The organism is Micromonospora sp. AP08 (assembly GCF_008085935.1).
Lineage (GTDB): Bacteria > Actinomycetota > Actinomycetes > Mycobacteriales > Micromonosporaceae > Micromonospora > Micromonospora chersina.
This window is the reverse complement of the sequence record NZ_VSEZ01000019.1, coordinates 56,066-101,067: the sequence shown is the minus strand read 5'-3', so window position 1 is coordinate 101,067 and position 45,002 is coordinate 56,066. Positions and strand designations below refer to the sequence as shown.

Sequence of the window (45,002 nt, the reverse complement as noted above, 5' to 3'; positions counted from 1 at the left end):
CGACAACCTCGCCGACTGGATCGCCACCCGCGGCTACTCCGCTTCCTGACGATCCGAGCAACACGCGAAAGGGCCCGACCCCTCACGGGGTCGGGCCCTTTTTCGCGCGTCAGCCGCCCGAGTCGTCCAGCTCGGCGCCGTCCGGCGGGGTGTCGTCGTCGCGGCTGGCCAGCCAGCCGTCGGGCAGGAAGACCTTGCCCGGGGAGTTGGTGCGGCCGCGCGGCTGGCCCAGGGTCTCCACCGGGAACGGCACGGTCGGGTCGAGCTTGCCGAGCAGGTCGTCGAGCTGGGCCAGGCTGTCGATCATGGCGAGGGAGCGGCGCAGCTCGCTGCCGATCGGGAAGCCCTTGAGGTACCAGGCGACGTGCTTGCGGAAGTCGGTGCAGCCGTCGCGCTCGCCCCGGGCCGGGTTGCGGGCGCCGGCCACGAACTGGTCGACCAGCAGCTCGGCGTGCCGCCGCATGGTCGCCGCCACCTCGCCGAGGTTCGGCAGCCGCCGCTCGGTGCGGCCGTTGAAGGCGGCCTCCAGGTCGGCGAAGAGCCACGGCCGGCCCAGGCAGCCGCGCCCGATCACCACGCCGTCGACGCCGGTGTGGGCGACCATCCGGAGCGCGTCGTCGGCCTCCCAGATGTCGCCGTTGCCGAGCACCGGCACGTCGAGCGCCTGCTTGAGAGTGGCGATGGCGTCCCAGTCGGCGGTGCCCGAGTAGCGCTGCGCGGCCGTACGCCCGTGCAGGGCGACCGCGGCCACGCCGGCGTCCTGGGCGGCGAGGCCGGCCTCGACGTACGTCAGGTGGTCGTCGTCGATGCCCTTGCGCATCTTCACGGTGACCGGCACCCCGGCGGGGGACGCGGCGTCCACGGCGGCCTTGACCAGCCGGGCGAAGAGCCGGCGCCGCCACGGCAGGGCCGAACCGCCGCCGCGGCGGGTGACCTTGGGGACCGGGCAGCCGAAGTTGAGGTCGATGTGGTCGGCGAGGTTCCGCTCGACCACGATCCGCACGGCGGCGGCGGTGATCTCCGGGTCGGTGCCGTAGAGCTGGAGGCTGCGCGGGTGCTCGTCGGCGCCGAAGGCGATCATGCGGAGCGTCTTCGGGTTCCGCTCGACCAGCGCCCGGGTGGTGATCATCTCGCAGACGTAGATGCCGCCACCCTGCTCCCGGCAGAGCCGGCGGAAGCCCACGTTGGTGATCCCGGCCATCGGCGCGAGCACGACGGGCGGCCACACCTCGTGGGGGCCGAGGGTCAGCGGGCGCAGCGCGGGCAGGGTCGGGGCGGTCACCGCACAAGTGTACGGGGCCCCGACCGACCGGCCGGGGCCCCGTGACCAGCGTCAGCAGCCGGGCAGGCGCTCGATGAGGTAGCGCTCGACCTGGTCCAGAGAGATGCGTTCCTGGGTCATGGTGTCCCGGTTCCGCACGGTCACCGCGTTGTCGTCGAGGGTGTCGAAGTCGACGGTCACGCAGAACGGGGTGCCGATCTCGTCCTGCCGCCGGTAGCGGCGGCCGATGGCCTGCGAGTCGTCGAACTCCACCACCCAGCGCTTGCGCAGGTCGGCGGCGAGCTGCTTGGCCTTCGGCGAGAGCGCCTCGTTGCGGGACAGCGGCAGCACCGCCACCTTGACCGGGGCCAGCCGCGGGTCGAAACGCATGACGGTGCGCTTGTCCACGCCGCCCTTGGTGTTCGGGGCCTCGTCCTCGTCGTACGCCTCGAGCAGGAAGGCGAGCACCGCGCGGGTGAGGCCGGCGGCCGGCTCGATCACGTACGGCATCCAGCGCTCGCCCTTGGTCTGGTCGAAGTACGACAGGTCCACGCCGGAGTGCTTGCTGTGCGTGGACAGGTCGAAGTCGGTGCGGTTGGCGATGCCCTCCAGCTCGGCGAACTCGGTGCCGCCGAACTGGAACCGGTACTCGATGTCGACGGTGCGCTTCGAGTAGTGGGAGAGCTTCTCCTTGGGGTGCTCGTAGAAGCGCAGGTTCTCCTCGGAGAGGCCCAGGTCGAGGTACCAGTTCCAGCGCTCGGAGAGCCAGTACTCGTGCCACTTCTCGTCGGTGCCCGGCTCGACGAAGAACTCCATCTCCATCTGCTCGAACTCGCGGGTGCGGAAGATGAAGTTGCCCGGGGTGATCTCGTTGCGGAACGACTTGCCGGTCTGCGCGATGCCGAACGGCGGCTTCTTGCGGGCGACCGTCTCCACGTTCTTGTAGTTGACGAAGATGCCCTGGGCGGTCTCCGGGCGCAGGTAGTGCAGGCCCTCTTCGCTCTCCACCGGGCCGAGGTAGGTCTTCATGAGGCCGTTGAACATCTTCGGCTCGGTGAAGGTGCCCTTGTTGCCGCAGTTCGGGCAGTTGATCTCGCTGAGCGAGGTCGGCGGCCGGCCGTGCTTGGCCTCGAACGCCTCTTCCAGGTGGTCGGCGCGGAACCGCTTGTGGCAGGACTGGCACTCGGTCAGCGGGTCGACGAACTCGGCGATGTGGCCGCTGGCCTCCCAGACCTGGCGGGCCAGGATGACCGCGGAGTCCAGGCCGACGACGTCGTCGCGCTGCTGGACCATGGTCTTCCACCACTGCCGGCGGACGTTCTCCTTGAGCTCGACGCCGAGCGGACCGTAGTCCCAGGCCGACCGGGTGCCCCCGTAGATCTCGCTGGAGGGGAAGACGAAGCCCCGGCGCTTGGCGAGGCTGACGACGGCGTCGATACGGTCGGCTGGCATGTTTCCTCCTACGCCGGCTGGCGGTCGGCGGGGGTGCTGTGAGTGAAACCGGACGGCTCGGGACAACGGTACGACCACCGCGGGCCCGAGCCCAGCAGAATACCGGGGCCCGGTCAGCTCACCCCGCACACCTCCATGCCGCCCGTCTGCTGGTCCGGCGCGAGCGTGACGGTCTGCGCCTCCCGCTTGCCGCCGGCCAGGGTCACGTCCACCGGCACGGTCAGCGTGGTGGTGTCGACCTCGCCCACCCGGTAGCCGGACACCTGCGGCTCGGTGGCCACCCGCTGCTCGAACTCGCGCCGGGACTCGCGCCGCCGCGCGTCGTCGCAGAGCTGGTCGTACGCCTTGGACCAGTCCTTCGCGACGAGCGCCTGGTAGTAGTCGTCGGTGACCGCGCGGCCCTGCTCCTCGACGGCCTGCACGTTGCTCACCGCCAGCCCCACCACGGCCGCGCCGCCCCCGCCGCAGCAGAGCAGCACGGCGAGCGCGCCCACGCCGAGGCCGAGCCAGAGCCGGGCCCGGCCGCCCTCGGTGGGCGGGGCGGCGAAGGGCGGGGCGACCCCGGGGCCGGGCGGCGGCGCGGGAACGGCCGGCTCGCCCGGCGACGCTGGCGGGGGTGGTGGGGCGGCCGGCCCGGGAGCGGTCATACGCGCCAGGGTAGTGCCCCCGGCATCAGCGGTAAGGACCTGCGGCCCGATCACTGGCCACCACGACGATCTCGCCGTCCGGCGCGGCACTGGCCAGTGTCTCGTACGCCGAGGGCTCGTCCACCGACCGGGCGAGCAGCGGCACCGCGGTGACCTTGACGTCGAAGCCGCCCAGCGCCCGGCGGTACGCCCCGACCGACTCCCACTCGGTGATCAGGCACCAGTGGTCGGGGTCGTCCAGCGCGCGGAGCAGTTCGCCGCGCAGGTAGCCCGGGCGGGCCGCGAGCGCGGCGAGGGCGGCGTGCGCCTCCCGGGTGAACTCGTCCGCCCCGTCGGCGTCCACCACGAACCGGTTGGTGACCAGCACCGGCTTCCTCCTCGTAGAGTCTGTGGCATGCAGCGTACGCAGAGTCCCGTGCTGTCCCGGTTGGCCCGGCTCAACCCGACGACGGTCTTCCTGGCCGCGCTGGTCCTGGTGCTGGTGGGGCTCTTCGCGCCCGGCGCGGCGGGTGGCGTGGTGCTGCTGGCGCTGGCCGGGGGGCTGGTGTGGTTGATGACCGTCACCTGGCCGGTGCAGTCCCCGGCGACCCGGGTGCTCCGGCTGCTCATGCTGACCCTGCTCATCGCGATCGCGCTGGCGAAGCTGCTCTGACAGTTGACCTGCGCAGACATGCAATCATGCGTTTTTGACAATCAATTTCGTTATCGCGGACAGTAGTCTCATGACCGTCCGCTCAGCCCGCCGCGTCCTCGCCGCCGCCACCGCCGCCCTGCTCGGCCTGGGCGGCCTGGCCGCCTGCTCGGACGGCGGGGGCGGCGGGAGCGACCCGGACCGGGTCGACGTGGTCGCGGCCTTCTACCCGCTCCAGTTCCTCGCCGAGAAGATCGGCGGCGACGCCGTCACGGTCACCAACCTGGCCAAGCCGGGCGCCGAGCCGCACGACCTCGAACTCAACCCCCGGCAGGTCGGCCAGGTGGTCGACGCAGAGCTGATCGTCTACCTCGCCGGCTTCCAGCCGGCCGTGGACGAGGCGGTCGAGCAGAACGGCGGCGACCGCGCCTTCGACGTCGCCGGCGTGCAGCCGCTGCTCGACGCCGCGGCCGGCGGCCACGAGCACGAGGGCGGGGAGCACGGCCACGGGGAGGAGACCGGCGGCAAGGATCCCCACCTCTGGCTGGACCCGACCCGGCTGGCCACCGTCGGCGACCGGCTCGCCGAGCGGCTGGGGAAGATCGACCCGGACCGGGCCGCCGACTTCACCGCCCGTGCGGCGGCGCTGCGCGCCGAGCTGACCGGGCTCGACGCCGACTACACCCGGGCCCTGGCCACCTGCCAGCGCCGGGAGATCGTGGCCAGCCACACCGCGTTCGGCTACCTGGCCGCCCGCTACCGGCTCGAACAGGTCGGCATCACCGGCCTGAGCCCGGACGCCGAGCCCTCCCCGCGGCGCCTCGTCGAGGTGGCGAAGGAGGCCCGGGAACACGGTGCCACCACCATCTTCTTCGAGACGCTGGTCAGCCCGAAGGTCGCCGAGACCGTGGCCCGGGAGGTCGGGGCGAAGACCGCCGTGCTCGACCCCATCGAGGGCCCGCCGGCCGACGGCGACTACCTCTCGGCGATGCGCACCAACCTCCAGACCCTGCGGACCGCCTTGGACTGCTCATGACCGAACCCGTGATCCAGGTCGCGCACGCCGCCGTCGGCTACGACGGCCGGGCGGTGCTGCGGGACGTCTCCCTGACCGTCACCGCCGGCGAGGTGGTCGCCGTGCTCGGCGCCAACGGCTCCGGCAAGTCCACGCTCATCCGCGCCGTGCTCGGCCTGGTGCCGCTGGGCGCCGGGTCGGTCGCCCTCTTCGGCACGCCGCAGCGCCGCTTCCGGCAGTGGCACCGCATCGGGTACGTCCCGCAGCGGCTCGGCGCGGGCAGCGGCGTGCCCGCCACGGTGGGCGAGGTGGTGGCCTCCGGGCGGCTGGCCCGCCGGGGCGTGCTGCGCCCGCCGGGCCGGGCCGACCGGGAGGCGGTGGCCGCGGCGCTGCGCGCGGTCGGGCTCGCCGACCGGGCCGGCGACCCGGTCGCCACCCTCTCCGGCGGCCAGCAGCAGCGCACCCTGATCGCCCGGGCCCTCGCGGGCCGGCCGGAGCTGCTGGTGCTCGACGAGCCGACCGCAGGGGTGGACGCGGCCAGCCAGGAGGCGTTCGCCGCCGCGCTGCGGGACTTCCGCGGCGGTGGCGGCACGGTGCTGCTGGTCGCCCACGAGCTGGGGCCGCTGCGCCCGCTGATCAGCCGGGCCGTCGTCGTCCACCAGGGCGGCATCTGCCACGACGGCGCGGTGCCGGAGCCGGCCGGGCACCACGCCGAGCCGGGCCACGACCACGTGCACCCGCACTGCGACGAGGAGCCCGCCGGGCTGTGGAGCATGTGATGGACCTCTTCTTCCAGTACGACTTCATGCTGCGCGCCCTGGTCGGCGCGCTGGTCATCGGGCTGGCCGCCCCGGCCCTCGGCATCTACCTGGTGCAGCGCCGGCTGGCGCTCATCGGTGACGGCATCGGCCACGTGGCGCTCACCGGCGTCGGCGCCGGGCTGCTGCTCAACCGCTCCCCCGTGCTGGTCGCGGTCGTCGCGGCCACGCTGGGCGCGATCGTCATCGAACTGGTCCGCTCGCGCGGGCGTACCTCCGGGGACCTGGCCCTGGCGCTGCTGTTCTACGGCGGCATCGCCGGCGGCGTGACGCTGGTCGGGCTCTCCGACGCCAGCAGCGGATCGCTGAACGCGTACCTCTTCGGGTCTCTGACCACGACGTCGCCGGCCGACCTGATCACCATCGGTGTGCTCGGCGTGGCGATCCTGGTGACCATGCTGGCGCTGCGCCCGGCGCTCTTCGCGGTCTGCCACGACGAGGAGTACGCCCGGGTCTCCGGCCTGCCGGTGCGGGCGTTGAACCTGCTCCTCGCCGTGGGCACCGCCGTGACCGTGACCATCGCCATGCGGGCGGTCGGTGTGCTGCTGATCAGCGCGCTCATGGTGGTGCCGGTGGCCACCGCGCAGCAGGTGACCCGGGGGTTCCGGAGCACCATGGCGGCGGCCATGGCGCTGGGGCTGTTCGCGGCCGGCGCCGGGGTCTGGGTGGCGGCCAGCGCCGACACCGCGCCCGGCGCCTCGGTGGTGCTGCTGGCGATCGGCTCGTTCCTGGTGGTGGCGCTGCTGGCCGCCGGCCGGCGGGCGCTGCGCCGGCGGACCCGCCCGGCCGCCGCGCCCGTGGCCGAGCCGGCGGAGCACGAGGTGGTCCTGGGGTGAGGCCGTCCCTGCTGGCATTGGTTACCGTTACGGGATGACGGTCACGAACGGGTACGACGCCTTCGAGGGCGCGGGCGACCTGCTGCGCGCGCTGTCGGCGCCGATCCGGCTGGCGATCGTCAGCGAGCTGGCCCAGGGCGAGCGCTGCGTGCACGAACTGGTGGAGAAGCTCGGCGCCCCGCAGCCGCTGGTCTCCCAGCACCTGCGGGTGCTGCGCGGCGCCGGCGTGGTGCGCGGCTCGCGGCGCGGCCGGGAGATCGCGTACGCCCTGGTGGACGAGCACGTCGCGCACATCGTGGCGGACGCGGTCAGCCACGCCGGGGAGGGGCCGTCATGACCGAGGGGGCACTGCGCAACACCCGGCAGCGCACCGCGGTGAGCGCCCTGCTGGCCGAGGTCGAGGGCTTCCACAGCGCCCAGGACCTGCACGCCATGCTGCGCCAGCGCGGCGAGCGGGTCGGGCTGACCACCGTCTACCGGACCCTCCAGGGGCTCGCCGACGCCGGCGAGATCGACGTCATGCGCCCGCCCGGCGGCGAGCACCTCTACCGGCGGTGCAGCGAGGGGCATCACCACCACCTGGTCTGCCGGGCCTGCGGCCGGACCGTGGAGGTGGCCGGCCCGGCGGTGGAGAGTTGGGCCGAGCGGGTCGCCGCCGAGCACGGGTACGCCGAGGTCAGCCACACCCTGGAGATCTTCGGCACCTGCCCGGCCTGCGCGGGCTGAGAAAACTGCCCCGTGCCCCGGCGGGCGGGCCGTGGCACGCTGTCCCGCGTGAAGATCTACGCCGACCGTTTTCCGACCGCCCTCCGTCAGCTCCTCACCGATCTGCTCGTGGTCGTCTGGGTGTACGCGGCGATCCGCTTCGCGCTCTGGCTGCACGACCTCGTCGAGAAGCTCGCCGTGCCCGGCCAGAAGCTGGAGGGGGCCGGCGGCGGGCTCGCCGACAACCTGGCCGACGCGGGCGGGAAGGTCGGCCGGGTGCCGCTGGTCGGCGACGAGCTGACCGGCCCCTTCACGAAGGCCGCCGAGGCCGCCCGCGCGGTCGCCGAGGCCGGCCGCGACCAGCAGGAACTGGTCGGCCAGCTGGCCCTGGCGCTCGCCGTCGCCGTGCTGGTCTTCCCGCTCGGGCTGGTGCTGTTCGGCTGGCTGCCGCTGCGGGTGCGCTGGATGCGCCGGGCCGGCGCGGCCAAGGCCCTCGCCGCCGCCCCGGCCGGGCGGGACCTGCTGGCGCTGCGCGCGCTCGCCGGGCAGCCCCTCGCGAAGTTGAACCGGATCGCGCCGGACGTGGCCGAGGCGTGGCGCCGCGGCGACGACGAGACGGTCGACGCGCTCGCCGCACTGGAGCTGCGCGGACTCGGGCTGCGTACCGGCCGTTAAGGTGTTCCGGTGCTGTACTTCCTGATCGTCGTCGCGGTCCTGCTGCTCATCTACGCGGGCGTCCTGGTGAGCTTCGTCCGCAGGGGCCGCCGGATCCCGCCGGCCGCGTACCTGGTGCTCGCCGGGCTGAACGGGCTCATCCTGGCCGGGGTGATCGCCTGGGCGGTCGCCCGCTGACCGGCGGGGCCCCGCCCGTTCGGCGGGGCCCCGGCACCGTCACTGCGCGGGCGGGATGCGGCGGCGGACGTCCTGCGCCGTGGACGGGCCCGGCTGCCAGTTGGCCACCCAGGGCCGGTCGGCGGGCGGGGTGACCACGCCCTCCTCGACCGAGGCGTAGCGGCCGGCGACGATCCGCTTCGCGGCCGCCACGTCCACCGCGTCGGTGTTGGACCACAGCCCGGTGAAAAGCTCGTCGACGCGCAGCCGGGCCTGGCGGCAGAACAGGTCGGCCAGCTCCATGTTCTCCGGGTGCTCGGCGCGCTCGGCGACCGCCCGCACGCACACCGCCGACATGGCGAACAGCTCCGCGCCGATGTCCACCACCCGGCCGAGGAACGCCTGCTTGCGCTCCATCTTCCCCTGCCAGCGGGACATCGCGTAGAAGGTGGACCGGGCCAGCTTGCGGGAGGTCCGCTCGACGTGCCGCAGGTGGCCCGCGAGGGGGCCGAACTCGTGGTACGCCCCGGGCGCCTGCCCCTTGCCCACGGCGAGGGTGGGCAGCCACTTCGCGTAGAAGACGCCGGCCCGCGCGCCGGCCTTCGCCTTGCGGCCCAGCCCGGCGTCCGGGTCGATGATGTCGCCGGCCACCGAGAGGTGCGCGTCGACCGCCTCGCGCGCGATCAGCAGGTGCATGATCTCGGTGGAGCCCTCGAAGATCCGGTTGATCCGCAGGTCGCGCAGGAGCTGCTCGACCGCGGCCGGGCGCTCGCCCCGGGCGGCGAGGGAGTCGGCCGTCTCGTAGCCGCGACCGCCCCGGATCTGGATCAGCTCGTCGGCGATCTTCCAGGCCATCTCGCTGGCGTAGAGCTTCACCAGCGCGGCCTCGATCCGGATGTCGTTGCGGTCGTCGTCGGCGAGCAGGCAGCAGAGGTCGAGCATGGACTCCATGCCGTACGTGGTGGCGGCGATGAAGGCGAGCTTCTTGGCGACCGCCTCGTGCTCGCCGACCGGCCGGCCCCACTGGACCCGGTCCGCGGCCCACTCGCGGGCCACGTTCAACGCCCACTTGCCGGCGCCCACGCACATGGCCGGCAGCGAGAGCCGGCCCGTGTTCAACGTGGTCAGCGCGATCTTCAGGCCCTTGCCCTCGCCGCCGATCACGTTCTCCTTCGGCACGAAGACGTCGTGGAAGCGGGTGAGACTGTTCTCCAGGCCGCGCAGCCCGATGAACTCGTTGCGCCGCTCGACGGTGATGCCCTCGCTGTCGCCCTCCACCACGAAGGCGGTGATGCCGCCGCGCCGCCCCTCGGCCGCCGGCACCCGGGCCATCACCACGAGCAGGGTGGCGACCGTGCCGTTGGTGGCCCAGAGCTTCACGCCGTTGAGCCGGTAGCCGGTGCCGTCCTCGGTCGGCTCGGCCGTGGTGGCCAGCCGGGCCGGGTCGGAGCCGACGTCCGGCTCGGTGAGCAGGAAGGCGGAGACCTCGCCGGCGGCCAGCCGGGGCAGGAACTGCTGCTTCTGCTCGGGGGTGCCGAACATCTTCAACGGCTGCGGCACGCCGATCGACTGGTGCGCGGAGAGCAGCGCGCCGATCGACGGGTTCACCGAGCCGGCCCGCATGAGCGCCCGGCAGTAGTGCAGGTTGCTCAGCCCGAGGCCGCCGTACTTCCGGTCGATCTTCATGCCGAACGCGCCGAGCCGGGCCAGCCCGTGGAACACCTCGTCGGGGATGCGCGCGTCCCGCTCGATGGCCGCACCGTCCACCTCGGAGTCCAGGTACGCCCCGAACGCGCCGAGGAACTCCTCGGCCCGCGCCACGTCGTCGGGGTCGGAGCGGGGCCAGGGGTTGATGAGGTCGAGCTGGAAGCGGCCGAGGAAGAGTTCCTTGCCGAAGCTCGGCCGGTCCCAGGCGGCCTCGCGGGCCGCCTCGGCGACCTGTCGTGCCTCCTTCTCGGAGACCTGGCCGGCCTCGGCGGGCAGCGGCCCGGCCCCGTCCGCGTCGGCCGGCTGCTGGGGGTCGTCGATGGGCGCCACCCGCCCGGTCGGGCCGCCGTGTCCGGCGGGGTCGGGTCGGCTGTTGTGTGTCGTGGTCACGGCTGCCTCCTGGAGACCTCGGTCCGGCTGCGTCGACGTGCGACAAAAACGACGCTACCCCCGGGTGTTACCCAGGGGTAGCCTCGCGCGCACGTCCGATTTGGCGGGACCGGCGCCGTCAGTCGCCGGCCAGCGCCGGCGGATCGTCGTCCTCGTCGTCGATGTCGTCGTCACCCCAGTTGCGCCGGGCGAACGGCAGGATCACCCAGAAGACCAGGAACCAGACCCCGGTGATCGCGCTCAGCAGGAAGGCGATCGGGCGGCTCAGCACGAAGTCGGTGATCAGCAGGACCGCGCTCACCATCGAGATCAGCATGAAGCCGAGGCCGCCGGTGGCCATCCGGTGCGCGTAGCGGACCAGCTCCGGCTTGCGGCCCTGGCGGAACAGCGCCCGGTGGAAGGCCACCGGCGAAATGATCATCGCGGTGGCCGCGGCGGCGGCCAGCAACGCGACGATGTAGACGTCCTTCTGGAAACCGGTCGTCCGGGTGAAACCGTTGCTGAACGGCAGGGTCAGCAGGAAGGCGAAGAGGATCTGCACGCCGGTCTGCGCCACCCGCAACTCCTGGAGCAGGTCGGCGAAGTTGCGCTGCCAGCGCTGCTTCTCGGTTTCCTTGGACACCCGCTACCTCCAGGGAAGACGGTACTGCCGGTGGGGGCCTCCCACCGGCAGCCTGCCAGTGCCCGATCGCGCCGAGCGTGAAACCGGTTCAGGCCCCGCGGCGGATGCGGCCGGCGTACCGGGCCTCCAGCTCCGCGTTGTGCTCGTCGCCGCCCGTGATGTTGGCGGACAGGTAGACCGGGGGCCGCTCCCCCGCGACGAGCAGCCGGGCGACCACCTCGGCCACGATCTGCTGGGCCAGCAGCGCGGCGGTGATCGAGGAGACCGCGCCGACCGCGCCGCCACCGGGCAGCGGCAGGGTGGCGTCGCCGTACGGGGCGCCGTTGTCGAGCACCACGTCGGCGAAGTCGGCGAGCTTGCGCCCGGACGGGTGGCGCGAGGTCATCCGGGCCGAGTGCTGCGCCGAGGTGATCGCCACGAGCCCGTGCCCGCGCTCCTTGACGATGGCGGCGAACTCGACCATCGCCCCGTTCACGCCGGAGTTGGAGGCGAGCACGAACACGTCCTGCGGTCGTACCGGGGCCAGCTCGTAGAGGCGGTGCGCCACGGAAGGCTCGCGCTCCAGCTTCGGGCCGAGCACGTCGGCCGGCTCACCGCCGTGCAGGACCAGGTCACGCAGGGCGATCCGGTTGGTGGGGACCAGCCCGCCGGCCCGGCCGGCGATCTCCATGGCGAGGGCCTCGGAGTGGCCGGTGCCGAACGCGTGCACCACCCCGTCGGCGCGCAGCGACGCGGCGATCAGGTCCGCCGCGCGGGCCACGTTCTCCCGCTGGTCGGCGGCGACCCGGCCGATCGTCTCGGTCACCACCGCCAGGTACGCCTCGGCGCTCACCGTCATGCTTCCTCCGTCCGTCGGTGCCGGGCCAGCCACTCGACCGCGAAGTCGACGGCCGCCCGCTGCCTCATCAACCGGCCCGTCCCGTCGCCGACCGGCCCGAGCCGCACCGCACCGGTGGCCTCCAGGTCGCCGCCGAGCCGGGCGAAACGCTCCTCGAACAGGCGCACGTCCTCCCACCACACCCACTCCCGGCCGCCGTCGGCGGTCAGCACCGCCGCGCCGTAGCGCCGCCGGGGCGGCGCGGGTTGCCGGTATTCCGCCAGGTGCAGGGAGGTGTTGCTGCCGTGGTCCACGCCGAGCAGGAGCACGTCGGCGTCGAGGTCGTAGAGGCGCGCGAGCGGGGAGCCCTCGCCCAGCATGTCGGCCCGCGCGTGGCCGTCGACGACCCGCGCGGCGGCCGGCCCGAGCGCGGCGAACGAGACGTGCGGGTGGTCGCTGCGCCGCGCCTCCGGCGAGGTGCGCACCAGCTCGGCCAGCGCGCCCATGAACCGGCTCGGGGTCACCGCCGGGTCGAAGCCGGGCATCCCGTCGCGGATCACCGGCCACCAGTCCGCCGGCACCGGCGGGTTGCTCCACTCCGCCGGATCGCTGTTCTCCGGCGTGTGGGTGGGCACCACGACCGTGCCGGCCGGGCCGAGCACGTCGCGCAGGGCGAGCAGCACGGCCTCCGGGCCGCCGCAGAGGAAGCCCAGCGGGCGCAGGGAGGCGTGCACCAGCACGGTCGCGCCGGGGCGTACCCCGAGGTCGTGGAGCTGGGCGGCGAGCGACGCGCGGGTGTGCGGCCGGGCCGGCGCGGTGTTCGCGATCATCGGCCGGCGCGGGCCAGGATCGCCGTGGCCAGCGGGCCGGGCGCCTCGTCCGGGATCCAGTGGGTGACGCCGGGCAGCACCACGAAGCGGTAGTCGCCGGTGACGTGCGCGGCGCACGCCTCCGCGGCCGTGCGCCCGATCGCGACGTCCCCGTCGCTCCAGACGAAGGTGGTGGGCACGCCCACCGGCCCGACGGCCTTCATGTCCGTCCCGGTCATGGCGCGGTACCAGTTCAGGGCCGCGGTCAGCGCGCCGGGCTCGCGCATCGGGTCGGCGTAGCGGGCCACCCGGTCGGCGTCGCCGACCCCGCCGAGCATCCGGCGCAGGGTCGCCGCGCGGAACGCCAGCAGCACCTTCTCCGCCTTCCCCGGCTTGCGGAACAGGGCGATGTAGGAGGACCGGGCCTTCTGCCGCGGGTCGGTGGCGAGCGCGTGACCCATGGCCGCCGGGTGCGGCACCGACACCGCCGTCAGCGTGCGCACCCGCTGCGGGTGCGCCGCCGCCAGGCCCCACGCCACGATCGCGCCCCAGTCGTGGCCGACCAGGTGGGCGTCGGTCACCCCGAGCGCGTCGAGCACGGCGGCAGCGTCGGCCACCAGCTCCGGGACCCGGTACGCCCCGACCTCCGCCGGCCGCGCGCCGGGCGAGTAACCGCGCTGGTCGAGGGCGTACGTGCGCAGCCCGGCGGCGTGCAGCGCGGGGCTCACCTCGTCCCACTCGCCGGAGTGCTGCGGGAAACCGTGCAGCAGCAGGACGGGTTCGCCGCCCTCGGGGCCGCCGGTGCGTACCTCGAACGTCAGACCTCGCGCCTCGACCCGCATGATCGCCACCCTAACGGGCGATCGCCCTGCTGGGCCCGCGGCCGGGGTCGGTGCTAGCGTCTGCGTCGAGACAACTTCACATCCGACAGGGGAGCGCACAGCGCTGAGAGTGCGGGCCGGTGCCCGCAGACCCTCGAACCTGATCTGGGTAATGCCAGCGCAGGGAGTTCGGTCGACCTCCAGCCGCGCCGCCGTCCGGTGACCACCGGGCGCGGCGTGCGTCTTCTCCTGGTTCCTCACCTGAACTGGGAGTCAGTCATGAACCACACCGACAGCAACCGCTGGCGCACCGTCGACATCGTCGTCGCCTCGGTGATCGCCGTCGCCTTCGGCGTCATCTTCTGGGCCTGGGGGCTGCTCTGGGGCGCCACGGACGCGGCCTTCGCGTTCTTCCCGCCCGCGCAGACACTCATCTACGGCGTCTGGCTGGTGCCGGCCGTGCTCGGCGGGCTGGTCATCCGCAAGCCCGGCGCCTCGCTCTACTGCGAGCTGCTGGCGGCGATCATCTCGGCGCTGCTGGGCAGCCAGTGGGGCGGCATCGTCATCGTGCAGGGCCTCATGCAGGGCCTCGGCGCCGAGTTGGCCTTCGCCGCGTTCCGCTACCGCGCGTACCGGCTGCCGGTCGCCCTGCTGGCGGGCGCGCTGACCGGCCTGACCGCGGCGATCTTCGACTTCGTCTACTGGAACAAGACCTACGACCTGGTCAACTACCGCCTGCCCTATGCCCTGCTGACCATCGTCAGCGCCACCGTGATCGCCGGCCTGGGCTCACACTTCCTCACCCGAGCCCTGGCCAACACCGGCGTCCTGGACCGCTTCCCCGCGGGCCGCGACCGAGCCCTGGTGTAACCGCCCCGAGACCGCGTTGATCAAGAGGTTTGCGTCGGCGAGAGCGGTTCTGCTGACGCAAACCTCTTGATCAACCAAGCTGGGCCGAGAGGGGAGGTGGGCGCGTGGGTGCCGTGCAGTTGCGGGGGTTCGGGTGGCGGCATGCCGGGCGGAAGGGCTGGGCTCTCCGGGGCGTCGACCTGCGCGTTGAGGTTGGGGAGCGCGTTCTGCTGCTGGGGCCCTCGGGGGCCGGGAAGAGCACTCTGCTCGCGGCGCTGGCCGGTCTGCTGCCCGAGGACTCCGGTGAGCAGGAGGGCACCGTCGAGATCGACGGGCTCGACCCGCGCAAGGCCCGGGAACGGGTCGGCATCGTCTTCCAGGACCCGGAGACCCAGCTCGTCATGGCCCGCTGCGGCGACGACGTGGCGTTCGGGCTGGAGAACCGGGGCGTGCCCGCCGAGGAGATCTGGCCCCGCGTGGACGAGGCGCTGCGCCGGGTCGGCTTCCCTTACGACCGGGACCGGCCCACGGCGGCCCTGAGCGGCGGCGAGCAGCAGCGGCTCGCGCTGGCCGGCACGCTCGCCCTGCGGCCGGGGCTGCTGCTGCTCGACGAGCCGACCGCCAACCTCGACCCGGCCGGCGCCGATCTGGTCCGCCGGGCCGTCGCCGACGCCCTCGACGCGGACACCACGCTGATCCTCGTCGAGCACCGGGTCGCCGAGGCGCTGCCGCTGGTCGACCGGGTCGTCGTGCTGGAGCCCGGCGGCGGGGTGCGCGCCGACGGGCCGCCCGAGGCGGTGTTCGCCGCGCACGGCGACGCCCTCGCCGCCGCCGGGGTCTGGGTGCCGGGCCGCACCGTGCCGCCCCGGCACGCCACCACGCCGCCCGGCGAGGTGCTGCTCACCGCCGACCGGCTCGGCCTGCCGCCCCGGCTGGCCCCCACCGACCTCCGGGTACGCGCCGGCGAAGCCCTCGCCGTCCTCGGCCCGAACGGCGCCGGCAAGTCCACCCTGGCCCTGCTGCTCGGCGGTCTGCTCCGCCCCGGCGCCGGCGCGGTCGTCGCCACCCCCGCGCTCGCCGGCCGGGACGCGCGCACTCCCCCGCACCGCTGGCGGGCCCCCGCCCTGGCCGGCCGGATCGGCTCCGTCTTCCAGGACCCGGAGCACCAGTTCGTCACGAGCACCGTGCGGGACGAGTTGGCCCTCGGTCCGCGCCGCACCGGGCAGCCCGAGGCGGCCGTGACGGCCACCGTGGACGCGCTGCTGGAGCGGCTGCGGCTGGACCGGCTGGCGGACGCCAACCCGTACACCCTCTCGGGCGGCGAGGCGCGGCGGCTGAGCGTGGCGACCGCCCTGGCCACCGCGCCCCGCCTGCTGATCTGCGACGAGCCCACCTTCGGCCAGGACCGGCGGACCTGGCGGGAGCTGGTCGACCTCCTGGCGGACCTGCGCGACGCCGGCCACGGCGTCGTCGCGGTCACCCACGACCCGGACTTCGTCGCCGCGCTGGCCGACAGGACGATCATCCTGGAGCGCCGAGCACCCGGCCCCGACCGGACGATCAACCTGGAGCACCGGTGATCAGCGTGGAGCCGGTCGCCGCGCCCGGGGCGCCGCTGGCGCGGCGCAACCCGGTGGCGAAGCTGGCCGCCGCGCTGGTCTTCACCCTGATCCTGGTGGCCACCCTCGACCCGGTGGCCCCGGCCATCGCCATCGCCGTCGAGCTGGCGGTGCTGCCGCTGTTCGGCGTCCGCTACGGCGTGCTGGCCCGGCGGGCCTGGCCGCTGCTGGCCGGCGCCGGCGGCATCCTGGTCACGCTGGTGCTCTTCGCGGCCGACCGCTCGGGCCGGGTGCTGGTCGAGGCCGGCCCGGTCCTGGTCACCGAGGGCGTGCTGGTCACCGCGCTGGGTCTGGTGCTGCGGATGCTCGCCGTGGCGCTGCCCGGGATCCTGGTCTTCGCCACCACCGACCCCACCGACCTGGCCGACGCGCTGATCCAGAACGCGAAGGCGCCCGCCCGGTTCGCCATCGGCGCGCTGGCCGCGTTCCGGCTGGTGCCGCTGCTGGAGGAGGAGTGGCGGATGATCAGCATGGCCCGCCGGGCGCGGGGCGTGGACGCCGGCCGCAACCCGATCGCCAAGCTGCGGCTGTTCGGGTCGACGGCGTTCGCGCTGCTGGTCGGGGCGATCCGGCGGGGCACCCGGCTGGCCGTGGCCATGGACGCCCGGGGCTTCGACGCCGGCACCCCGCGTACGGTCGCCCGGCGCCAGCGCTTCACCCGTGCCGACGGCCTGCTGGTGGTGGCCGCCGGGGCGCTGGCCGCGGCGGCGCTGACGGTCAGCGTGGTGCTGGGCACCTTCCGGCCGCTGATCGGCTGACCGGCCGCCGCAGGCAGAGCGGCTCGGGTTGCGGCGGGTCGTCCCGACGGAGGGACACCACGTACTGCCGCAACCCGAGCCGATCAGGGGCCGGTCAGCTGCGCCGGAAGGCGTAGAACTTGGTCTGCCCGGCGCGCCGGCTGCGCCCGGAGAGCCGGGCCTCCCGGCCGGCGGGCGGGCCGGCCTTCGGTGGCGGCGGCGTGTCGGTGCGCCCGGGCAGGGTCACCGGCGCGGCGGGCGCCACGGTGAGCGCGTCGAGATCCGCCGGAGTGAGGTCCACCGGGGACGGCGCGGGCTTGTGGGACTTCTTCGGACTGCGCTTGGCGGGCATACGCTGCCTCCTGACTGTCGGGCACCCGTGGGCACGGCGAGCGGGGAACACCCGGGCGGTCCGACGAGGCATGCGACGCCACCACCGACGGTGGCGCGGAGGATGCGGACGCCCGGGGCGCACGGTCCACGGCGGTTTGCACGGTGGACCGGGCCTGCGAGAGGTGGGCGTCAGTTACGCATGCCGGAACGTTAACCCACCGCCACGCCGACGCGCACCCGATTTACCGGGACGACCGGCGAGGACCGACCGCGACCACGCCCTCACCCGCCGTCGACGTCCCGGCCCCGGGCCGCGCCGCCCGCGATACGGTCGCAGCACGGGCACCGGAGACGAGGGGTGGCGGTACGCATGGCACAGCGGGCGACGGCGCAGATCGGGGTCACCGGCCTGGCGGTGATGGGCCGCAACCTGGCCCGGAACCTGGCCCGGAACGGCTTCACCGTGGCCGTGCACAACCGCTCGCCCGAGCGCACCCGGAGCCTGCTCGCCGAGCACGGCGGCGAGGGCACGTTCGTGGCCTCGGAGTCGATGGCCGACTTCGTCGCCTCGCTGGAGCGCCCGCGCGCCGTGATCGTCATGGTGAAGGCCGGCGCCCCCACCGACGCGGTGATCGACGAACTGGTCCCGCTGCTGGAGGAGGGGGACATCGTCGTCGACTGCGGCAACGCGCACTTCGCCGACACCCGCCGGCGGGAGGAGGCGCTGCGCGGGCACGGGCTGCACTTCGTGGGCACGGGCGTCTCCGGCGGCGAGGAGGGCGCGCTGCGCGGGCCCAGCATCATGCCGGGCGGCTCGGCCGAGTCCTACCGCAAGCTCGGCCCGATCTTCGAGCGGATCGCCGCCCAGGTCGACGGCGTCCCGTGCTGCCGGCACATCGGGCCGGACGGCGCCGGCCACTTCGTGAAGATGGTCCACAACGGCATCGAGTACGCGGACATGCAGCTCATCGCCGAGGCGTACGACCTGCTGCGGGCCGGCCTGTCGGCGAGCCCGGCGGAGATCGCGGAGATCTTCCGGGAGTGGAACGGCGGCGAACTGGAGTCCTTCCTCATCGAGATCACCGCCGAGGTGCTCGGGCACACCGACCCGGCGACCGGCCGGCCCTTCGTCGACGTGGTGCTGGACCAGGCCGAGCAGAAGGGCACCGGCCGGTGGACCGTGCAGAGCGCGCTGGACCTCGGCATCCCCATCACCGGCATCGCCGAGGCCACGTTCGCCCGGTCGCTGTCCGGGCACGCCGACCAGCGCGCCGCCGCCCGCCGCGCGTTCCCCGACGCGGGCGAGAAGTGGCAGGTGGACGACCGGGACACCTTCGTCGAGGACGTGCGGCGCGCGCTGCTGGCCAGCAAGATCGTCGCGTACGCGCAGGGCTTCGACCACATCCGCGCCGGCAGCCGGGAGTACGACTGGGACATCGACCTGGGCGGCACCGCGACCATCTGGCGGGGCGGCTGCATCATCCGGGCGCGCTTCCTGGACCGGATCCGGGAGGCGTACGACACCGAGCGGGACCTGGCCACGCTGCTGGTCGCCCCGTGGTTCGCCGACCGGGTCGGCGCCGGGGTTGCGGCCTGGCGTCGGGTGGTGGCCGACGCGGCCCGGGCGGGTGTGCCCACCCCGGCCTTCTCGTCGTCGCTGGCCTACTTCGACGCCCTGCGGGCCGAGCGGTTGCCGGCCGCGCTGATCCAGGGGCTGCGGGACAACTTCGGCGCGCACACCTACCGCCGGGTGGACCGGGAGGGGTCGTTCCACACGCTCTGGGCGGGCGACCGCTCCGAAGTGGAGGCGTGAGCGCGCTCAGGCGAGCGTGGCGTGCATCTCCCAGACCAGGATCTCCGCCGGCGCGGCGGCGGTGACCCGTTGGCCCCCGGCCATGGTGATCCGGGCCGCGTCGCCCTCACCGAGTTCGCCGGTCCCCTCCAGCGTCACGCCGCCGCTGGGCACGTAGAGGTGCAGGAAGGGCGCGTCGGGCAGGTTCACCGAGTCGCCGGGGCCGAGCCGGGCGGCGTGCAGGGTGGCGTACCGGTTGCGGATCCGGATGGCGGAGGCGCCGTCGTACCGGTCCATCCCGGAGGCGACCGGCACGAGGCCGCCCCGCAGCAGCTCGTCGCCGATCTCGAGCTGCTCGTAGCCGGGGTCGATCCCCTCCTCGTCGGGGAGCACCCACATCTGCACGAAGTGGACCGGGTCCCGGTGCGGGGCGATGTTCTCCAGCCGCCAGGAGTCGTTCTTCTCCGAGTGCAGGATGCCGGTGCCGGCGCTCATCCGCTGGGCCAGGCCGGGATAGATGACGCCGGAGTGGCCGGTGGAGTCCTGGTGCACCAGGGAACCGCGCAGCACCCAGGTGACGATCTCCATGTCCTGGTGCGGGTGAGTCTCGAAACCGGTGCCCGGGTGCACCACGTCGTCGTTGTTGACCAGCAGCAGCCCGTGGTGGGTGTTGGCCGGGTCGTAGTGCCGGGAGAACGAGAAGGAGTGCTTGGAGTCGAGCCACGACAGCCGGGTCTTGAACCGGTCGTCGGCCCGGCGGACGTCCACCGCCGGCGCGGGCATCGTCGCCGTCACCAGGCACGCTGCCCGGTCTCGGCCGGCGCCCAGGTGAGCGCCGGTTCGCCGGTGGCCAGCTCGCCGATCTCGCCGGACCGGACGGCGGGCGTGTGGCCGAGTTCGGCGCAGTGCTGCTCGGCGATCTCCGCGCAGATCTCGGCGACCTGCTCGCAGATCGGGCTGCCCAGGTCCGCCGCGTTCAACGCCATGATCATCTTGAACCGGAGATCGTGCATCCCCCACCCCCGTGGCGGGCGCGTCCCGGCGGCGCGCCCTCGCGCCGATCGTACGCGCGGGCGCCCCGCTCCCGGCCGGAAAGCCGGACGCGGGGCGCCCGCGACACGGTCCGCCGCAACCCTGCGGCGGACCGTCGACGTCACCAGAACCGACGGCGCTTGGCCTTCTGCGGCCGCAGCATGTCGGCGCCCTTGGTGAGCAGTCGGCTCACCCCGCTCGGGCCGCGACGGGCCTCCAGGGTGTGGCTGAGCCGGCGCGCGCCGGCCGCCGCCAGCGGCACGGCGACCGCCATGACCGCCCACTGGGCAATCCGCTTCTGAATCATGTGGGTTCACCTCCGCAATCTGCCTGCTGTCCGGATTGATACCCCGCAGGCGGCGTCGGTAAGCGTGACCTCAGGTGGTGGGTGCCACCGGATTGGGCAGCGCGCCGCCGAAGCGGCGGTCCCGCTGGGCGTAGAGCTCGCAGGCGTACCAGAGGTGGCGGCGGTCGAAGTCCGGCCAGAGGGTGTCGAGGAAGACCAGTTCCGCGTAGGCGCTCTGCCAGAGCAGGAAGTTGGAGGTGCGCTGCTCGCCGGAGGGACGCAGGAAGAGGTCCACCTCGGGGACCTCCGGGTGGTAGAGGTACTTCGCGATGGTCTTCTCGGTGACCTTGCCCGGGTCGATCCGGCCGGCGGCGGCGTCGCGGGCGATCGCGGCGGCGGCGTCGGCGATCTCCGCCTGCCCGCCGTAGTTGACGCAGAACTGGAGGGTCAGCGTCGAGTTGCCGCGGGACATCTCCTCGGCGGTCTGCAACTCGGAGATGACGCTCTTCCAGAGCCGCCCGGCCCGGCCGGACCAGACCACCCGGACGCCCAGGTCGACGAGCTGGTCCCGGCGGCGCCGGATGACGTCCCGGTTGAAGCCCATGAGGAAGCGGACCTCGTCCGGCGAACGCCGCCAGTTCTCGGTGGAGAAGGCGTACGCCGACAGGTAGGGGATGCCCAGCTCGATCGCGCCCTCGATGGTGTCGAAGAGGCTGTGCTCGCCCTGCTCGTGACCCTTGGTCCGGGGCAGCCCGCGCTCCTTGGCCCAGCGGCCGTTGCCGTCCATCACGACGGCGACGTGCTTCGGCAGCGCGTCGCCCGGCAGCGCCGGCGGCCGGGCGCCGGACGGGTGCGGAGTCGGTGGCAGCGGCTCGCGCCGGCCGGCCCTCATCGGTCGGATCACTCGGTCATCTCCCTGTTCACACCAGCGGCGGCGGGCCCGCCTCCGGTGCGCGGCGGGACCACACCCGGCCCCGCGCCGCCGGGCGGCGGGACCGCGCCGGACGCCGGGGCACCCCGGTCGACCAGCGGCAGCGAGCGTAGCGCGCGTTCCAGGTGCCACTGGAGGTGCGCCGCGACCAGGCCACTGCACTCGCGGCGCACACCGGTCTCGGTGGCGTCGGCGTACGCCCAGTCGCCGGTGGTCAGCGCGGACATCAGGTCGATGGTGGCCGGGGCGGGGTGGGCGGCGCCCGGCGGCCGGCAGTCGGGGCAGACCGCGCCGCCGGCCGGGACCGAGAAGGCCCGGTGCCGCCCCGGGGTGCCGCAGACCGCGCACGCGGTCAGCGCGGGCGCCCAGCCGGCGAAGGCCATGCCGCGCAGCAGGTAGGCGTCGAGCACCAGGGTGGTGGCGTGGTCGCCGGTGGCCAGCGAGCGCAGCGCGCCGAGGGTGAGCTGGAACAGCCGCAGCGAGGGCTCCCGCTCGATCGGGGTGAGCCGCTCGGCGGTCTCGGCTATCGCGCTGGCCGCCGTGTAGCGGGGGTAGTCGCCGAGGAAGCGCTTGCCGTAGAGGTCGATGCCCTCCGCCTGGCTGATGGTGTGCAGCGAGCTGCCGTGGTTCCCCTTGGGGTCGCCGGCGAGCTGGAGGTCGACGTGCCCGAACGGCTCCAGCCGGGCGCCGAACTTGCTGGTGGTGCGGCGCACGCCCCGGGCCACCGCGCGCAGCCGACCGTGCCGGCGGGTGAGCAGGGTGATGATCCGGTCGGACTCCCCCAGCTTCTGCACGCGCAGCACCACCGCGTCGTCGCGGTAGAGCTGTCGGCGGTATCCGGCCATCGGGCCATTCTCCCTCGGGGTGCGATCTCAGGGTCTCTTCGGGGTGGACCGGCGGTCGAACCCGGATGCGCCGCCCGCGCGGTCGCCCGTAGCGTCCTGGCCATGGCTCTGCACCGGACCGCCGTCGCCGCCGCCGCGGCCGCCACCCTGATCGTCCTCGCCGGGTGCGACACCCTGTCGTTCCGCCGCCTCGACTACGACCAGACCGAGAGCGCGAAGATCACCCGGATCACCGTGCCGGCCGGCGGCGCGGGTGACATCACGATCCGGGCCACCGGCGCGGCCGACCAGGTGCGGATCAAGCGGATCGTCCGCTACCAGGGCGGGGAGCCGAACACCCGGTACGAGATCAAGGGCGACGAGCTGGTGCTGCCCAACGACTGCGGCCCCCGGTGCACGGTCTCCTGGGAGGTGACCGCCCCGGAAGGCGTGACGGTGCGCGGTGAGACCAGCTCCGGGAACGTCACGCTGAACCGGGTCGGGCCGGTGGACTTCACCCTGAAATCCGGCGACCTCACGGTGACCGAGGCCCGTGGCGAGGTCCGCGCCACCACCACCTCGGGGAACATCGAGGTGGTCGACGCGACGGGCCCGGTCCGGCTGCGCGCCTCCTCCGGCGACATCAGTGCCCGCCGGCTCGCCGCCGGCCTGGACGCGGAGGCCACCTCGGGCAACCTCGTCGTCGAACTGGACCAGCCCGCCGCGGCCCGATTGCACGCCACCAGCGGCGACGTCGACCTGACCGTGCCACCGGGCCGGTACCGGGTGCGGGCGGACGCGAAGTCCGGCGACACCGACCTGAGGGTGCCGGACGACCCGGGCGCCTCCCTGCTGCTCGACGTCTCCGCCACCAGTGGCAACGTGACGGTCCACCAGCGCTGAGGGCGGCCGCCGGTCAGCGCGGCGTGAGGCCGGAGCGCTCCGGCGCGCGGCGCGGGGCCGGCACCCGGGCGCCGGCCGCGGCGAGTGCGGTCTCCGCGCCGGCGGGCGCCGGGCTGGCCGGTGCGGCCGCCGCCCGCTCGGCCACGGTCCGCCGGGGGCGGCCGGGCACCAGTTCCGGGGTACGCCGGGCGGCCAGGTCCTCGACCCAGCCGACCAGCAGGGTGACCACGCCGACCAGCGCGAACACCAGCACCACCCGGATCGCCAGCCCGACCGGGTCCTGGTGCGACCAGCCGACCACGTCCACGAGCGGGGTGAGCGCCGCCACGAACGGCATGTGCCACAGGTAGACGGTCAGCGCGCGCCGGTTCAGCACGGTGACCGCCCGGCCCAGCGCCGGGACGCGGTCCACCCACGGCGCCGCGGCCGGCGCCCGGCCGATCGCCACCAGGATGAACGCCGCCGACCAGAGCGCGTTGCCCAGGTGGATGTCGTTCAGGTCGTACCCGCGCGGGCCGGGATGCGTGAGGATCCAGCCCAGGCCGGCCGCGCCGAGGGCCACCGCGAGCGGGACGAGCACCCGGTTGGCGGTGCGGCGCAGCAGGCCGTCGTGGTGCGCGAAGCCGAGCAGCCAGGCGCCGAAGTACAGGCCGAACTCGCGCAGCACGGTCGGCGGGTCCGCCAGCACGCCGAACTCGATCGCCGCGAGCAGCGCGTACGGGGCCAGCAGGGTGGGCAGCGGGGCCCGGCGGAACAGCCAGAGGGCCACCGGCGAGGCGAGCAGGAACCAGAGGTAGTCCCGGAGGTACCAGATCGGGCTCAGCGTGATGGCGCCCCAGGCGTTGGCCGGTGGGTCGCTGATCGGGAAGAGCCACAGCAGCACCTTCGGGGTGAGCGGCAGCCCGGTGAGCAGCATGGCCGGCACGAAGACCGCGGCGAGCACCCAGAGCGACGGCAGCAGCCGGCGCAGCCGACGCGCCACGGCCGGTACGCCGGTCCGGTCCAGCGACGCGGCCATCAGCGAGCCGGCGAGCGCGAACATCACCGACATCGCCGGGAAGATCAGGGTCAGCGCCGCCCAACCGGTGACGTGGTAGACGACGACTCGAACGATGGCCAGGAAGCGGAGCAGGTCGAGGTATCGGTTTCGCATCAGCTCGCGGGGGCATCGGGGGCGGGGGCAGCAACGCTCCCCTACCCTCCGACCAGGCCGGACGAAACGGCGCGGGGGCCCGGGTCAAAAGTGAAACATCCCATAAAGCCGGCCGATCCGGACCAGCCCGACAACCCCGGAAACGCGGACCGCCGGCCCCCGGGAAGCGGGACCGGCGGTCGGGCGTACCGGGTCAGAAGCCGAGCTTGCGCAACTGCTTCGGGTCGCGCTGCCAGTCCTTCGCGACCCGGACGTGCAGGTCCAGGTAGACCCGGGTGCCGAGCAGCTCCTCGATCTGGCGGCGGGCGGTGGTGCCGACGTGCTTGAGCCGGCTGCCCCGGTGACCGATCACGATCGCCTTCTGGCTCGGTCGCTCCACGTACACGTCCGCGTAGATCTTGGTGACGTTGCCCTCGGCGATCATCTCCTCGACCACCACGGCGATCGAGTGCGGCAGCTCGTCCCGGACGCCCTCCAGAGCCGCCTCGCGGACCAGTTCGGCGACGAGCACCTGCTCCGGGTCGTCGGTGAGCATGTCGTCGGGGTAGAGCTGCGGAGACTCCGGCAGGTAGCCGGTCATCACGTCGACCAGGGTGTCCACCTGGTGCCCGGAGACCGCGCTCACCGGCACCACGTCGGCGAACTCGCCCAGCTCGCTCACCGCGAGCAACTGCTCGGCCAGCCGCTTCTTGTCCACCAGGTCGGTCTTGGTGACCACGGCCAGCACGGTGGCCCGCAGGCTGGCCAGCTCGCCGGTGATGAACCGGTCGCCCCGCCCGATCGGCTCATTCGCCGGGATGCAGAGGCCGATCACGTCGACCTCGCTCCAGGTCTCCCGGACCAGGTCGTTGAGCCGCTCGCCGAGCAACGTGCGGGGACGGTGCAGGCCCGGGGTGTCGACCAGCACGAGCTGTGACTCCGGCCGGTGCAGCACCGCCCGGATGATGTGCCGGGTGGTCTGGGGCTTGTTCGAGGTGATCGCGATCTTGGTGCCGACGATCGCGTTGGTCAGCGTCGACTTGCCGGCGTTCGGCCGCCCCACGAAGCAGCCGAAACCCGCCCGGTAGGGACGCTGCGCGACGTCGCTCACTCGACCACCGTGCCGAGGACGGCGCCGTCCGGCGCGGCCACGTGGATCGGCGCGTCGGCGGAGAGGTCGCGGACCGCGGCGTGCCCGGCGCCGTCCAGCGTCGACGCCTCGGTCACCACGACGGCGGCCTCCAGCCGGCTCGCACCGGCCGCCACCGCGGAGGCGACCGCGAGCTGGAGCGCGGTCAGGGTCAGCGACGGCAGCGCCACGCTGGCCGCCGCGTACGTCCGGCCGTCCTGGTCGCGGACCGCCGCGCCCTCCACGGCGCCCACCCGGCCCCGCGCACCCCGGGCCAGGACGACCAGCTTGCCGTCCTCCGCGCTCAGCTCGGCCGGGTCGGACGGGGTGGGCCGGGCGGCCGGCACGGCGGGTGACTCAGGCATCGGCGGGTTGCCTCTCCTCGGAACGGTTGTGGTTGCCACGGGGGTCGGTCTGCTCGCCGCGCCCCGCGCTGTCCGGCGCGTCGCCCGGCTCGACCCGGCTGACCAGCACGGTGTCGATCCGGTTGCGCCGCCCGGTGGTGCCCTCGGCGATCAGCCGGAGCCCGGCCACCTCGGCGCCGGAGCCCGGGATCGGCACCCGGCCGAGCGCCTGGGCGAGCAGGCCACCGACCGTCTCCACCTCGTCGGTGGGCAGTTCGGTGTCGAACAGCTCGCCCAGATTCTCCACCGGCAGCCGGGCGGTCACCCGCACGGCCCCGTCCGCCAGGCGCTCGACCGGCGGGCGTTCGACATCGTACTCGTCGGTGATCTCGCCGACGATCTCCTCCAGGATGTCCTCGATGGTGACGAGGCCGCCGGTGCCGCCGTACTCGTCGACGACGATGACCAGGTGGTTGCGGGCCGCCTGCATCTCCGAGAGCAGGTCGTCGACCGGCTTGGACTCGGGCACGAAGGTCGCCGGGCGCATCAGCTCGGCCACCGGCATCTGCCGGGCCTCCGGGCTGCCCTGGATCCGCCGGATCAGGTCCTTGAGGTAGAGCACGCCGAGCACGTCGTCGACGTTCTCGCCGATCACCGGGATCCGGGAGAAGCCGGAGCGCAGGAAGAGCGCCAGCGCCTGCGCGAGCGTCTTGGAATCCTCTATCCACACCATCTCGGTGCGGGGCACCATCACCTCGCGGGCGATGGTGTCGCCGAGCGCGAAGACCGAGTGGATCATCTGCCGCTCGCCGTGCTCGACCACGCCGCGCTGCTCGGCCAGGTCGACCAGCTCCCGCAGCTCGACCTGGGTGGCGAACGGCCCCTCCCGGAAGCCGCGCCCCGGGGTGACCGCGTTGCCGATCAGGATCAGCAGCGAGGCCAGCGGGTTGAGCGCCCGGCCCAGCCAGCGCACCAGCGGCGCGACCGCGCGGCCCACCGCGTAGGCGTGCTGCCGGCCCAGGGTGCGCGGCGCGACGCCGACCACCACGAAGCTGACCACGGTCATCGCCCCGGCGGTGACCAGGGCGGCCCGCCAGCCGGCGCCGAAGGTGTCGACGGCCACCAGCGCGACGAGCGTGGTGGCGGTCAGCTCGGCCAGCAGCCGGAGCAGGAGCAGCAGGTTGAGGTGGCGGACCACGTCACCGGCGACCGCCTGGAGGGTACGCGCGCCGCGCGCGCCGTCCCGGGCCAGCTCGGCGGCCCGGGCCGGGGAGACGGCGGCCAGCGCGGCCTCGGTCATCGCGATCAGGCCGGCGAGCACCACCAGCCCCGCCGCGACGGCGAGGAGAGGGAGATCGGGCAGGCCGGCGGGCGCGCCGCCGGCCGCCAGGGTGGCGGTCACTGCGATCGGGTCGACCGCCAGCTGGCCAGCAGTCGCGCCTGGAGACCGAACATCTCCCGCTCCTCCTCCGGCTCGGCGTGGTCGTAGCCGAGCAGGTGCAGCACGCCGTGCACGGTGAGCAGGTGCAGCTCGTCGGCGGTGGAATGCCCGGCGGTGGCCGCCTGCTTGGCCGCCACCTCCGGGCAGAGCACGATGTCGCCGAGCAGAGCCGGTTCACCGCCGGCCGGGGCGCTCTCCCCCGGGCCGTGGTCGACGCTGCCCTCGTCCATGGGGAACGCGAGCACGTCGGTCGGGCCGTCGCCACCCATCCAGCGGTGGTTCAGCTCCGACATGTATTCGATGTCGACCAGCAGCACGGACAGCTCGGCGAGGGGGTTGACCCCCATCTCGTCGAGGGCGTGCCGGGCGACGGCGAGCACGGCGTCGGTGTCGACGTCGACACCGGACTCGTTGGCGATCTCGATGGACAACTGTCTTCCTCTGATGGGTTAGCGGCGCCGGCCGGCCCGGCCGCCCTGGGCGGTCCGCCCGGGCACGGCGTGCACGCTCTGCGCCTGCTGGTTCTCCCGCTCGGCGTCCCAGCGGGCGTACGCGTCGACGATGTCGCCCACCAGCTTGTGGCGGACCACGTCGGAGCTGGAGAGCTGGGCGAAGTGCACGTCCTCGACGTTGCTCAGGATCTCCCGGACCACCCGCAGGCCGCTGGTCGTCCCGCCGGGAAGGTCCACCTGGGTGACGTCACCGGTGACCACGATCTTGGAACCGAAGCCGAGCCGGGTGAGGAACATCTTCATCTGCTCGGGCGTGGTGTTCTGCGCCTCGTCGAGGATGATGAACGCGTCGTTCAGGGTGCGGCCCCGCATGTACGCCAGCGGCGCCACCTCGATGGTGCCGGCGGCCATCAGCTTCGGGATGGACTCCGGGTCGAGCATGTCGTGCAGCGCGTCGTAGAGCGGGCGCAGGTAGGGGTCGATCTTCTCGTTCAGCGTGCCGGGCAGGAAGCCCAGCCGCTCACCCGCCTCGACCGCCGGCCGGGTCAGGATGATCCGGTTGACCTGCTTGGCCTGGAGCGCCTGGACGGCCTTCGCCATGGCCAGGTAGGTCTTGCCCGTGCCGGCCGGGCCGATGCCGAAGACGATGGTGTGCGCGTCGATGGCGTCGACGTAGCGCTTCTGCCCCAGGGTCTTGGGGCGGATGGTGCGACCGCGCCGGGAGAGGATGTTGAGCGTCAGGACCTCGGCGGGCCGCTCGGCGCCGCCCTGCTCGAGCATGCCGACGGTGCGCCGGACGGCATCAGTGGTCAGGGTCTCGCCTTTCTCGATCAGTTCGAGCAGCTCACTGAAGAGGCGCTCGGCGAGGGCGTTGTCGGCGGGCGCGCCGGTGATGGTGATCTCGTTGCCCCGCACGTGGACGTCACTGTTGACCGAGCGTTCGACGAGCCGCAGGATCTCGTCGCCCGCGCCGAGCAGGTTCACCATGATCTTCTGGTCGGGGACCGTGATCCTGGTCTGCACCCGGGGCGGGCCGGGAGGTGGGGTGCCGGTCATAGGTCGGGCCGTCGGGCCCTACGCCACCTGCTCTCGAACTCGGCGCCGGGCCCTGCTGGCGCGGCGGTCGTGACTCCCATCGTATCGGGTCAACACCGCCCGCACCTCGCCCATTTCCGGTGGTCGGAGATCACCTGCCGGCGCGGAAGTCGTACCCCTCGAAGGTCTCCTGGTGGCGGGTGAAGCGGTAGGTGGCCCAGTGCAGCCGGACCACCACCCCGCGCTCGTCCCGGGTCAGCCGGAGCAGCTCGCCCACCTCCCGGCCGGCGACCGTGCGGAACACGTCGGGCCGGTCCGGCAGCGGCGCGAAGACCGCGGGCGGCTTGCCGGCCGGTTCGTCCGCGCCCCGGGCCCGCAGCGCCCCGTCGTGCCAGGAGAAGACGTACTCGAAGCCCTCGCCCCACCAGCGGCCCAGCAGGCCGCGCAGGTGCTCCGGGGCGGGCGTGCCCGGCCGCCACGGCTCCACGTCGGCCGGGTCGTGCTCGGCGGCGGCGGCCAGCAGCCGGTGCGGCAGCTCGAAGACCTCCACGCCGGTGCCCGAGGAGCCGAGCACCGCGCAGCCCATCGCGCCCGCGGTGCCGTCACCGCCCCGCCGGCCGTAGACGGCGGCCAGGAAACCGGGCATGGCCCCGTCGTGCCCCACGTGCATCACCCGCCCCGGCTGCGGCACCAGGATCAGGCCGAGGCCGAAGCCGCCGGCCCAGAGCGTCTCGTCGGTGGTGGTCAGCGGCCAGCGCATCTCGTCGAGGGTGGCCGGCGCGAGCACCGCGCCGGCCGGGTCCAGCGCGGCCGGGTCGGCCAGGAAGGCCGCCCAGCGCGCCATGTCCGGGGCGGTGCTCCAGAGCTGCGCGGCCGGGGCCACCGCGCCGAAGTCCGTGTTCGGCTCCGGCCGGGCCTCGTCGGAGTACGCGTCGACCAGGAACCCGGTCGCCGCCCGGCCGCCCGGCGTCGGGCCGGTCGCGGCCAGCCCGAGCGGGGCGAGCACCCGCTCGGCCAGCACCTCGGCCCAGGTGCCGCCGCGCAGCCGGGCCACCATCTCGCCGAGCAGGGCCATGCCCAGGTTGGAGTAGTGGTAGCGCCGCCCGGTGGGCAGCACCCGCTCCACCCGGGCCAGGTCGGCGAGCAGTTCGGTGACGTCGGGCGCGCGCAGGCTGTCCCACACGTCGCCGTGCGGCTCCCGCTGGAGGCCCGCGGTGTGCGACAGCAGCCGGCGTACGGTCAGCTCGCCGTGCGCCGGCAGGTCGAGGTGCCGCCCGATCGGGTCGTCCAGGTCGAGCAGCCCCTCGTCCCGGCACTGCATGACCAGCACGGCCGTGAAGGTCTTGGTGACCGAGCCGATCCGGAAGACCGTCTCCGGCCCGAGCGGGGTGTCGTTGCCGGTCCCGCCGACCGCGCAGGTCCAGAGCGGCCGGTCGGCCCGGTGCAGGGCCACCGAGACGGCCGGGATCCGCCCGTGGGCCTGCGCCTGCCGCACCATCCGGCCGAGCCGGTCATGCACCGTGATCATGAGGGCAGTCTAGGCAGCGGCTCAGCGGCAGAGCATCGGGCCGAGCGGCGCGCCGCCGAGCAGGTGCGCGTGCACGTGGAAGACCTCCTGGCCGCCGTACGGGCCGGTGTTGAACATCAGCCGGAACCCGTCCACGGTCAGCCCCTCCTCCTCGGCCACCACGGCGGCGGTGGCCAGCAGCTCACCGGCCAGCCCCGGGTCGCCCTCGGCCAGGGTGACCACGTCCGCGTAGTGCTCCTTCGAGATCACCAGCACGTGCGTGGGCGCCTTCGGGTCGATGTCCCGGAAGGCCAGGGTCGTGGCGGTCTCGCGGACGACGGTGGCCGGGATCTCCCCGGCGACGATCCGGCAGAACAGGCAGTCGGTTCCCATCGGGGCATGGTAAGTCGTCCCGCACCTCCTCAGGCATGATGTGCCGCGTGACTTCTCGGGCGGTACTGGTGACGGGGGCCTCGCGCGGCATCGGCCGCGCGGTGGCGCGGGCGTTCGCGGCGGGCGGGGACCGGGTGGCGATCCACCACCGCGACTCCGCGGAGCTGGCCGAGGCGCTGCGGGCGGAGCTGCCCGGCGACGGGCACGTGGTGGTCCGCGCCGACCTGGCCGACCCGGAGGGGGTCCGGGCCATGGTGGACGAGGCGGCGCAGCGCCTGGGCGGCCTCGACGTCCTGGTCAACAACGCCGGCGTCTACGGCCCGCGGGACCTGCCCCACCCGGTCTTCGGCAACACCTACGAGCAGTGGCAGGAGCAGTGGCGGCTGGTCCTGGAGACCAACCTGACCGGCGCCGCGAACGCCACCTGGTGCGCCGCCCAGCACATGCGGGAGCGGGGTGGCCGGATCGTGAACGTGTCGTCCCGGGGCGCGTTCCGGGGTGAGCCGGAGCAGCCCGCGTACGGGGCGAGCAAGGCCGGGCTCAACGCGCTCGGTCAGTCGCTGGCGCTGGCGCTGGCCCCGTACGGCATCGCGGTGGCGACCGTGGCACCGGGCTTCGTGGCGACCGACATGACCACCACCCACCTCAGCGGCGAGCGGGGCGACGCCATCCGCGCCCAGTCCCCGTTCAACCGCGTGGCCCGCCCCGAGGAGATCGCGGCGGCCGTGCACTGGCTGGCGAGCCCCGAAGCCGAGTGGGCGTCGGGAACCATCGTCGACCTGAACGGCGCCTCCTACCTCCGCACCTGACACCCCCAGCACCCGCCGATCTTGCAGTTGCGGCCCGACAGGTGGGCGATGTGCGCCTTTTGCCGGGGCAGAAACTGCAAGATCGACGGGGAAGGGCGGGGTTACCAGCGGGACAGGCGGGTGGACAGGACGCTCAGCGCGGCCACGCCGGCTGTGGACGTGCGGAGGACCGACGGGCCCAGGCGGACCGGGCGGGCGCCGGCCTCCTCGAAGGCCGTCAGTTCGGTGGGGGCGATGCCGCCCTCGGGGCCGACCACCAGGACGATCTCGCCGGCGTCGGGCAGCTCGACCGTGGTCAGCCGCTGCTCGGCCTCCTCGTGCAGGACGAACGCGGCGGCCGCCCCGGCGATCCGGCGGGTCACCGTGGTGGTGGACTCGTCGGGCGCGCCGGCCACCACCGGCAGCCACGGGCGGCGGGCCTGCTTGGCCGCCTCCCGGGCGGTCGCCGCCCACTTCTCCCGGGCCCGTACGCCCCGGTCCCCGCGCCACTGGGTCACCGACCGGGACGCCGCCCAGGGCACGATCTCGTCCACCCCGACCTCGGTCATCGCCTGCACGGCCAGCTCGCCCCGGTCGCCCTTGGCGATGCCCTGCACCACGACGAGCCGCGGGACGGACGCGTCGGCGTACCCCCGGGAGGTGACCCGGAGGTCGAGAGTGCCCCGGCCGACGGCGCTGACCACGGCGGCGGCGGTGCCGCCCCGCCCGTCGGCGAGCAGCAGTTCCTCGCCGACGCGCAGCCGCTGCACGGTGGCCGCGTGGTGCCCCTCGGGGCCGTCCAGCGTCAGCGTGTCACCGGTGGGCAGCGCCTCGACCAGGAACAGCGGCGCCGACACCTCAGGCGTGCCCGTTGAAGGCGTCGCGCATCCGGGAGAAGAAGCCGCCCTGCTTGCTCAGCTCGGCGACCTCCTCGCCGCGGGTCTTGGCGAAGTCGCGCAGCATCCGCTCCTGGTCGGCGTCGAGCTTCGTCGGGGTCCGCACGTCGAGGTGGACGTAGAGGTCGCCCCGGCCGGTGCCGCGCAGGTGCGGTACGCCCCGGGCCCGCAGCCGCAGCGTGCTGCCCGGCTGGGTGCCCGGCTTGACGTCGACGGTCTCCTCGCTGTCGAGCGTCTTGATGGTCAGCCGGGTGCCGAGCGCGGCGGCGGTCATCGGCACGGTGACCCGGCAGTGCAGGTCGTCGCCCTTGCGGGAGTAGACGTCGTGCGGCCGCTCGTGGATCTCCACGTAGAGGTCGCCGGCGGTGCCGCCGCCCGGGCCCACCTCGCCCTGCTGGGCCAGCCGGATCCGCATGCCGTCCTCGACGCCCGCCGGGATCTTGACGGTGAGCGACCGGCGGGTCCGCACCCGGCCGTCGCCCGCGCAGGTGGGGCAGGGGTGCGGGATGGTGGTGCCGTAGCCCTGGCAGACCGTGCACGGCCGGGCGGAGACCACCTGGCCGAGGAAGGTCCGCTGCACCGACTGCACCTCGCCCCGGCCGCCGCACGCCTCGCAGGTGGCCAGGTGGGTGCCGGCCGCGGTGCCGGCGCCGGAGCAGGTGGTGCAGAGCACCGCGGTGTCGACGGTGATCGGCGCCTCGACGCCGAACGCCGTCTCGTTCAGGTCCAGCTCCAGCCGCAGGATCGCGTCGGCGCCCGGCCGGGTGCGCGGCCGCGGGCCCCGGCTGCCGCCCGCGGCGCCACCGAAGAACGCGTCCATGATGTCCTGGAAGCCGACGAACGGGCCGGCGCCGCCCGGACCACCCGGGCCCGCGCCCCCGCCGCCCGGGGCGAGCGGGTCGCCGCCCAGGTCGACGATCTGCCGTTTCCGATCGTCCGAGAGGACCTCGTACGCGGCGTTGATGTCCTTGAACTTCTCCTGTGCCTCCGGGTCCGGATTGACGTCCGGGTGGAACTGCCGCGCCAGCTTGCGGTAGGCGCGCTTGATCTCGTCGTCGGAGGCGTCCCGGCTCACGCCGAGAATGCCGTAGTAGTCCCTGGCCACTGCGTTCGGTGTCCTCATGTTCGTCTCGCGTTGCGCCGGTCGTCGGCCGGAGCCGGCCGTCGGCCGTGACTGGTCAGTTCTGGGCCAGCAGTTCGCCCACGTAGCGTGCCACGGCCCTCACCGTGGCGATGGTGCCGGGGTAGTCCATCCGGGTCGGGCCGAGCACACCGAGACCACCCACGATGGTGCTGCCCGGGCCGTACCCGGTGCTGACCACCGAGGCGGCCCGCAGGTTGTCGATCTCGTTCTCGTCGCCGATGAGCACCCGGGTGGTGCTCGGCTCGGCCTCGCCGATCAGCTTGAGCAGCACGACCTCCTCCTCGAGCGCCTCGAGGATCGGCCGCAGCGAGCCCTGGAAGTCGAGCAGGCCGCCCCGGGTGAGGTTGGCCGTGCCGGCCAGGGCGATGCGCTCCTCGTGCCGTTCGACCAGGGTCTCCAGCAGCACGGTGGAGAGCGTGGCCATGGCCGGGCGCAGCTGCGGCGTGGACTCGTCGACCAGGGCCTGCACCAGCGGTGGGGTGTCGGACAGCCGACTGCCGACAAGCTTCTCGTTGACCAGGCGGCGCAGGTCGGTGACGTCCTCGGCCGGGACCGGCCCGGGCATCTCGACCAGCCGCTGCTCGACCCGGCCGGTGTCGGCGATCATGACGACCATCAGCCGGGTGGTGGAGATCGGCACCAGCTCCAGGTGGCGCACCTTGGATCGGGCGAGGCTCGGGTACTGCACCACGGCGACCTGCCGGGTGAGCTGGGCGAGCAGCCGGACGGTGCGGTGCACCACGTCGTCGAGGTCGACCGCGCCGACCAGGAAGCGCTCGATGGCCCGGCGCTCGGCCGGACTGAGCGGCTTGACCCGGGAGAGCCGGTCGACGAAGAGCCGGTAGCCGCGGTCGGTGGGCACCCGGCCGGCACTCGTGTGCGGCTGCCGGATGTAGCCCTCCTCCTCCAGCACCGCCATGTCGTTGCGCACGGTCGCCGGGGAGACGCCCAGCTGGTGGCGCTCGACCAGGGCCTTGCTGCCGACCGGCTCCTGCGTGGCGACGTAGTCCTCGACGATCGCGCGCAGCACGGCGAGCTTGCGGTCGTCGAGACCCATCTCCCCACCTCCTGACGCACCTCGTCGCACCGGCGCGGGGCGTCCGCCGGGCGTCTGGCACTCGACTGTAGCGAGTGCCAGTCTACGTCGGCGTGCCCGCCGACGCGATGATCAGCGACGCACCTCCGGTGCGGCCCGCCGCACATCCGGTCCACCCGGGCCGAACAGCCGGACATCCCGGGCGATCCCGCTCTGGTGCGCCCTTGCCACCGGGACCTACCGTGACGACCATGACTGAACCTCCTCGCCCTCCCGGAGCGGGGGACTCCGGCGCCCCGCCGCCGGAGGCGACCCCGCCGTCGGCACCGTACGGCTCGTCGGCGGACGAGCCCCCCACCGCACCACTGTCCGGGGCACCGGCGCCGGGCGGCTATCCCCCGCCCGGCGGCTATCCGCCGCCTCCCGGCGGCCAGCCGCCGTCGGGCGGTTACCCACCCCCGGGCGGCTACCCCCCGCCGGGCGGCTACGGCGCGCCGGGCGCCGGCTACCCGGGTGGCGGCGCGTACGGGGGGCCCGCCGGCTACGCCAACAACGACGACAAGACCTGGTCGCTCATCGCGCACTTCGGCGGCCCGGTGGGTGTCGTGGTCGGCGGCAGCCTGCTCGGCTGGGTGGCGCCGCTCATCGCGTTCTCGGCCAAGGGCCAGCAGTCCCCCACCGTGCGCGCGCACGCGGTCGCCGCGCTGAACTTCCAGATCACCTGGGTCATCGCGACGCTGATCAGCTTCGTGCTGGCCGTGGTCACCTGCGGCCTGCTCTTCTTCATCCCGATCATCGTCGCCCTGATCCCGATCATCTTCGGCATCATCGGCGGCGTGAAGGCCACCGAGGGCGTCCTCTACCGCTACCCGATGACCTACCCGTTCGTGAAGTGACCGACCCGGCCGGCCCACGGGCCGGCCGGGACCCGGCGCGGCACGCGATCAGGGCAGCAGGTCGCGCACGACCGCGTCGGCGAGCAGCCGGCCGCGCAGGGTGAGCACCGCCCGGCCGGCGGCGTACGCGTCGGGGTCCAGCAGGCCGTCGGCCCGGGCCCGCTCGGCGCCCGCCCGGCCCGCCTCGTCGAGCCCGGCCAGGGGCAGCCCGGTGGCGAGCCGCAGCCGCAGCATCACGTCCTCCATGTGCGCCTCGTCCGGCGTGAGCAGCTCCCGGGCCAGGCCGGGCGACTCCCCGGCGGCCAGCCGCTGGGCGTACGCCGTCGGGTGCTTGACGTTCCACCAGCGCACCCCGCCGACGTGGCTGTGCGCCCCCGGGCCGAGGCCCCACCAGTCGGCGCCCGTCCAGTAGAGCAGGTTGTGCCGGCACCGGGCCGCCTCGGAGCGCGCCCAGTTGGAGACCTCGTACCAGGAGAAGCCGGCCGCGCCGAGGGCCGCCTCCGCGGCCAGGTAGCGGTCCGCCGCCACGTCGTCACTGGGGTACGGCAGCTCGCCGCGGCGCATCCGGGCGGCCAGCCGGGTGCCGTCCTCCACGATGAGGGCGTACGCGCTCACGTGGTCCACCCCCGCCGCCACCACCTGGTCCAGCGAGGCGGCGAAGTCCTCGGCGCTCTCCCCCGGCGTGCCGTAGATCAGGTCCAGGTTCACGTGGTCGAACCCGGCGTCGCGGGCCTCCAGCGCGGCGGCGGTGGCCCGGCCGGCGCTGTGCTGCCGGTCGAGGATCGCCAGCACCCCGGGCGCCGCGGACTGCATGCCCAGCGAGATCCGCGTGTAGCCGGCGGCCCGCAGGGTCTTGAGCGACTCCGGGGTGACGGTCTCGGGGTTGGCCTCGGTGGTCACCTCGGCGTCGGCGGCCAGCCCCCAGGTGCGGTCGATGCCGTCGAGGATCCGGGCCAGGTCGTCGGCGGGGAGCAGGGTGGGCGTGCCGCCGCCCACGAAGACGGTGTCCACCCGCGGCGGCGGGGTGTCGCCCAGCACCCGGCCGGCGAGGGCCAGCTCGGCCAGCACCGTGTCGGCGTACGTCTCCCGGCTCGCGCCGCCGCCCAGCTCGGCCGCCGTGTAGGTGTTGAAGTCGCAGTAGCCGCACCGGCTGGCGCAGAACGGGACATGCAGGTACACCCCGAAGCCGCGCGCGCCGACGGCGCGGCGCGCGGCAGCGGGCAGCGCCCCGTCGCGCGGGACGGGTTCGCCTTCTGGAAGGACGCCGGGCATGGCCACTAGTGTGCCCGGCATGACCTCTCCGGACGCTCTCGTGCGGGTCGCCACGGCCCGTGGGGTGACCACCCTCACCCTGGACAGCCCGCACAACCGCAACGCGCTCTCCACCCCGCTGATGACGGAGCTGCTGGCCGGGCTGGCCGCGGCCGTCGCCGACGACGCGGTCCGGGCCGTCGTGCTGGACCACACCGGCCCGGTGTTCTGCTCCGGGGCCGACCTGAAGGAGACCGCCGCCGCGTACGCCAGCGGGACCGTGCCGGCCGGGATGCTGGGCGACGTGCTGGTGGCCGTCCGGGAGTGCCCGAAGCCGGTGCTGGCGAAGGTGGCCGGGCCGGCGCGGGCCGGCGGGCTGGGCCTGATCGCCGCCGCGGACCTCGCGATCTGCGCCGAGGAGGCCACGTTCGCCTTCACCGAGGTCCGGATCGGGGTGATCCCCGCGGTGATCTCGGCAACCGTGCTGCCCCGGCTGCACCCTCGGGCCGCCGCCGAGCTGTACCTGACCGGCGACACCTTCGACGGCCGGCGGGCCGCCGAGGTCGGCCTGGTCACCGCCGCCGTGCCGGCGGACGCGCTGGACGCCGCCGTGGACCGCTACCGCGCCTCGCTCGTGAAGGGGGCGCCGAAGGCCCTCGCCGGGACGAAGGAGCTGCTGCGCCGCCCGGCCGCCACCGACCTGCGGGCCGAGATCGCCGAGTTGGCCGCGCTCTCCACCGGGTACTTCCTGTCCGAGGAGGGCCGGGAGGGCGTCCTCGCGTTCCGGGAGAAGCGGCCCGCGGCCTGGGTGCCCGCCACAGACTGAGGCCGGAGGCACGGGTCGGCTACGGACCGTGAGGCGTCCGGTCGGCCGACCCGGAGACTGGAGTGGGCGACGTACGCTGGGCGGGCTGTCGGGACTGGGGGTGCGGGTGCGGGCGCGTGGGGCGATCGTGGCATCAGGTGTGGTGGTGGCCGTGCTGGCCCTGCTCGGCGTCTGGTTCGTCACGGAGCAGTTCGGGCACCACCTGCGGCTGCCCCTGGCCAGCCGGACCTGCACCGTCCGGGCCGACGGGGAGGTCGTGCTCAGCGCCGACCAGATGGCCAACGCGGCCACCATCGCGGCGATCGGCGTGCAGCGGAAGATGCCGGAGCGGGCCGTGGTGGTGGCGCTGGCGACGGCGTACCAGGAGTCGCACCTGCGCAACATCGCGCACGGCGACCGGGACTCGCTCGGCCTGTTCCAGCAGCGCCCCAGCCAGGGCTGGGGCACGCCCGAGGAGATCCGCGACCCGCGCTACGCCGCGAAGAAGTTCTACGCCGCGTTGACGAAGGTCAAGGGCTGGGAGAAGCTGCGGGTCACCGAGGCCGCCCAGCGGGTGCAGCGGTCGGCCTACCCCGAGGCGTACGAGAAGTGGGCGGACGAGTCGCAGGTGCTCACCCGCGCCCTGCTCGGCAACGCCACCGGCGCGGTGGCCTGCACGGTCGGCCCGACGCCGACGATGCGCGGCCCGGCCGCCGCCACCGCCCTCCTGCAGAGCCTGGCGCTGGACTGGGGCCTGCCGGAGCTGAACTCGGCCACCGACCTGACCGGGCTCACCGTGCCGGCCGCCGACAGCCGCAACGGCTGGCGGTACGCCCACTGGCTGGTCTCGCACGCCGACGACCACGGGGTGAAGCGGGTCCGCTTCGGCGAGCTGGAGTGGACGGCCGAGCAGGGCACCTGGGCCAAGGTGAAGGGCGACCCCGCGACGCAGGTGCTGGCCGAGGTCTTCGCCGCGACCTGACCCGGCCTCGCCGCGGGCCGGGCGGTCAGCCGGCGGCGGCGCCGAGGCGGCGGCGCACCTTCGCCCGCACCGACTCGGGCAGCTCCGGCACGTCGAGCAGGCGCGGCAGCAGGTCCGGCTCCAGCGTGGTCGCCCGGAACACCTCGCCGATCGTCACGCCGTGCGCCGGCCGGTCGACCACCTCGACGGGATCGCCGGCGCCCACCTCGCCCTCGCGCACCACCCGCAGGTACGCCCCGGGCGCGCCCCGGACGGTGAACCGCCTGATCAGGTCGGGCACGCCCCAGAAGCCGGCGAAGGTGGTGCACGGGGTGCGCGGCTTGGTCACCTCCAGCAGCGCCGAGCCGACGGCCCAGCGCTCACCGATCACCGCCCCGGTGACGTCCACCGCCCAGGTGGTGAGGTTCTCGCCGAAGGCGCCCGGCGGCAGCGCCCGGCCCAGCTCGCCGGCCCACCAGCCGGCGTCCTCCTCGGCGTACGCGTAGACCGCCTGGTCGGGGCCGCCGTGGTGGGCCCGCTCGCCGATGAAGTCGCCGGTGACGCCGGCGAACCGGATGGCCACCCGACCGTCGACGGGCCGCTTGTCGATGCCGCTGCGACCGCTCGGGTCGCCCGCCCACTCCGCCTCGGTCACCACGCCGAGGTTCACCGCCGCCAGCCTGCCTGTCATGGCGGTCAGCCTAGGTGCCGCGGCCGGGCGCCGGGGGACGGGTTCCTCCCGCGCACCTCAGCCCTTGACCGCGCCGGCGACCAGGCCGGAGACCATCCGGCGCTGGACCAGCAGGAAGAAGACGATCACCGGAAGGGTGAACAGCGTCGAGGCGGCCATCACCGAGCCCCACGCCGTGTCGTCCCGCCCGAAGAAGAACGTCATGGCCACCGGCAGCGTGTACCTGCTCTGGTCGTTGACGAAGGTCAACGCGAAGATCAGCTCGTTCCACGCGGTGATGAAGGAGAAGATGCTGGTGGCCACGAGGCCGGGTGCGACCAGCGGGAAGAGGACCTTGCGGAAGGTCTGGGCCCGGCTGGCCCCGTCGATCGCCGCCGCCTCCTCCAGCTCCTTGGGCACCGCGGCCACGAAGCCGCGCAGCATCCAGACCGCGAACGGCAGCGAGAAGCCCAGGTAGGTCAGGATGAGGCTGGGCAGGGTGTTGTAGAGGCCGAGCCGCTGGATCATGAGGAACAGCGGGATGACCAGCGCCTCCAGCGGGATCATCTGCACCACCAGCAGCAGGATCAGGAAGGTGGTGCGCAGCTTGAAGCGGAACCGGGCCACCGCGGTCGCGGCGAGCAGGGCGACGAGCCCGCTCAGCACGACGGTGGCCACCGCGACCAGCGCGCTGTTGAGGAAGAAGTCGGTGAAGGTCACGCCCGGGATCAGGTTGCCGGTGAGGATCTCCCGGTAGTGCTCCAGGGTCGGCCTCGCCGGCACCGGGCGCGGCGTGGCCGAGAAGATCTCCCGGTTGGGCTTCAGCGAGGTGGCGACCATCCAGTAGACCGGGAAGGCCGCGAACAACGCGACCAGCAGCCCGGCGCCGTTGAGGGCGATCTTCTTCACGACTCGTCCTCCTGCCGGAGCACCATACGGACGTACACGCCGGTCACCACGAGCAGAATCACGGTGAGGATGACGGCGATCGAGGAGCCCAGGCCGTACTTGGGCGGCGGCGAGAACGCCTCCGCGTAGGAGTAGATGGAGAGCATGAAGGTCGACCGGTCCTGGGTGCCGCCGGCCAGCACGAACTGCTGGGTGAAGACCTTGAAGTCCCAGATCGTGGAGAGCACCACGAGGATGCCGAAGACCGGCCGCAGCATCGGGAAGGTCACCGACCAGAAGACCCGCCACGGCCCGGCCCCGTCGACGCGGGCGGCCTCCTGGAGCTCGCTCGGCACGCTCTTCAGGCCGGCCAGCACGCTGACCGCGATGAACGGGAACGAGTGCCAGACGACCACGAGGGTCAGGATGGCGAAGAAGAGCAGCGGGTCGTTGAACCAGCCGTAGCCGGTCCAGTCGCTGCGCCCGAACACGGCCGTGGAGAGCCCGTCCGGAAGCTTGTTGAACAGCCAGGTGACCAGGCCGCTGGTGTCGTCGAAGATCCACTTCCAGACGATGGTGCCGGTCAGCGCAGGCGTGGCCCAGGCCAGCATCACGCAGCTCGCCACGAAGGTGGCCATCTTCTTCCCGAGCCGGTTGAGCAGCAGCCCGACCAGGGTGCCGAGGATCATGGTGAGCACCACGTTGGCCACGGCGAAGAGGACGGTGTTGCGCAGCACCGTACGGAAGAACGGGTCGCCGAGGATCTGCGCGTAGTTGGCCAGGCCGACCCACGGCCACTCGCGGTCCCCCCGCAACTGCCGGACGCTGTCCAGCTTGTAGAAGGACATCATCACGACCTGGCCGAGGGGCCAGAGCAGCAGCACCCCGATGATGGCCAGGCAGGGCAGGAGCAACAGGTACGGGAGGCGGTCCACACGGCGGCGCCGCCGCGCGGGGGTCTCCCGCGCGGCGGCTTCGCCGGTGACCTTGGTCAGCGTGGTCACTTGGCGTTGAGAATGCTTTCCATCTCGGTGGCCGCGTCGGCGGTGGCCTTCTCGACCGTCTTCTGCCCCTTGATGACCGAGCTGTTCATCGCCTGGGTGACCGTCTTGGTCCGGCTGACCTCGACCCACTTCGGGGTGAGCGGGGTCAGCTTGGTGTTCTGCATGGTGGTGGCGAACGCGGCCATCACCTTGTCGTTGGCGTAGTTGCCGCCACCGACCAGGTCCTTGTAGACCGGGAAGAAGTTCAGGCTGCTGGCGAACTCCTGGTCCTTCTGCTTGCTCAGCAGCACGGTCAGGTAGTCCCAGGCCAGGGCCTGCCGCTTGCTGTCCTTCCAGAGGGCGATGTCGGAGCCGCCCGCGAACGCCGGGGCCGGCTTGCCGTCCGGGCCGGGGATGGGGAACGTGCCCCAGACCTTCTCGATCTCGGGGTTGTCCTTCTTCATCGCGCCGCCCTGCCAGCTGCCGGCGAACGCCATGGCGGCCTTGCCGGTGGCGAACTGGGTGCGGGCGTCGACCTCGTTCCAGCCGGCGGCGGCCGGCGGGGCGACCTTGTGGACGGTCACCAGGTCGGTCCAGAACTTGACCGCCTTCTGCGCCTCCGGCGTGTTGTAGCCGGACTTCCAGCTGTCGCCGTCCTTGGTGGCGATCTCCGCGCCGGCGGCCCACAGGAAGGAGTAGAACGGCAGCTCGGAGTTGCCGGGCAGGGCGATGCCGTAGGTGCCCGGCTTCTTGGCCTGGACGGCCTTCGCGGTGGTGACCAGCTCGTCCCAGGTCGTCGGCGGCTTCACGCCCGCCTCGGCGAACCAGTCGGTGCGGTAGTAGATGGCGCGGACGCCGGCGTACCACGGGACGCCGTACTGCTTGCCGTCGAGCTGGGCGTTCTTCACCAGGTCGGGGAGGATGTCCTTCCCCTCGGACCAGCCGTTGAACTTGTCCGTGACGTCGGCGAGGGCATCCTGCGCCGCCCAACCCTGGGTCTCGGTGTTGCCCAGCTCGGTGACGTCCGGCCCCTCGCCGCCGGCGAGCGCGGCCTGGAACTTCTTCGGCGCCTCGAGCCAGGGGATGTACTGCACCACGACGTCGGTCTCGGGGTGCTTCTTCTTGAACTCCGCCTCGACGCCGTCGAGGAACTTGGTCTGGGCGTCGCCGCCCTCACCCATCATCCAGACGGTCAGCTTGCTGTTGTCCGCAGCCTTGTCGTCGTCGTCGGAGCCACCGCATCCGGACAGCACCATCGCGGCCGACGCCACGATGGCGGTGACCGGAGCCAGCCGCTTCCACCTGTTCACGCCATATCTCCCTCGGGGCCGGTTGGCACTAACCTTCTCCGCCGCACCTTAGTAGGAAAATTTCCTTTACAACAGGGGGTACTCGCGGCGGGCGGCCGTGGCGACCGTATCGCAGGCGTGCGCCCGGGCGGCAGGGGTGCCGTCCGGGCAGCTCAGGCGGACATGGAAGCGGGCGCCCGACCGGTCGGTCGGGCGCCCGCTGGAGCGCTTCGGGGGATGGGGTCAGTAGCGCGAGACGCCGCGGCGACGCCCCACACCGGCCACCAGGGCCACGCCGATGGCGGCGAACAGAACCTGCAGCAGCAGCTCACGCCAGTCGATGCCGGCCGTGTTGGCGAAGCCGGAGGCCCGGGCGACGATCGTGCCCAGCAGCGCGGCGCCGACGCCGATCAGCATGTGCAGCCACATCGGCATGTTCTGGCGGCCCGGGACGACCAGGCGACCCAGAGCGCCGACGATCAGACCAACGATGAGCGCGGTGATGATGCCCCAAACGGTGAGCTCCACGGTCGCCCTCCTTCTCTCAGAATGAGTCACACGGGATCGTGTGGTTCCTGTCGTGACCGCTAAGTTCCCGACCCGCCGAAAATCCAAACCGACTCCGGTGACGAATTGCTCCGGACGGCTCTGAGCTGGGCTTTCGTGGCCGAATCCGGGCGCGGGGCGGCGAGCGGCGGCCATTTTCCGCGCTGACTTCGTTCAATGCCCGTCCGCCGGCCGGGCGCAAACGCCAGCGGGCGCCCGACCGGCCGGTCGGGCGCCCGCTGAGGCGCTTCGGGGAGGTGCGTCAGTAGCGCGAGACGCTGCGGCGACGCCCCACGCCGGCCACCAGGGCCACGGCGATGGCGGCGAGCACGACCTGGACCAGCAGCTCCATCCAGTCGATGCCGTTGGTCTCGGTGGCGATGCCCATGGCGCGGGCGAGGACGGTGCCCAGCAGCGCGGCGCCCACGCCGATCAGCATGTGCAGCCACATCGGCATGTTCTGGCGGCCCGGAACGACCAGGCGGCCCAGCGCGCCGACGATCAGACCAACGACGAGCGCGGTGATGATGCCCCAGACGGTCACGGTTGTCTCCTTCTAAGAGGTTTCACACGGTCTGTGTGGTTCCTGTCGTGACCGGTAAGTTCCCGAGCCGCCGAAAAACCAAACCGACCCACTCCCCGCCCCGCCCTGCGCCGGCTCCGGCCCGGCATGGATTCCGCAGGTAGGAGCGGTTCCGCGCGGCCCGCCGCCGAGGAAAAAATCTCCGGGTACGCGAACGGCCGGCGCCCCGCGACGGGGCGCCGGCCGTGGCGTCGACGCGTTACTTCTTGCCGGCGGGCTTGCCGTCGCCGGAGTCGGAGGAGAGCGCGGCGATGAAGGCCTCCTGCGGGACCTCCACCCGGCCCACCATCTTCATCCGCTTCTTGCCCTCCTTCTGCTTCTCCAGCAGCTTGCGCTTCCGGCTGATGTCACCGCCGTAGCACTTGGCGAGCACGTCCTTGCGGATGGCCCGGATGGTCTCCCGGGCGATCACCCGGCTGCCGATGGCCGCCTGGATCGGCACCTCGAACTGCTGGCGCGGGATCAGCGAGCGCAGCTTCGCCGCGATCGTGGTGCCGTAGTTGTACGCCTTGTCCTTGTGCACGATCGCGCTGAACGCGTCCACCGGCTCGCCGTGCAGCAGGATGTCGACCTTGACCAGGTCGGACGCCTGCTCGCCGGAGGGCTCGTAGTCCAGCGAGGCGTAACCCTTGGTCCGGCTCTTGAGCTGGTCGAAGAAGTCGAAGATGATCTCGGCCAGCGGGAGGGTGTAGCGCAGTTCCACCCGATCGGCGGAGAGGTAGTCCATGCCGAGCAGGCTGCCCCGCCGGCCCTGGCACAGCTCCATGACCGCGCCCACGTAGTCGTTCGGGGTCAGCACGGTGGCCCGCACCGTCGGCTCGTACACCTCGGCGATCTTGCCGGTCGGGTACTCGCTCGGGTTGGTCACCACGATCTCCACGCCGTCCTCCTGGATGGCCCGGTAGACCACGTTCGGCGCGGTGGAGATGAGGTCGAGGTTGAACTCCCGCTCCAGCCGCTCCCGGATGATCTCCAGGTGCAGCAGGCCGAGGAAGCCGCAGCGGAAGCCGAAGCCGAGGGCGCCCGAGGTCTCCGGCTCGTAGACCAGGGCGGCGTCGTTGAGCTTGAGCTTGTCCAGCGCCTCGCGCAGGTTGGGGTAGTCGGACCCGTCGATCGGGTAGAGGCCGGAGTAGACCATCGGCTTCGGGTCCTTGTAGCCGCCCAGCGCCTCCTTGGCCGGGTTGGCGTTGATGGTGACCGTGTCACCCACCCGGGACTGGCGGACGTCCTTCACGCCGGTGATCAGGTAGCCCACCTCGCCGACACCCAGCGCGTCGGCCTTCACCATCTCCGGGGAGATGACGCCGATCTCCAGCAGCTCGTGGACGGCGCCCGTGGACATCATCTTGATCCGGTCCCGGGCGCTGATCAGGCCGTCGACCACCCGGACGTAGGTGACCACGCCGCGGTAGACGTCGTACACCGAGTCGAAGATCATGGCGCGGGCCGGGGCGTCGGCCTGGCCGACCGGGGGCACGAACTGCCGGACGATCTCGTCGAGCAGGTGCGGCACGCCCTCACCGGTCTTGCCGGAGACCTTGATGCAGTCCGCCGGGTCGCCGCCGATCAGGTGGGCCAGCTCCTCGGCGTACTTCTCCGGCTGGGCGGCCGGCAGGTCGATCTTGTTGAGCACCGGGATGATGTGCAGGTCGTTCTCGAGCGCCAGGTAGAGGTTGGCCAGCGTCTGCGCCTCGATGCCCTGGGCGGCGTCGACCAGCAGGATGGCGCCCTCGCAGGCCGCCAGGGACCGGGACACCTCGTAGGTGAAGTCCACGTGGCCCGGGGTGTCGATCATGTTGAGCACGGCCGTCTCGCCGGCCCGGTCGCCCTCGCGGATGGTCCACGGCATCCGGACGGCCTGGCTCTTGATGGTGATGCCGCGCTCGCGCTCGATGTCCATCCGGTCGAGGTACTGCGCCCGCATCTGCCGGGGGTCGACCACGCCGGTGAGCTGCAGCATCCGGTCGGCCAGGGTCGACTTCCCGTGGTCGATGTGGGCGATGATGCAGAAGTTCCTGATGCGCGCCGGGTCGGTGGCACCAGGAGCGTTCGCGCCGGGATCGAGCGTCGGTGGCACAGCTGTCCGTTCTGGTCGGCTGACGTGAGCGGGCCGGCGCGCCGCCGGCCCCCTCTATGCTCCCACGTCGTCCGGGGCGCGCCGGTGC

General features: G+C 73.4%; 51 protein-coding genes and 1 riboswitch. Of the genes, 17 read left to right on the top strand and 34 right to left on the bottom strand.

Going from position 1 to position 45,002, the window contains the following annotated elements; all coding sequences use genetic code 11:
- Positions 1 to 109: 109 nt before the first annotated feature.
- The 4 genes from dusB to FXF50_RS25605 all read right to left on the bottom strand — a co-directional run bounded on the left by dusB (position 110) and on the right by FXF50_RS25605 (position 3,727).
- Positions 110 to 1,282 carry a tRNA dihydrouridine synthase DusB gene (gene dusB / locus FXF50_RS25620; RefSeq protein ID WP_148431496.1) on the bottom strand — a complete coding sequence of 391 codons (1,173 nt, stop codon included), beginning with the start codon at positions 1,280 to 1,282 and terminating at the stop codon, positions 110 to 112.
- Between the two features lie 51 nt (positions 1,283 to 1,333).
- Complete coding sequence (locus tag FXF50_RS25615) at positions 1,334 to 2,713, bottom strand: glycine--tRNA ligase (protein WP_148431495.1); 1,380 nt, start codon at positions 2,711 to 2,713, stop codon at positions 1,334 to 1,336.
- Between the two features lie 113 nt (positions 2,714 to 2,826).
- On the bottom strand, positions 2,827 to 3,360 hold the full coding sequence (locus tag FXF50_RS25610) for a hypothetical protein (protein WP_148431494.1): 534 nt from the start codon (positions 3,358 to 3,360) through the stop codon (positions 2,827 to 2,829).
- Between the two features lie 25 nt (positions 3,361 to 3,385).
- Positions 3,386 to 3,727 carry an antibiotic biosynthesis monooxygenase gene (locus tag FXF50_RS25605; RefSeq protein ID WP_091319331.1) on the bottom strand — a complete coding sequence of 114 codons (342 nt, stop codon included), beginning with the start codon at positions 3,725 to 3,727 and terminating at the stop codon, positions 3,386 to 3,388.
- 27 nt (positions 3,728 to 3,754) lie between these two features.
- Here FXF50_RS25605 and FXF50_RS25600 point away from each other — a divergent pair, with 27 nt between their 5' ends.
- From FXF50_RS25600 to FXF50_RS29455, 8 genes are all read left to right on the top strand, one after another.
- Positions 3,755 to 4,012: a DUF6703 family protein gene (locus tag FXF50_RS25600; RefSeq protein ID WP_148431493.1), complete on the top strand. Its 258-nt coding sequence runs from the start codon at positions 3,755 to 3,757 to the stop codon at positions 4,010 to 4,012.
- A gap of 70 nt (positions 4,013 to 4,082) precedes the next feature.
- Positions 4,083 to 5,027: a metal ABC transporter substrate-binding protein gene (locus FXF50_RS25595; RefSeq protein ID WP_148431492.1), complete on the top strand. Its 945-nt coding sequence runs from the start codon at positions 4,083 to 4,085 to the stop codon at positions 5,025 to 5,027.
- Positions 5,024 to 5,785 carry a metal ABC transporter ATP-binding protein gene (locus FXF50_RS25590; RefSeq protein ID WP_148431491.1) on the top strand — a complete coding sequence of 254 codons (762 nt, stop codon included), beginning with the start codon at positions 5,024 to 5,026 and terminating at the stop codon, positions 5,783 to 5,785. The genes FXF50_RS25595 and FXF50_RS25590 overlap by 4 nt, the downstream gene beginning before the upstream one ends.
- Complete coding sequence (locus FXF50_RS25585; protein WP_148431490.1) at positions 5,785 to 6,660, top strand: metal ABC transporter permease; 876 nt, start codon at positions 5,785 to 5,787, stop codon at positions 6,658 to 6,660. The genes FXF50_RS25590 and FXF50_RS25585 overlap by 1 nt, the downstream gene beginning before the upstream one ends.
- Before the next feature lie 34 nt (positions 6,661 to 6,694).
- The gene (locus FXF50_RS25580; RefSeq protein ID WP_091319318.1) at positions 6,695 to 6,997 is read left to right on the top strand and encodes a metalloregulator ArsR/SmtB family transcription factor; all 303 of its coding nucleotides are present in this window, start codon (positions 6,695 to 6,697) and stop codon (positions 6,995 to 6,997) included.
- Complete coding sequence (locus tag FXF50_RS25575) at positions 6,994 to 7,386, top strand: Fur family transcriptional regulator (RefSeq protein ID WP_091319315.1); 393 nt, start codon at positions 6,994 to 6,996, stop codon at positions 7,384 to 7,386. The genes FXF50_RS25580 and FXF50_RS25575 overlap by 4 nt, the downstream gene beginning before the upstream one ends.
- A 48-nt stretch (positions 7,387 to 7,434) precedes the next feature.
- Positions 7,435 to 8,040: a hypothetical protein gene (locus tag FXF50_RS25570; protein WP_148431489.1), complete on the top strand. Its 606-nt coding sequence runs from the start codon at positions 7,435 to 7,437 to the stop codon at positions 8,038 to 8,040.
- Between the two features lie 9 nt (positions 8,041 to 8,049).
- Positions 8,050 to 8,217, top strand: coding sequence for a hypothetical protein (locus FXF50_RS29455; RefSeq protein ID WP_187399817.1), 168 nt, complete (start codon positions 8,050 to 8,052; stop codon positions 8,215 to 8,217).
- Positions 8,218 to 8,256: 39 nt separating this feature from the next.
- Here FXF50_RS29455 and FXF50_RS25565 read toward each other — a convergent pair whose 3' ends face one another.
- From FXF50_RS25565 to FXF50_RS25545, 5 genes are all read right to left on the bottom strand, one after another.
- A complete protein-coding gene (locus tag FXF50_RS25565; protein ID WP_255510189.1) occupies positions 8,257 to 10,233 on the bottom strand; it encodes an acyl-CoA dehydrogenase family protein in 1,977 nt (658 codons plus the stop codon).
- A 178-nt stretch (positions 10,234 to 10,411) separates the two neighbouring features.
- Positions 10,412 to 10,915 (bottom strand): DUF6328 family protein, encoded by a 504-nt coding sequence (locus tag FXF50_RS25560; RefSeq protein WP_148431488.1) that lies wholly within the window; start codon positions 10,913 to 10,915, stop codon positions 10,412 to 10,414.
- Positions 10,916 to 11,003: 88 nt separating this feature from the next.
- Positions 11,004 to 11,753 (bottom strand): sugar isomerase domain-containing protein, encoded by a 750-nt coding sequence (locus tag FXF50_RS25555; protein ID WP_148431487.1) that lies wholly within the window; start codon positions 11,751 to 11,753, stop codon positions 11,004 to 11,006.
- Complete coding sequence (locus FXF50_RS25550) at positions 11,750 to 12,562, bottom strand: aminoglycoside N(3)-acetyltransferase (protein ID WP_148431486.1); 813 nt, start codon at positions 12,560 to 12,562, stop codon at positions 11,750 to 11,752. Before FXF50_RS25550 ends, FXF50_RS25555 begins: the two co-directional genes overlap by 4 nt.
- The gene (locus FXF50_RS25545; RefSeq protein WP_148431485.1) at positions 12,559 to 13,383 is read right to left on the bottom strand and encodes an alpha/beta fold hydrolase; all 825 of its coding nucleotides are present in this window, start codon (positions 13,381 to 13,383) and stop codon (positions 12,559 to 12,561) included. The genes FXF50_RS25550 and FXF50_RS25545 overlap by 4 nt, the downstream gene beginning before the upstream one ends.
- A 77-nt stretch (positions 13,384 to 13,460) precedes the next feature.
- Positions 13,461 to 13,567: riboswitch (TPP riboswitch) on the top strand.
- Positions 13,568 to 13,641: 74 nt separating this feature from the next.
- On the opposite strand from FXF50_RS25545, the gene FXF50_RS25540 reads away from it, so the two are divergent.
- The 3 genes from FXF50_RS25540 (at position 13,642) to FXF50_RS25530 (ending at position 16,588) form a co-directional block, all read left to right on the top strand.
- Entirely contained in the window at positions 13,642 to 14,232 is a 591-nt protein-coding gene (locus FXF50_RS25540) for an ECF transporter S component (RefSeq protein ID WP_148431484.1), read from the top strand.
- 104 nt (positions 14,233 to 14,336) lie between these two features.
- The gene (locus FXF50_RS25535) at positions 14,337 to 15,791 is read left to right on the top strand and encodes an ABC transporter ATP-binding protein (protein WP_148431483.1); all 1,455 of its coding nucleotides are present in this window, start codon (positions 14,337 to 14,339) and stop codon (positions 15,789 to 15,791) included.
- A complete protein-coding gene (locus FXF50_RS25530) occupies positions 15,788 to 16,588 on the top strand; it encodes an energy-coupling factor transporter transmembrane protein EcfT (protein ID WP_148431482.1) in 801 nt (266 codons plus the stop codon). Before FXF50_RS25535 ends, FXF50_RS25530 begins: the two co-directional genes overlap by 4 nt.
- 94 nt (positions 16,589 to 16,682) lie before the next feature.
- On the opposite strand, the gene FXF50_RS25525 is transcribed toward FXF50_RS25530, so the two are convergent.
- A complete protein-coding gene (locus FXF50_RS25525) occupies positions 16,683 to 16,919 on the bottom strand; it encodes a hypothetical protein (protein WP_148431481.1) in 237 nt (78 codons plus the stop codon).
- A gap of 351 nt (positions 16,920 to 17,270) precedes the next feature.
- On the opposite strand from FXF50_RS25525, the gene gndA reads away from it, so the two are divergent.
- Positions 17,271 to 18,713, top strand: coding sequence for an NADP-dependent phosphogluconate dehydrogenase (gene gndA, locus FXF50_RS25520; RefSeq protein ID WP_148431480.1), 1,443 nt, complete (start codon positions 17,271 to 17,273; stop codon positions 18,711 to 18,713).
- A gap of 6 nt (positions 18,714 to 18,719) precedes the next feature.
- On the opposite strand, the gene FXF50_RS25515 is transcribed toward gndA, so the two are convergent.
- The 5 genes from FXF50_RS25515 to recO all read right to left on the bottom strand — a co-directional run bounded on the left by FXF50_RS25515 (position 18,720) and on the right by recO (position 21,786).
- Positions 18,720 to 19,487, bottom strand: coding sequence for a pirin-like bicupin family protein (locus FXF50_RS25515; protein ID WP_255510188.1), 768 nt, complete (start codon positions 19,485 to 19,487; stop codon positions 18,720 to 18,722).
- Positions 19,484 to 19,705 carry a thioredoxin reductase gene (locus FXF50_RS25510; protein WP_148431479.1) on the bottom strand — a complete coding sequence of 74 codons (222 nt, stop codon included), beginning with the start codon at positions 19,703 to 19,705 and terminating at the stop codon, positions 19,484 to 19,486. The genes FXF50_RS25515 and FXF50_RS25510 overlap by 4 nt, the downstream gene beginning before the upstream one ends.
- 140 nt (positions 19,706 to 19,845) lie before the next feature.
- On the bottom strand, positions 19,846 to 20,031 hold the full coding sequence (locus tag FXF50_RS25505; RefSeq protein ID WP_109943664.1) for a hypothetical protein: 186 nt from the start codon (positions 20,029 to 20,031) through the stop codon (positions 19,846 to 19,848).
- 70 nt (positions 20,032 to 20,101) lie between these two features.
- A complete protein-coding gene (locus FXF50_RS25500) occupies positions 20,102 to 20,902 on the bottom strand; it encodes an isoprenyl transferase (RefSeq protein ID WP_148431502.1) in 801 nt (266 codons plus the stop codon).
- An 8-nt stretch (positions 20,903 to 20,910) separates the two neighbouring features.
- Positions 20,911 to 21,786 carry a DNA repair protein RecO gene (gene recO, locus FXF50_RS25495; protein ID WP_148431478.1) on the bottom strand — a complete coding sequence of 292 codons (876 nt, stop codon included), beginning with the start codon at positions 21,784 to 21,786 and terminating at the stop codon, positions 20,911 to 20,913.
- 102 nt (positions 21,787 to 21,888) lie between these two features.
- On the opposite strand from recO, the gene FXF50_RS25490 reads away from it, so the two are divergent.
- On the top strand, positions 21,889 to 22,668 hold the full coding sequence (locus FXF50_RS25490) for a DUF4097 family beta strand repeat-containing protein (protein ID WP_148431477.1): 780 nt from the start codon (positions 21,889 to 21,891) through the stop codon (positions 22,666 to 22,668).
- Positions 22,669 to 22,681: 13 nt separating this feature from the next.
- Here FXF50_RS25490 and FXF50_RS25485 read toward each other — a convergent pair whose 3' ends face one another.
- From FXF50_RS25485 to FXF50_RS25450, 8 genes are all read right to left on the bottom strand, one after another.
- Positions 22,682 to 23,821, bottom strand: a complete 1,140-nt coding sequence (locus tag FXF50_RS25485) for an acyltransferase (RefSeq protein WP_148431476.1) — start codon at positions 23,819 to 23,821, stop codon at positions 22,682 to 22,684.
- 193 nt (positions 23,822 to 24,014) lie between these two features.
- On the bottom strand, positions 24,015 to 24,911 hold the full coding sequence (gene era / locus FXF50_RS25480; protein WP_148431475.1) for a GTPase Era: 897 nt from the start codon (positions 24,909 to 24,911) through the stop codon (positions 24,015 to 24,017).
- Positions 24,908 to 25,294, bottom strand: coding sequence for a cytidine deaminase (locus FXF50_RS25475; RefSeq protein ID WP_148431474.1), 387 nt, complete (start codon positions 25,292 to 25,294; stop codon positions 24,908 to 24,910). The genes era and FXF50_RS25475 overlap by 4 nt, the downstream gene beginning before the upstream one ends.
- Positions 25,287 to 26,696: a hemolysin family protein gene (locus FXF50_RS25470; protein ID WP_148431473.1), complete on the bottom strand. Its 1,410-nt coding sequence runs from the start codon at positions 26,694 to 26,696 to the stop codon at positions 25,287 to 25,289. Before FXF50_RS25470 ends, FXF50_RS25475 begins: the two co-directional genes overlap by 8 nt.
- Positions 26,672 to 27,145: an rRNA maturation RNase YbeY gene (ybeY, locus tag FXF50_RS25465; protein WP_148431472.1), complete on the bottom strand. Its 474-nt coding sequence runs from the start codon at positions 27,143 to 27,145 to the stop codon at positions 26,672 to 26,674. Before ybeY ends, FXF50_RS25470 begins: the two co-directional genes overlap by 25 nt.
- Before the next feature lie 18 nt (positions 27,146 to 27,163).
- Entirely contained in the window at positions 27,164 to 28,222 is a 1,059-nt protein-coding gene (locus tag FXF50_RS25460) for a PhoH family protein (RefSeq protein WP_091319269.1), read from the bottom strand.
- 130 nt (positions 28,223 to 28,352) lie between these two features.
- A complete protein-coding gene (locus FXF50_RS25455) occupies positions 28,353 to 29,729 on the bottom strand; it encodes a serine hydrolase (RefSeq protein ID WP_148431471.1) in 1,377 nt (458 codons plus the stop codon).
- A 21-nt stretch (positions 29,730 to 29,750) separates the two neighbouring features.
- Entirely contained in the window at positions 29,751 to 30,101 is a 351-nt protein-coding gene (locus FXF50_RS25450) for a histidine triad nucleotide-binding protein (protein ID WP_148431470.1), read from the bottom strand.
- Positions 30,102 to 30,148: 47 nt separating this feature from the next.
- Here FXF50_RS25450 and FXF50_RS25445 point away from each other — a divergent pair, with 47 nt between their 5' ends.
- Positions 30,149 to 30,910, top strand: coding sequence for an SDR family NAD(P)-dependent oxidoreductase (locus tag FXF50_RS25445; RefSeq protein ID WP_148431469.1), 762 nt, complete (start codon positions 30,149 to 30,151; stop codon positions 30,908 to 30,910).
- Positions 30,911 to 31,011: 101 nt separating this feature from the next.
- On the opposite strand, the gene FXF50_RS25440 is transcribed toward FXF50_RS25445, so the two are convergent.
- From FXF50_RS25440 to hrcA, 3 genes are all read right to left on the bottom strand, one after another.
- Positions 31,012 to 31,746 (bottom strand): 16S rRNA (uracil(1498)-N(3))-methyltransferase, encoded by a 735-nt coding sequence (locus tag FXF50_RS25440; RefSeq protein WP_148431468.1) that lies wholly within the window; start codon positions 31,744 to 31,746, stop codon positions 31,012 to 31,014.
- Position 31,747: 1 nt separating this feature from the next.
- Complete coding sequence (gene dnaJ / locus FXF50_RS25435; RefSeq protein ID WP_187399819.1) at positions 31,748 to 32,890, bottom strand: molecular chaperone DnaJ; 1,143 nt, start codon at positions 32,888 to 32,890, stop codon at positions 31,748 to 31,750.
- A gap of 73 nt (positions 32,891 to 32,963) precedes the next feature.
- Positions 32,964 to 33,986, bottom strand: coding sequence for a heat-inducible transcriptional repressor HrcA (gene hrcA, locus FXF50_RS25430; RefSeq protein WP_148431466.1), 1,023 nt, complete (start codon positions 33,984 to 33,986; stop codon positions 32,964 to 32,966).
- 230 nt (positions 33,987 to 34,216) lie between these two features.
- On the opposite strand from hrcA, the gene FXF50_RS25425 reads away from it, so the two are divergent.
- Positions 34,217 to 34,861 carry a DUF4870 domain-containing protein gene (locus FXF50_RS25425; RefSeq protein ID WP_148431465.1) on the top strand — a complete coding sequence of 215 codons (645 nt, stop codon included), beginning with the start codon at positions 34,217 to 34,219 and terminating at the stop codon, positions 34,859 to 34,861.
- Positions 34,862 to 34,909: 48 nt separating this feature from the next.
- Here the strand turns inward: FXF50_RS25425 and hemW are convergent, their stop codons facing one another.
- Positions 34,910 to 36,133 (bottom strand): radical SAM family heme chaperone HemW, encoded by a 1,224-nt coding sequence (gene hemW, locus FXF50_RS25420; protein WP_187399816.1) that lies wholly within the window; start codon positions 36,131 to 36,133, stop codon positions 34,910 to 34,912.
- 19 nt (positions 36,134 to 36,152) lie between these two features.
- Between hemW and FXF50_RS25415 the strand changes: the two genes are divergently transcribed.
- Both FXF50_RS25415 and FXF50_RS25410 read left to right on the top strand, forming a co-directional pair.
- On the top strand, positions 36,153 to 36,938 hold the full coding sequence (locus FXF50_RS25415; RefSeq protein ID WP_148431463.1) for an enoyl-CoA hydratase-related protein: 786 nt from the start codon (positions 36,153 to 36,155) through the stop codon (positions 36,936 to 36,938).
- A 100-nt stretch (positions 36,939 to 37,038) separates the two neighbouring features.
- Positions 37,039 to 37,899, top strand: a complete 861-nt coding sequence (locus tag FXF50_RS25410) for a hypothetical protein (protein WP_187399815.1) — start codon at positions 37,039 to 37,041, stop codon at positions 37,897 to 37,899.
- Positions 37,900 to 37,924: 25 nt separating this feature from the next.
- Here FXF50_RS25410 and FXF50_RS25405 read toward each other — a convergent pair whose 3' ends face one another.
- The 7 genes from FXF50_RS25405 to lepA form a co-directional block, all read right to left on the bottom strand.
- The gene (locus FXF50_RS25405) at positions 37,925 to 38,569 is read right to left on the bottom strand and encodes an MOSC domain-containing protein (protein WP_148431461.1); all 645 of its coding nucleotides are present in this window, start codon (positions 38,567 to 38,569) and stop codon (positions 37,925 to 37,927) included.
- A 57-nt stretch (positions 38,570 to 38,626) separates the two neighbouring features.
- Entirely contained in the window at positions 38,627 to 39,457 is an 831-nt protein-coding gene (locus FXF50_RS25400) for a carbohydrate ABC transporter permease (protein WP_148431459.1), read from the bottom strand.
- Positions 39,454 to 40,440, bottom strand: coding sequence for a carbohydrate ABC transporter permease (locus tag FXF50_RS25395; protein WP_148431458.1), 987 nt, complete (start codon positions 40,438 to 40,440; stop codon positions 39,454 to 39,456). The genes FXF50_RS25400 and FXF50_RS25395 overlap by 4 nt, the downstream gene beginning before the upstream one ends.
- Entirely contained in the window at positions 40,437 to 41,729 is a 1,293-nt protein-coding gene (locus FXF50_RS25390; protein WP_148431456.1) for a sugar ABC transporter substrate-binding protein, read from the bottom strand. The genes FXF50_RS25395 and FXF50_RS25390 overlap by 4 nt, the downstream gene beginning before the upstream one ends.
- 222 nt (positions 41,730 to 41,951) lie before the next feature.
- Positions 41,952 to 42,236 (bottom strand): GlsB/YeaQ/YmgE family stress response membrane protein, encoded by a 285-nt coding sequence (locus FXF50_RS25385; RefSeq protein ID WP_148431454.1) that lies wholly within the window; start codon positions 42,234 to 42,236, stop codon positions 41,952 to 41,954.
- 280 nt (positions 42,237 to 42,516) lie between these two features.
- A complete protein-coding gene (locus FXF50_RS25380) occupies positions 42,517 to 42,798 on the bottom strand; it encodes a GlsB/YeaQ/YmgE family stress response membrane protein (protein WP_148431452.1) in 282 nt (93 codons plus the stop codon).
- A gap of 238 nt (positions 42,799 to 43,036) precedes the next feature.
- A complete protein-coding gene (gene lepA / locus FXF50_RS25375; RefSeq protein ID WP_148431450.1) occupies positions 43,037 to 44,914 on the bottom strand; it encodes a translation elongation factor 4 in 1,878 nt (625 codons plus the stop codon).
- Between the last annotated feature and the right edge of the window lie 88 nt (positions 44,915 to 45,002).

Bases quoted from the DNA above. Each gene is read 5' to 3' on its own strand.
- FXF50_RS25615 (WP_148431495.1), bottom strand. From the start codon at position 2,713: ATGCCAGCCGACCGTATCGACGCCGTCGTCAGCCTCGCCAAGCGCCGG.
- FXF50_RS25610 (WP_148431494.1), bottom strand. From the start codon at position 3,360: ATGACCGCTCCCGGGCCGGCCGCCCCACCACCCCCGCCAGCGTCGCCG.
- FXF50_RS25600 (WP_148431493.1), top strand. From the start codon at position 3,755: ATGCAGCGTACGCAGAGTCCCGTGCTGTCCCGGTTGGCCCGGCTCAAC.
- FXF50_RS25595 (WP_148431492.1), top strand. From the start codon at position 4,083: ATGACCGTCCGCTCAGCCCGCCGCGTCCTCGCCGCCGCCACCGCCGCC.
- FXF50_RS25590 (WP_148431491.1), top strand. From the start codon at position 5,024: ATGACCGAACCCGTGATCCAGGTCGCGCACGCCGCCGTCGGCTACGAC.
- FXF50_RS25585 (WP_148431490.1), top strand. From the start codon at position 5,785: ATGGACCTCTTCTTCCAGTACGACTTCATGCTGCGCGCCCTGGTCGGC.
- FXF50_RS25580 (WP_091319318.1), top strand. From the start codon at position 6,695: ATGACGGTCACGAACGGGTACGACGCCTTCGAGGGCGCGGGCGACCTG.
- FXF50_RS25575 (WP_091319315.1), top strand. From the start codon at position 6,994: ATGACCGAGGGGGCACTGCGCAACACCCGGCAGCGCACCGCGGTGAGC.
- FXF50_RS25555 (WP_148431487.1), bottom strand. From the start codon at position 11,753: ATGACGGTGAGCGCCGAGGCGTACCTGGCGGTGGTGACCGAGACGATC.
- FXF50_RS25550 (WP_148431486.1), bottom strand. From the start codon at position 12,562: ATGATCGCGAACACCGCGCCGGCCCGGCCGCACACCCGCGCGTCGCTC.
- FXF50_RS25545 (WP_148431485.1), bottom strand. From the start codon at position 13,383: ATGCGGGTCGAGGCGCGAGGTCTGACGTTCGAGGTACGCACCGGCGGC.
- FXF50_RS25540 (WP_148431484.1), top strand. From the start codon at position 13,642: ATGAACCACACCGACAGCAACCGCTGGCGCACCGTCGACATCGTCGTC.
- FXF50_RS25525 (WP_148431481.1), bottom strand. From the start codon at position 16,919: ATGCCCGCCAAGCGCAGTCCGAAGAAGTCCCACAAGCCCGCGCCGTCC.
- gndA (WP_148431480.1), top strand. From the start codon at position 17,271: ATGGCACAGCGGGCGACGGCGCAGATCGGGGTCACCGGCCTGGCGGTG.
- FXF50_RS25510 (WP_148431479.1), bottom strand. From the start codon at position 19,705: ATGCACGATCTCCGGTTCAAGATGATCATGGCGTTGAACGCGGCGGAC.
- FXF50_RS25505 (WP_109943664.1), bottom strand. From the start codon at position 20,031: ATGATTCAGAAGCGGATTGCCCAGTGGGCGGTCATGGCGGTCGCCGTG.
- FXF50_RS25500 (WP_148431502.1), bottom strand. From the start codon at position 20,902: ATGAGGGCCGGCCGGCGCGAGCCGCTGCCACCGACTCCGCACCCGTCC.
- recO (WP_148431478.1), bottom strand. From the start codon at position 21,786: ATGGCCGGATACCGCCGACAGCTCTACCGCGACGACGCGGTGGTGCTG.
- FXF50_RS25490 (WP_148431477.1), top strand. From the start codon at position 21,889: ATGGCTCTGCACCGGACCGCCGTCGCCGCCGCCGCGGCCGCCACCCTG.
- FXF50_RS25485 (WP_148431476.1), bottom strand. From the start codon at position 23,821: ATGCGAAACCGATACCTCGACCTGCTCCGCTTCCTGGCCATCGTTCGA.
- FXF50_RS25475 (WP_148431474.1), bottom strand. From the start codon at position 25,294: ATGCCTGAGTCACCCGCCGTGCCGGCCGCCCGGCCCACCCCGTCCGAC.
- FXF50_RS25460 (WP_091319269.1), bottom strand. From the start codon at position 28,222: ATGACCGGCACCCCACCTCCCGGCCCGCCCCGGGTGCAGACCAGGATC.
- FXF50_RS25455 (WP_148431471.1), bottom strand. From the start codon at position 29,729: ATGATCACGGTGCATGACCGGCTCGGCCGGATGGTGCGGCAGGCGCAG.
- FXF50_RS25450 (WP_148431470.1), bottom strand. From the start codon at position 30,101: ATGGGAACCGACTGCCTGTTCTGCCGGATCGTCGCCGGGGAGATCCCG.
- hrcA (WP_148431466.1), bottom strand. From the start codon at position 33,986: ATGGGTCTCGACGACCGCAAGCTCGCCGTGCTGCGCGCGATCGTCGAG.
- FXF50_RS25425 (WP_148431465.1), top strand. From the start codon at position 34,217: ATGACTGAACCTCCTCGCCCTCCCGGAGCGGGGGACTCCGGCGCCCCG.
- hemW (WP_187399816.1), bottom strand. From the start codon at position 36,133: ATGCCCGGCGTCCTTCCAGAAGGCGAACCCGTCCCGCGCGACGGGGCG.
- FXF50_RS25415 (WP_148431463.1), top strand. From the start codon at position 36,153: ATGACCTCTCCGGACGCTCTCGTGCGGGTCGCCACGGCCCGTGGGGTG.
- FXF50_RS25405 (WP_148431461.1), bottom strand. From the start codon at position 38,569: ATGACAGGCAGGCTGGCGGCGGTGAACCTCGGCGTGGTGACCGAGGCG.